Annotated in this window: 52 protein-coding genes and 1 pseudogene (2 of these 53 only partly in view); 31 read left to right on the top strand and 22 right to left on the bottom strand. The window is 64.8% G+C overall.

The window, feature by feature from the left end; translation table 11 throughout:
- Positions 1 to 7 carry the end of a hypothetical protein gene (locus H156_RS0109265; RefSeq protein WP_017365254.1) on the top strand. 242 nt of this gene lie to the left of the window's left edge, so the window shows 7 of its 249 coding nt (coding positions 243-249); its start codon lies beyond the left edge, outside the window; the stop codon is at positions 5 to 7.
- A gap of 107 nt (positions 8 to 114) precedes the next feature.
- Complete coding sequence (locus H156_RS0109260) at positions 115 to 1,146, top strand: cytochrome-c peroxidase (RefSeq protein ID WP_017365253.1); 1,032 nt, start codon at positions 115 to 117, stop codon at positions 1,144 to 1,146.
- Here the strand turns inward: H156_RS0109260 and H156_RS0109255 are convergent.
- Positions 1,143 to 2,462 (bottom strand): YfiM family lipoprotein, encoded by a 1,320-nt coding sequence (locus tag H156_RS0109255; RefSeq protein ID WP_017365252.1) that lies wholly within the window; start codon positions 2,460 to 2,462, stop codon positions 1,143 to 1,145. The two genes, H156_RS0109260 and H156_RS0109255, sit on opposite strands and share 4 nt — an antisense overlap.
- 376 nt (positions 2,463 to 2,838) lie before the next feature.
- Here H156_RS0109255 and H156_RS0109250 point away from each other — a divergent pair, with 376 nt between their 5' ends.
- Positions 2,839 to 3,582 carry a hypothetical protein gene (locus tag H156_RS0109250; RefSeq protein WP_017365251.1) on the top strand — a complete coding sequence of 248 codons (744 nt, stop codon included), beginning with the start codon at positions 2,839 to 2,841 and terminating at the stop codon, positions 3,580 to 3,582.
- A 77-nt stretch (positions 3,583 to 3,659) separates the two neighbouring features.
- Here the strand turns inward: H156_RS0109250 and gcvPB are convergent, their stop codons facing one another.
- The 3 genes from gcvPB to gcvT form a co-directional block, all read right to left on the bottom strand.
- Entirely contained in the window at positions 3,660 to 5,126 is a 1,467-nt protein-coding gene (gene gcvPB, locus H156_RS0109245; protein WP_017365250.1) for an aminomethyl-transferring glycine dehydrogenase subunit GcvPB, read from the bottom strand.
- Positions 5,120 to 6,481 (bottom strand): aminomethyl-transferring glycine dehydrogenase subunit GcvPA, encoded by a 1,362-nt coding sequence (gene gcvPA, locus H156_RS0109240; protein WP_017365249.1) that lies wholly within the window; start codon positions 6,479 to 6,481, stop codon positions 5,120 to 5,122. The genes gcvPB and gcvPA overlap by 7 nt, the downstream gene beginning before the upstream one ends.
- Positions 6,482 to 6,574: 93 nt before the next feature.
- Complete coding sequence (gene gcvT / locus H156_RS0109235) at positions 6,575 to 7,657, bottom strand: glycine cleavage system aminomethyltransferase GcvT (protein ID WP_017365248.1); 1,083 nt, start codon at positions 7,655 to 7,657, stop codon at positions 6,575 to 6,577.
- 137 nt (positions 7,658 to 7,794) lie between these two features.
- On the opposite strand from gcvT, the gene H156_RS0109230 reads away from it, so the two are divergent.
- On the top strand, positions 7,795 to 8,121 hold the full coding sequence (locus tag H156_RS0109230) for a carboxymuconolactone decarboxylase family protein (protein ID WP_010959712.1): 327 nt from the start codon (positions 7,795 to 7,797) through the stop codon (positions 8,119 to 8,121).
- A gap of 69 nt (positions 8,122 to 8,190) precedes the next feature.
- On the top strand, positions 8,191 to 8,550 hold the full coding sequence (locus tag H156_RS0109225; RefSeq protein ID WP_010959713.1) for a DsrE family protein: 360 nt from the start codon (positions 8,191 to 8,193) through the stop codon (positions 8,548 to 8,550).
- Positions 8,551 to 8,614: 64 nt separating this feature from the next.
- Here H156_RS0109225 and H156_RS16725 read toward each other — a convergent pair.
- The 6 genes and pseudogenes from H156_RS16725 to H156_RS17785 all read right to left on the bottom strand — a co-directional run bounded on the left by H156_RS16725 (position 8,615) and on the right by H156_RS17785 (position 15,676).
- A pseudogene (locus H156_RS16725) lies at positions 8,615 to 9,501 on the bottom strand (transposase).
- A 279-nt stretch (positions 9,502 to 9,780) separates the two neighbouring features.
- Positions 9,781 to 11,538, bottom strand: a complete 1,758-nt coding sequence (locus H156_RS0109205) for an ATP-binding protein (protein ID WP_017365245.1) — start codon at positions 11,536 to 11,538, stop codon at positions 9,781 to 9,783.
- A gap of 3 nt (positions 11,539 to 11,541) precedes the next feature.
- Positions 11,542 to 12,690, bottom strand: a complete 1,149-nt coding sequence (locus H156_RS0109200; protein WP_017365244.1) for a DNA double-strand break repair nuclease NurA — start codon at positions 12,688 to 12,690, stop codon at positions 11,542 to 11,544.
- Positions 12,687 to 13,808: a Druantia anti-phage system protein DruA gene (locus tag H156_RS0109195; RefSeq protein ID WP_017365243.1), complete on the bottom strand. Its 1,122-nt coding sequence runs from the start codon at positions 13,806 to 13,808 to the stop codon at positions 12,687 to 12,689. Before H156_RS0109195 ends, H156_RS0109200 begins: the two co-directional genes overlap by 4 nt.
- A 26-nt stretch (positions 13,809 to 13,834) precedes the next feature.
- The gene (locus H156_RS0109190) at positions 13,835 to 15,157 is read right to left on the bottom strand and encodes a hypothetical protein (protein ID WP_017365242.1); all 1,323 of its coding nucleotides are present in this window, start codon (positions 15,155 to 15,157) and stop codon (positions 13,835 to 13,837) included.
- Between the two features lie 66 nt (positions 15,158 to 15,223).
- Positions 15,224 to 15,676: an Arm DNA-binding domain-containing protein gene (locus tag H156_RS17785; RefSeq protein WP_420795063.1), complete on the bottom strand. Its 453-nt coding sequence runs from the start codon at positions 15,674 to 15,676 to the stop codon at positions 15,224 to 15,226.
- Positions 15,677 to 15,799: 123 nt separating this feature from the next.
- Here H156_RS17785 and H156_RS0109180 point away from each other — a divergent pair, with 123 nt between their 5' ends.
- A complete protein-coding gene (locus H156_RS0109180) occupies positions 15,800 to 16,258 on the top strand; it encodes an EVE domain-containing protein (RefSeq protein ID WP_010959714.1) in 459 nt (152 codons plus the stop codon).
- An 85-nt stretch (positions 16,259 to 16,343) separates the two neighbouring features.
- On the opposite strand, the gene ilvA is transcribed toward H156_RS0109180, so the two are convergent.
- Positions 16,344 to 17,873: a threonine ammonia-lyase, biosynthetic gene (gene ilvA, locus H156_RS0109175; RefSeq protein WP_017365240.1), complete on the bottom strand. Its 1,530-nt coding sequence runs from the start codon at positions 17,871 to 17,873 to the stop codon at positions 16,344 to 16,346.
- 90 nt (positions 17,874 to 17,963) lie between these two features.
- Between ilvA and rpiA the strand changes: the two genes are divergently transcribed.
- Positions 17,964 to 18,620 carry a ribose-5-phosphate isomerase RpiA gene (gene rpiA / locus H156_RS0109170; protein WP_010959716.1) on the top strand — a complete coding sequence of 219 codons (657 nt, stop codon included), beginning with the start codon at positions 17,964 to 17,966 and terminating at the stop codon, positions 18,618 to 18,620.
- A 129-nt stretch (positions 18,621 to 18,749) separates the two neighbouring features.
- On the opposite strand, the gene H156_RS0109165 is transcribed toward rpiA, so the two are convergent.
- The 5 genes from H156_RS0109165 to H156_RS0109145 form a co-directional block, all read right to left on the bottom strand.
- A complete protein-coding gene (locus H156_RS0109165) occupies positions 18,750 to 19,307 on the bottom strand; it encodes a hypothetical protein (RefSeq protein ID WP_036246328.1) in 558 nt (185 codons plus the stop codon).
- Positions 19,308 to 19,470: 163 nt separating this feature from the next.
- Complete coding sequence (locus H156_RS0109160; RefSeq protein WP_017365238.1) at positions 19,471 to 19,854, bottom strand: sulfite exporter TauE/SafE family protein; 384 nt, start codon at positions 19,852 to 19,854, stop codon at positions 19,471 to 19,473.
- Between the two features lie 46 nt (positions 19,855 to 19,900).
- A complete protein-coding gene (locus H156_RS0109155; protein WP_010959719.1) occupies positions 19,901 to 20,476 on the bottom strand; it encodes a DNA-3-methyladenine glycosylase I in 576 nt (191 codons plus the stop codon).
- The gene (locus tag H156_RS0109150; RefSeq protein ID WP_017365237.1) at positions 20,473 to 21,306 is read right to left on the bottom strand and encodes a PHP domain-containing protein; all 834 of its coding nucleotides are present in this window, start codon (positions 21,304 to 21,306) and stop codon (positions 20,473 to 20,475) included. Before H156_RS0109150 ends, H156_RS0109155 begins: the two co-directional genes overlap by 4 nt.
- A 5-nt stretch (positions 21,307 to 21,311) precedes the next feature.
- Positions 21,312 to 21,863, bottom strand: coding sequence for an NUDIX hydrolase (locus H156_RS0109145; protein WP_010959721.1), 552 nt, complete (start codon positions 21,861 to 21,863; stop codon positions 21,312 to 21,314).
- Positions 21,864 to 22,097: 234 nt separating this feature from the next.
- Here H156_RS0109145 and purD point away from each other — a divergent pair, with 234 nt between their 5' ends.
- From purD to H156_RS0109120, 5 genes are read left to right on the top strand one after another with little or no spacing between them, the layout of a single operon-like run.
- Positions 22,098 to 23,381: a phosphoribosylamine--glycine ligase gene (purD, locus tag H156_RS0109140; RefSeq protein ID WP_010959722.1), complete on the top strand. Its 1,284-nt coding sequence runs from the start codon at positions 22,098 to 22,100 to the stop codon at positions 23,379 to 23,381.
- A gap of 18 nt (positions 23,382 to 23,399) precedes the next feature.
- Positions 23,400 to 24,044, top strand: coding sequence for a paraquat-inducible protein A (locus H156_RS0109135; protein WP_026045939.1), 645 nt, complete (start codon positions 23,400 to 23,402; stop codon positions 24,042 to 24,044).
- Positions 24,037 to 24,717, top strand: coding sequence for a paraquat-inducible protein A (locus H156_RS0109130; protein ID WP_017365235.1), 681 nt, complete (start codon positions 24,037 to 24,039; stop codon positions 24,715 to 24,717). The genes H156_RS0109135 and H156_RS0109130 overlap by 8 nt, the downstream gene beginning before the upstream one ends.
- On the top strand, positions 24,714 to 26,432 hold the full coding sequence (locus H156_RS0109125; RefSeq protein ID WP_017365234.1) for a PqiB family protein: 1,719 nt from the start codon (positions 24,714 to 24,716) through the stop codon (positions 26,430 to 26,432). Before H156_RS0109130 ends, H156_RS0109125 begins: the two co-directional genes overlap by 4 nt.
- Entirely contained in the window at positions 26,429 to 27,034 is a 606-nt protein-coding gene (locus tag H156_RS0109120; RefSeq protein WP_017365233.1) for a PqiC family protein, read from the top strand. Before H156_RS0109125 ends, H156_RS0109120 begins: the two co-directional genes overlap by 4 nt.
- 48 nt (positions 27,035 to 27,082) lie before the next feature.
- On the opposite strand, the gene H156_RS0109115 is transcribed toward H156_RS0109120, so the two are convergent.
- The 3 genes from H156_RS0109115 to H156_RS0109105 all read right to left on the bottom strand — a co-directional run bounded on the left by H156_RS0109115 (position 27,083) and on the right by H156_RS0109105 (position 32,664).
- Positions 27,083 to 28,492 (bottom strand): esterase-like activity of phytase family protein, encoded by a 1,410-nt coding sequence (locus tag H156_RS0109115; protein ID WP_017365232.1) that lies wholly within the window; start codon positions 28,490 to 28,492, stop codon positions 27,083 to 27,085.
- 111 nt (positions 28,493 to 28,603) lie between these two features.
- Positions 28,604 to 29,815: a hypothetical protein gene (locus tag H156_RS0109110; RefSeq protein WP_017365231.1), complete on the bottom strand. Its 1,212-nt coding sequence runs from the start codon at positions 29,813 to 29,815 to the stop codon at positions 28,604 to 28,606.
- 116 nt (positions 29,816 to 29,931) lie between these two features.
- The gene (locus H156_RS0109105) at positions 29,932 to 32,664 is read right to left on the bottom strand and encodes a WD40/YVTN/BNR-like repeat-containing protein (RefSeq protein WP_211221993.1); all 2,733 of its coding nucleotides are present in this window, start codon (positions 32,662 to 32,664) and stop codon (positions 29,932 to 29,934) included.
- Here H156_RS0109105 and H156_RS0109100 point away from each other — a divergent pair.
- Both H156_RS0109100 and H156_RS0109095 read left to right on the top strand, forming a co-directional pair.
- The gene (locus tag H156_RS0109100; protein WP_428829183.1) at positions 32,626 to 33,642 is read left to right on the top strand and encodes a M14 family zinc carboxypeptidase; all 1,017 of its coding nucleotides are present in this window, start codon (positions 32,626 to 32,628) and stop codon (positions 33,640 to 33,642) included. The genes H156_RS0109105 and H156_RS0109100 overlap by 39 nt on opposite strands.
- Positions 33,635 to 34,426, top strand: coding sequence for an alpha/beta fold hydrolase (locus H156_RS0109095; RefSeq protein WP_017365228.1), 792 nt, complete (start codon positions 33,635 to 33,637; stop codon positions 34,424 to 34,426). The genes H156_RS0109100 and H156_RS0109095 overlap by 8 nt, the downstream gene beginning before the upstream one ends.
- Before the next feature lie 81 nt (positions 34,427 to 34,507).
- Here H156_RS0109095 and H156_RS0109090 read toward each other — a convergent pair whose 3' ends face one another.
- From H156_RS0109090 to H156_RS0109080, 3 genes are all read right to left on the bottom strand, one after another.
- Positions 34,508 to 35,008: a DUF6597 domain-containing transcriptional factor gene (locus H156_RS0109090; protein WP_017365227.1), complete on the bottom strand. Its 501-nt coding sequence runs from the start codon at positions 35,006 to 35,008 to the stop codon at positions 34,508 to 34,510.
- A gap of 216 nt (positions 35,009 to 35,224) precedes the next feature.
- Entirely contained in the window at positions 35,225 to 35,377 is a 153-nt protein-coding gene (locus tag H156_RS17025; RefSeq protein ID WP_017365226.1) for a hypothetical protein, read from the bottom strand.
- A gap of 164 nt (positions 35,378 to 35,541) precedes the next feature.
- A complete protein-coding gene (locus H156_RS0109080; protein WP_010959732.1) occupies positions 35,542 to 36,102 on the bottom strand; it encodes a CDP-alcohol phosphatidyltransferase family protein in 561 nt (186 codons plus the stop codon).
- Positions 36,103 to 36,285: 183 nt separating this feature from the next.
- Between H156_RS0109080 and purM the strand changes: the two genes are divergently transcribed.
- The 17 genes from purM to H156_RS0108990 form a co-directional block, all read left to right on the top strand.
- Positions 36,286 to 37,323: a phosphoribosylformylglycinamidine cyclo-ligase gene (gene purM / locus H156_RS0109075; protein ID WP_017365225.1), complete on the top strand. Its 1,038-nt coding sequence runs from the start codon at positions 36,286 to 36,288 to the stop codon at positions 37,321 to 37,323.
- A gap of 29 nt (positions 37,324 to 37,352) precedes the next feature.
- Positions 37,353 to 38,084 (top strand): glycosyltransferase family 2 protein, encoded by a 732-nt coding sequence (locus tag H156_RS0109070; RefSeq protein ID WP_017365224.1) that lies wholly within the window; start codon positions 37,353 to 37,355, stop codon positions 38,082 to 38,084.
- A 12-nt stretch (positions 38,085 to 38,096) separates the two neighbouring features.
- On the top strand, positions 38,097 to 38,471 hold the full coding sequence (locus tag H156_RS0109065) for a cupin domain-containing protein (RefSeq protein ID WP_010959735.1): 375 nt from the start codon (positions 38,097 to 38,099) through the stop codon (positions 38,469 to 38,471).
- A 75-nt stretch (positions 38,472 to 38,546) separates the two neighbouring features.
- A complete protein-coding gene (gene nadA, locus H156_RS0109060; protein ID WP_026045936.1) occupies positions 38,547 to 39,644 on the top strand; it encodes a quinolinate synthase NadA in 1,098 nt (365 codons plus the stop codon).
- 9 nt (positions 39,645 to 39,653) lie between these two features.
- Entirely contained in the window at positions 39,654 to 40,121 is a 468-nt protein-coding gene (rlmH, locus tag H156_RS0109055; RefSeq protein ID WP_017365222.1) for a 23S rRNA (pseudouridine(1915)-N(3))-methyltransferase RlmH, read from the top strand.
- Positions 40,122 to 40,125: 4 nt separating this feature from the next.
- Positions 40,126 to 40,734: a Maf family protein gene (locus H156_RS0109050; protein ID WP_010959738.1), complete on the top strand. Its 609-nt coding sequence runs from the start codon at positions 40,126 to 40,128 to the stop codon at positions 40,732 to 40,734.
- On the top strand, positions 40,731 to 42,185 hold the full coding sequence (gene rng / locus H156_RS0109045; RefSeq protein WP_010959739.1) for a ribonuclease G: 1,455 nt from the start codon (positions 40,731 to 40,733) through the stop codon (positions 42,183 to 42,185). Before H156_RS0109050 ends, rng begins: the two co-directional genes overlap by 4 nt.
- 116 nt (positions 42,186 to 42,301) lie before the next feature.
- Positions 42,302 to 46,099, top strand: a complete 3,798-nt coding sequence (locus H156_RS0109040) for a YhdP family protein (protein ID WP_017364560.1) — start codon at positions 42,302 to 42,304, stop codon at positions 46,097 to 46,099.
- 48 nt (positions 46,100 to 46,147) lie between these two features.
- A complete protein-coding gene (locus tag H156_RS0109035) occupies positions 46,148 to 46,969 on the top strand; it encodes a carbon-nitrogen hydrolase family protein (RefSeq protein WP_010959741.1) in 822 nt (273 codons plus the stop codon).
- Between the two features lie 29 nt (positions 46,970 to 46,998).
- A complete protein-coding gene (tldD, locus tag H156_RS0109030; protein WP_010959742.1) occupies positions 46,999 to 48,444 on the top strand; it encodes a metalloprotease TldD in 1,446 nt (481 codons plus the stop codon).
- Positions 48,437 to 49,771 carry a metalloprotease PmbA gene (gene pmbA / locus H156_RS0109025; protein WP_017364561.1) on the top strand — a complete coding sequence of 445 codons (1,335 nt, stop codon included), beginning with the start codon at positions 48,437 to 48,439 and terminating at the stop codon, positions 49,769 to 49,771. The genes tldD and pmbA overlap by 8 nt, the downstream gene beginning before the upstream one ends.
- 827 nt (positions 49,772 to 50,598) lie before the next feature.
- On the top strand, positions 50,599 to 51,081 hold the full coding sequence (locus H156_RS0109015) for a CinA family protein (RefSeq protein WP_017364563.1): 483 nt from the start codon (positions 50,599 to 50,601) through the stop codon (positions 51,079 to 51,081).
- Positions 51,059 to 51,634 (top strand): RNA 2',3'-cyclic phosphodiesterase, encoded by a 576-nt coding sequence (thpR, locus tag H156_RS0109010; RefSeq protein WP_017364564.1) that lies wholly within the window; start codon positions 51,059 to 51,061, stop codon positions 51,632 to 51,634. The genes H156_RS0109015 and thpR overlap by 23 nt, the downstream gene beginning before the upstream one ends.
- 32 nt (positions 51,635 to 51,666) lie before the next feature.
- Positions 51,667 to 52,710, top strand: a complete 1,044-nt coding sequence (recA, locus tag H156_RS0109005; protein ID WP_026045844.1) for a recombinase RecA — start codon at positions 51,667 to 51,669, stop codon at positions 52,708 to 52,710.
- The gene (locus H156_RS0109000; RefSeq protein WP_416338588.1) at positions 52,707 to 53,177 is read left to right on the top strand and encodes a regulatory protein RecX; all 471 of its coding nucleotides are present in this window, start codon (positions 52,707 to 52,709) and stop codon (positions 53,175 to 53,177) included. The genes recA and H156_RS0109000 overlap by 4 nt, the downstream gene beginning before the upstream one ends.
- Positions 53,178 to 53,196: 19 nt before the next feature.
- Positions 53,197 to 55,800 carry an alanine--tRNA ligase gene (gene alaS, locus H156_RS0108995; RefSeq protein ID WP_017364566.1) on the top strand — a complete coding sequence of 868 codons (2,604 nt, stop codon included), beginning with the start codon at positions 53,197 to 53,199 and terminating at the stop codon, positions 55,798 to 55,800.
- A 34-nt stretch (positions 55,801 to 55,834) separates the two neighbouring features.
- Positions 55,835 to 56,326: the 5' portion of an aspartate kinase gene (locus H156_RS0108990; RefSeq protein WP_017364567.1), read on the top strand. The gene runs 738 nt beyond the window's last position; 492 of the gene's 1,230 nt are visible here — the first part of the coding sequence; the start codon lies at positions 55,835 to 55,837; its stop codon lies off the right edge, out of view.

Genomic DNA, 56,326 nt, shown 5'->3' with positions numbered 1-56,326 from the left:
GCACTGACCTGGCGGCGTGGCGGTTGCAAACTGGCGCGTAATTCCCTATAAGAACGCGCTGGACCCGGCGATACCGCCGTTTGAAAACAACACCACACCGAGGAGGAAGTCACCATGTTCACTCTACGTTTGCTGACCGGCGCCCTGGCCCTGGCCGGAGCGTCGGCGGCGGTTGCCGACTGGCAGGCACTGCCCGCCAAGGCTCCCGAACCTGCGGCCAATCCGAGCACCCCGGCCAAGGTGGAACTGGGCAAGATGCTTTACCTGGACCCGCGCCTGTCCTCCACCGGCACGGTGTCGTGCAATTCCTGCCACAACGTGATGCTCGGCGGCGAAGACAACCGCGGTGGTTCGGTCGGCGTCCACGGCCAGGTCGGCGGCCGCAGCGCGCCGACGGTCTGGAACGCCGCCTTCAATTCCGTGCAGTTCTGGGACGGCCGCGCGCCCAGCCTGGAAGCGCAGGCCAAGGGACCCGTGACCAACCCCATCGAGATGGGCATGAAGAGCTGGGACGACGTCGTGGCCCGGCTCAAGGCCATTCCGGGTTATCCCGAAGCCTTCGCCGCTGCCTTCGGCAGCGGTGATGCGGTGACGGCGGACAATGCCGCCAAGGCCATCGCCGCCTATGAGCGCACTTTGATCACGCCGAACAGCCCCTACGACAGGTACGTCGGCGGCGACAAGACCGCCCTGACCGAACAGCAGGTGCGGGGCATGAACACCTTCGCCGAGACCGGCTGTTCGAACTGCCACAGCGGCCCGGCGTTCAATGGTCCAACTCTGCCGGAGGGAACGCCGTTCTTCATGAAGTTCCCGACTTTCGAGAACGGCATGTTCGAGGCGAAATACGGATTCTCCCGGGACAAGGGCCGGGCCGAGGTCACCAAGAAGACCGAGGACGAACATTTGTTCAAGGTGCCGACCCTGCGCAACGTCGCCCTGACTGCGCCGTACTTCCACAACGGCAAGGTCAAGACGCTGGACGAGGCGGTGAGGGTGATGGCCAAGCTGCAGCTCAACAAGGACTTGAGCGATCAGCAGGTCGCCGACGTGGTCGCGTTCCTGAATGCGTTGACCGGCGAATTCCCCAAGCAGCAGATGCCGCAGCTGCCCGGTTTGCCGAACGGAACCTTCGATTACGACTAAGTTCCGTCCGCTTTCTCGGCACCAGGAGCCAGCCCCTCGGGGCTGGCTTTTTTGTGAGTGATGGCCTGGGAGTCGGGGGCGGTGTAAAGTGAAAGCCGGTCGATCCGCTCGTCGATGAGCTGGGTCAGCCGTTCGAACTGTGGGCTGTAGACATCCCGGAACCGCTCGAAAAACTCGGCGCCACGAAGGCGCTCCGGCAAGTCTCCCACATTCGGCATGAAGACCGCATCGTCGGTACTGGCGGCCAGTATCCCTTGGATCCGTCGGGCATACTGCGGCTGGGTCGCGCGTTTGCCGAACACCGTGCCGGCGCGGTCGGCGGCCAGGTCGGTAAAGCTGAATCCGCTACCGCTGTGTGTGTCGTTCAATTCCTTGATCAGACCGATGGCGTCGGTCAGGGTGCGCTGGCCCGCCAGGGCGAAAGCGGCGGAGGTCATGAAATGCCTGCCGAGGTCCTGCCGTCCCTGCAACAGCACGGACCGTACCGGCAAGGGCTGAGCATCGCCGTCCGAGCCGCTCATCAGGTCATAGCCGTTCACATAGGCCGCCAACAGCAAAATGACCGCCCGGTTTTCCGCTGCCGGATCGGTGATCCCGGACCTTTGCGCCGCCAGCGCGAACAGCGCCCGCGTCAGTATCCCCAGACGGATGAAGTGACGGGTGTTGGATTCGCTCAGCGCATTGGCGAGCCGGTCATGGTAGGAGCGAATCCGTTCGGCGCCGGCGGCTTCGGTGATCAGCGCGCGAAGACGTTCTGCCGTCTGTGATTCGCCGGTGAAAGTCAGTTCCAGCTTCCCGTCGCGTATATGCGCCGACAGGATGAGACCCTGGTCGCCCGGCACGTTCGGCAGCAAGCCCTTCTTTTCCATCTGGTGAATCACGAAGGCGTTTACCACCTTGGGCGGCAGAGGGAGCGACCCCACGCGCAGGCCGGTCACGGCGGGCAAGGGATCGCCGTCCTCGACGGTCAGCCGGATGTTCAGGAACCAGCCCGCCAGGTAAGGGAGCCGCAGGGTGACGGTCGCGGCCAGACACCCGCCTTGCATGTCGGTGCGGATGGCGCCGTCGAGTTTCTTTCGGGCCATCAGGTCGTTGACCGCGGCTTCGATGTCGCCGGCAGTCAGGTGAACCGCTCTTGCTTCTCCGCCGCGCTTGCGTGCCCTGAGCAAGTCCTGTCCGTCATAGGCATGCGAGGCGGGGAGCGGAGCGTTCACCAGCGGGTTCGGCTCCAGGGCGGACCATAGTGCCGCCATGGGTAGCACGACGAGCGCGACCAGGATGCCGCGGACGATTGCCGCTCGGCTGGGACGTTTCACGACATGATTTCGTTGGCGAAGGCGAGGGTGGCCATGGGGACGAATTTTCCGTTCGCAGGGATATTAACGAGAGTGTGGCTGGTCAAACGGTTGCGATACGGAACCGAAGGACCTCCAAGATAGTGCGGGGCCAAGGGAATCGCAAGTGAAACCGTGGCTCGCGGGCTGTGTAAATTGCCTTGCCACCGTGCGTGAATTCGCGCCTGGAAGTGAGCGTAATAACACATTGGATGCGTGAAATGACTCAAATCGTCTTTGCTGGTAATAGGAATGTATCGTTTTATCATGTAGTTGCAATATGGGTGGCCGTGGCACGCTTAGTGTCTCATTCAGTAGGCTTCGCCTTTTCGAGAACGCATAGGAGAGAGAAACAGCAATGTCCAATACGAACAAATTTCTGTCGTTGTCCCTGCTGAGCGCAGGAGTCGCCTTGAGCGCCGGCCAGGTGTTCGGCCATGCCGGCTTCCAGGCTTTCCCGGACGGCTCCTCGGTGAAGTACATCGAAGGCAAGACCGTCTATCCGACGGCGATCATTCCCCATGACTGCAGCGAAGGCGAAAAGCACTTCCCGGTCGTGGAGGTCGTCGTAATGCCGCCGCAGGGGCATACTCTGAACCGCATCGCCAAGCCGGTTTCGGGCCAGCCCGTCCAGGTCATCGAGAACGCCATGATGTGGGACTGGGGTACCGCGCTTCCCTCGATGACTGCGGGGTTCGGCAAGGTCGAAACCCGTAACGGCCCCATTCATCCGACCGGCGATGGCACTCGGGCAATGGTGTGGAAGAACGGCAACCTTCCCGGTACCCAGTACGCCGGTTTCACGTTCCGGGTCAAGGCCGGCTGGCAGACGCCGCTCTTCCCCGCGGACGCCTGCGTCAATCAAGCGGTGTATTACATGCCGACAGTCCAGTACTGCAGCAAGAAGAAGGTCGAGGCCTGGCTGCTGGAGCCGACCCCGAGCTTCCCTGTCTCCTCCCTGGGCGATGCCAACGGTGCCGCTCCGTCCGTGACCGTGGTGCGTGATACGGCCAGCAATCCGCTGCCGGCAGGTTGTACCTCGCCGGAAACGTGGTACTTCTACCCCTCTTCCAGCGACATCGATCAGTTCATGTATCGCTGATCGAGCGCCGCCTTTCCTCGGCAACGAGCCCTTCCGACCGTGAGGCGGAAGGGCTTTTTGCAGGCCGTTTTTTGAAATCAGCGAGGGGGGACCGGCGCTGCCGGTTTCCAGGCCAGATCCGGATGGCGGGCGGCGCGCACTTCGTCCAGCCGGCGGACGGGCGTGCAGTGCGGCGCCTGTCCGAGCCGTTCCGGTTCTTCCGCGGCTTCCTTCAGGATCGCGGCCATGGCGTCGACGAAAGCGTCCAGGGTTTCCTTGTTCTCGGTTTCCGTGGGTTCGATCATCAGGCACTCGGGAATCAGCAGCGGAAAATAGACGGTCGGCGCGTGGAAGCCGTAGTCGAGCAGCCGCTTGGCGAAATCGAGGGCGGTGACGTGATGCTCCTTTTTCTGCCGCTGCACGCTGAGGATGAATTCGTGGGCGGCGCGGCGGGTCGGAAAAGCGGTGTCGAATCCGGCCTCCACCAGTCTCTTCTGTAAGTAATTGGCGTTGAGGGTGGCATATTCGGCGACTCGCCGCAGACCTGGATATCCAAGCAGGCGGATGTAAACATAGGCCCGCAGCAGCACGCCGACGTTGCCAGCGAAGGCGGAGAGGCGGCCGATGCTTTGGGGGCGGTCGCTTTCGGCGAGCCAGCGATAACCGTTCCCGCTTCTTGCCACCATCGGCAGCGGCAGAAACGGCTGCAACCTGGCGTTGACGCCGACCGGCCCGGCACCGGGGCCGCCGCCGCCGTGCGGGGTCGAGAAGGTCTTGTGCAGGTTCAGGTGGATGACGTCGAAACCCATGTCGCCGGGCCGGGCCTTGCCCAGGATGGCGTTGAGGTTGGCGCCGTCGTAATAGAGCAGGCCGCCCGCCTCGTGGACCAGCGCCGCGATCTCGGGAATGCGGTGTTCGAACACGCCCAGTGTCGAGGGGTTGGTGAGCATGATGCCGGCGGTCTTCGGGCCCACTGCCTGCTTCAGTGCCTCCAGATCGACGTCGCCGTCCGCGTTGGTGGGAATCTCCCTGACTTGGTAGCCGCACATGGCGGCCGAGGCGGGATTGGTGCCGTGGGCTGCATCGGGGACGAGGATTTCGTTGCGCTCATGGTCGTTGCGGGCGTCATGGTAGGCGCGGATCATGGCGACGCCGCAGAATTCGCCCTGGGCGCCGGCAGCCGGGCTGAGGCTGACGGCGGTCATGCCGGTGAGCGTTTTCAGATATTCCTGCAACTCGTAAAGACAGCTCAAGGTGCCTTGGCCGAAGCGTTCGGTACCCAGGGGGTGGAGCGCCGCGAAGCCGGGCTGCTGCGCCAGCACGTTCGCCGCCTTGGGGTTGTATTTCATGGTGCAGGAGCCCAAGGGATAGAAGTGGGTGTCGATGGAGAAATTCTTTTGCGACAAACGGGTGTAGTGCCTCACGACGTCCAGCTCGGTCACTTCCGGCAGCGGTGGCGGCGTCTGGCGCAGCAGGTGGCCGGGCAGGCCGCGGATGTCGGCGGGGGTTTGCGGAAACAGGCTGGCGCAGGCGCGGCTTTCGCGGGAACGGTCGAAGATCAGCATTCGAGTACCTCCGCCAGCGCGGCTGCATAGCGGTCCATATCCTCCGGGCCACGGGTTTCGGTGGCGCAGATGAGGAGGGCGTCGCCGAGTTCGGGATAATCGGCCGAAAGGACATGGCCGCCGAGTATCCCTCTTTCGGCCAGCCCTGCCAGCACACGGTCCGCCGCCCGCGGCAGGCGGATCGCGGCTTCGTGGAAGAACGGAGCCGGGAAGACCGGTTCGACGCCGTCGATGCGGGTCAGCCGCTCGAGCAGCGCCGAGGCGTTGGCGTGGCAGGCGGCGGCGATGTTGCGCAGTCCCTTGGGGCCCATCAATGCCATATAGAGGGTTGCCGCCGTCACCATCAGTCCCTGGTTGGTGCAGATGTTGGATGTCGCCTTGCCGCGGCGGATGTGCTGCTCGCGGGGTTGCAGCGTGAGGGTGAAGCCCTCGCGGCCGTCTACGTCGACGGTGCGTCCGACCAAGCGGCCGGGGAGCTGGTGGACGAAGTCCTGGCGGCTGCAGAGGAATCCGAAATAGGGGCCCCCCGCGGAAAGCGGAATCCCCAGGGGCTGGCCTTCGCCGCAGGCCAGGTCGGCGCCGTGTTCGCCCCATTCGCCCGGCGGCTTCAGCAGTGCCATGGCAGTCGGATTGACCACGGCGATGCTGCGGGCGCCATGGCGATGGGCCCAGTCGGCGAGGACGTCCACCTCTTCGAGCACGCCGAAGTGGTTGGGCTGCGGAATGACCACGGCGGCGAACTCCCCCCCCTCGAACGTTTCCAGCGCGTTTTCGGCAATCCGTCCCAAGCTCCGGTCGTAGTCCAGATCGACCAGTTCGACCCGCTGGTTGCGGGTGAGGGTCCGGGCGACCCGCTTGTAGACCGGATTGAGGCTTCGCGGCAGCAGGATCTTGCGCGAGCGGGATTCCGGATTCGTGCGCAGCGCCATCAGGATCGCCTCGCCCAGCGCGGAGGCGCCGTCGTAGAGCGACGCATTGGAGACATCCATGGCCATCAGGTCCGCCATCATGGACTGGTACTCGTAGAACACCTGGAGGCTGCCCTGGCTCGCTTCCGCCTGGTAAGGCGTATAGGCGCTGTAAAACTCGCCGCGCAGGGCGATCTCCCACACCGCCGCCGGAATGTAGTGCTCGTAGGCGCCGGCGCCCGCGAAGCAGAGGGCGCTGCGGTTCTCGGCCGCGCGTTCCTCCATCAGCCGGCAGACCTCCATTTCCGACAGCGCCTCGGGCAGGTCTTTCAGCTCGCCGCAGCGCAGGTCCGGCGGGATTTCGGCGAACAGCTCGTCGATCGATCCGGCACCGATGGCCGCGAGCATGTCGCGGACTTCCGCTTCGGTATGGGGGATGAATGGCATGGCGAAGTTTCCTCACTGTTTCAGCAGGCGGTTTCATACCCGCGTGATGACCGGTCTTCGGGACTCTTTCGACCGGCATCCCTCGCGGCGATGCTAGCAGATATCGATCAGCGATGTGCCGCGGCGGACGAAGCGCGGTTTCACCACCGTTGCGCGCTTGAGGCTGCCGCGGATTTCCACCCGGCACTCGCGCCCGGTCGCCGCGGGTACCCGCGCCAGGCCGATCGAGCGCCGTAGGGTGGGGGAGAAGCCGCCGCTGGTCACGACGCCCTCGCCGACGTTCGCGACGGCCACCTTCTGCCCGCTGCGAAGGATTCCCGGTTCCTCCAGGATCAATCCGACGAATTTCGAAGGCGAGCCCCCGATGCGTTCCCGTTCCAGGGCTGCGCGGCCGATGAAATCGCGCTCTTCGGGTTCCCAGGCAACCGTCCAGCCGAGGCCACAGGCGAGGGGCGTGACCGTCTCGTCCATGTCCTGCCCATAGAGGCGCATGCCGGCTTCCAGCCTGAGGGTGTCGCGGGCGCCGAGTCCGCAGGGCCGGGTACCGGCCTGGAAAAGCTGGCGCCACAGCGAGCCTGCTTCGGCGTGAGGCAGGATGATTTCGAAGCCGTCCTCGCCGGTATAACCCGTACGGGCGATGAAGCGGTCGCCTCGCTGCGTGGCGGTGAAGGGTTTCAGTCCGGAGCTCCCGGCGGCGACGACGGCGTCGGCGATGCGGGGGGAGTCCGGGCCTTGGAGGGCGATCATGGCCAGATCGTCACGGGGAGTGACGGTCACAGAAAAAGGCGCAGCCTGGCGGTGGAGCCAGCTCAGGTCTTTTTCCCTTGTCCCGGCATTGAGAATGAGGCGGAAGCGCCGATCGTCGATGAAGCCCACGACGAGGTCGTCGACGATGCCGCCGTCCTGGTTGAGCATGCAGCCGTAGAGCATTCGTCCCGGCTCGGCGAGCCGGGCGACGTCGTTGGCGAGGACTCGGCGCAGGAATGGGGCTGCCTGAAGCCCCTCGACGTCGACCACTCCCAGATGGGAGACGTCGAACATGCCGGCGGCCCGGCGTACGGCATGGTGTTCGGCGATCTGCGAGCCGTAATGGAGCGGCAGTTCCCAGCCCGAAAACTCGGTCATCCGCGCTCCCAGCGCCAGGTGTTCTTCGTGGAGTGCGGTGCATCTGCCCATGGTGTCGTGTCCTCGAAACCGCGGGGTTGGGGGTTCCCTCGGCGGAGCGTAGTATTGGCACATGCGTGCCGGCCAGGGAAGGATCGAGCGCCGAAGCGCCCCGAACGAAGTCCGCAGGCCAATCCGGAGAAACCATTATGAACAAAGACAGGCTTCCGAAAAATTATGTGCTGCTGCAACAGGAGTACCCCGGTTTCATGGCGGCCGTGGAGCGGCTGGGTGCGGCCTTGAAGGAGCAAGGTCCCCTCGACGACAAGACCGCCCATCTCATCCGGCTCGCGGCGGCCGTGGCGATCCATTCGGAAGGCGCGGTTCACAGTCACGTAAGAAGAGCGTTGGCCGCGGGCGCCTCGCGCGAGGAAATCAACCATGCCATCATCTTGCTGACCAGTACGCTGGGGTTTCCGACCGTCAGCGCCGCGCTGAGCTGGGCTCAGGATATCTTCGGCGAGGGCAAGGACTGAAGGCAGCGGGTGTGCCCGCTGCATTCGGCGGAAGCCGAAACCCAAACAACCCACGATACAGGAGCATCCATGAAAACATTGATCATTTCCGGCAGCCGGGGGACCGACGATCCGACCATGGCGACCCTTCCGTTCATCGCCGCCAAAGCGGCCCGTGAACAAGGCCACGACGTGATCCTTTGGCTGTGGAACGAAGCCGTCACGCTGGCCCGCAAAGGCACTGCCGATCACGTGGTCGGCGTCAACCTGACGCCGCTCAAGGACCTGCTGGCCGCCGTTCAAGCGGCGGGAGTCCCGATCTGGGTCTGCGGCGCCTGCGCGGTGGCACGCCAGATAGGCGAAGCCGATTTGATCGGCGGGGCGGCGATCAAGGGCATGCCCGACTACATCGCTGCCGTGCTGGAACGCGACAGGAACATTGCATTCTGATCCGACCGAAACGACGAGCAGTCCCTCGCGGGCATGACAAGGTGGGATTGTAAACCTCCCCGAATTAGTGCCATCCCTTAGTCGAGGTTTCGAGGTGGTGAAACACTCCGCACTCGAGGGGTGTCGGGTCGCCGAGCGCATCGTGCGGTAACTCTCCGTTGTAATCTTTCATCCAGGCTTCGGTGCGCTCCCGTACTTCCTCCCATGTCCTGAAGACATACATCATCAACACGCCTTCCGGTCGCTGCGATAGGAGCGCTCGATGAAGCTGTTCTGCATCGGCCGGCAAGTTGAGGTCTACCTTGATCGCCAGCACCTCCCGGGTGAAGTCATCCATGACGTTAAACGTCTGGAACCGGCGGCCACTCATCAGCGCATCGCTCATGAAGTCCATCGACCAGCTCCGGTTCATGCCTACCGGTACCGCGAAGGGGGCCGGGGTGCGTGGGGCAGGCGTTTCTTGCTGGCACGTCTTCTGTTCAGGTTGAGTGCACGGTAAATGCGGTACACCCGCTTATGGTTCCATGCATGCCCGCGTCGCCGGATGACCTTGAAGTATTTGTCAAAGCCGCGCTCCGGAAAGTGTTCCGTCAGTTCCTGCAATACGGCGATGACTGCGTCACAGGCCAAACTGCATCAGCCGGTCCACCGCTTCGCGTTTCTTGGCGGGGCTTAGCGCTTTACCTCAAGCACCTCCTTGATAGCACGGTTCTCCAGCGTGAGATCGGCCACCATCAGCTTGAGCCTGCGGTTCTCGTCTTCCAGTTCCTTCAGCCGCTTGATGTCCGCTGCTTCCATGCCACCATATTTCGATTTCCATTGGTTGTAGGTCGCGTCACTGATCCCGTGCTCGCGACAGACATCCTTCACCTGCCTGCCGGCTTCTACCTGCTTCAATATCCCGATGATCTGGGTCTTTCTGAATCGACGTTTCTTCGTTACTGCGGCCAACCCTTCGGCAGCTTTGCCGACCTGCTGGCGGAACTGCGGGCGAGTCTGCCGGACTATTCGAAGGGCGATGCGTGCATCTTCGACAAGGTGGGCGGCGGGGAGGGTCTGCGGCGCGCCTTGCACAACGCGGCGCAGCCGCGCCAAGCGCTCGCCGCTGAGGGGGCGAAGCGCCCGGTGACCTACATGGACAAGCTAGTCGAGGCCCTGCGGGAAATCGCGCCACGGCGTAGTGCACTTGCGATCGCGGTTGTAATGCGCCTGCACGCCGGCTAGGGCCGCTTAAACCCCCAGGGAAATCCCGTTCGCGCGCAGGAAGTCCTCCTTCCGGTTGAACGCATTGAGGAACAAGGGCGTGCCGGAGAACGACAGGGGACTGACGGGCCCGATGGTCATGAAGCTGTATTGGCGGCTGGTCACGTCGAAGGCCGAATGCGGGTCGCGGAACAGCTGATAGAGGTCGAGCGCCGTGCCGGACGAGCCGACCAGCTGGCGCAGAGCCTGAAACTCTTGCCCTAGCCCCAAGCCGAAGCCGAAGAAGAAGATGCGGAACTGCTGCAGGATTTCCTGATGCAGGCTGGAAAGCGTCTGGCTGATGAACATCCAGCCCAGACCATATTTGCGCGTCGTGCGGGCGGCGTCGATGAGCACTGAGCGCACGCCGTGGGCGGCATCGTCCTCGCGGGGCAGCTCGCGCGGGGCAAGACGGTGGGCCTCGTCGATGATGACGAGCGTGTTGAGATTTTCGCCGTCCTTGTAGAAGCGCTCGGCCGTTTGGGAAAGGCCGTCCAGCAGCCGCTTGATGACCAAGGACTGGATTCGATCGTTCCAGAATAGCCCCGCGCTTTGCTCTTTCGAGAGGTCCACGACGAGGATGGGCCGGTTGTCGGCGTCGGTTGCCAAGAGCCAGGCCAGTGCCTTGTCGATGCTCTTCGCCTTGGGCCTGTCTTCGCGGAACAGCTCGGCGACCGGCCCCCATAGTTCGCCGAAAAACGCGTCGACATCGGCCTCGGCCATGGCTTCATTGAAGCGGGTTCGGCTCGTTTCGGTCCGGTAGAAGACCTTCTGGGTCTTTTCCTCGAGCAGGAGGGACCAGGCCTTGTCGAAGGCGGCGCGTTGATGCAGATCGGTCAGTTTGATCTTGGCCTTTTGCAGCTTCTCGACCAGGATCGAGCACGCCGCCTGGCGGTTTTCGCCCTTCGGCATCGTGAGCCGTTCAAAGAATCTGGATTCATAGAGGATTTCCTCGAACAACTCCCAGCGGTCCAAGACCAGATTGCGCACCGTCAGAACCACCGGCTTCTTGCCGAACCGTCTGACGACGTCGCCCACCGGCAGCGCGAACTCGCCGCTTGCCCCTTCCGGCTTCATGTCCTTGGAGAACTCGCCCTGCGGGTCGATGACCAAAAGTGCCATTTGCGGATAGCGCGCATAGGCCGTGAGGATCATCTTGGCCAGCACCGACTTGCCCGAGCCGGTTTTGCCGAAAATGCCCATGTGGTAGGCCTCGCCTGCGCCGTCCGGGCCGCGGCCGAAATGCTTGAACCACAGCGGCAGCTTGGGCGTGGAGCCATAGACGTGGCCGAGGTAGAAAATCTGCTCCCGGTAGGGGCGCAGGAGTTCCTCTAGCACCTCGTCGGTGACGATATGGATGGGCGTGCCGGTGGACGGCACGGTGCCGAGGATGCTCGGCTCGTAGCCGTGCGCGCCACCGGCCTTGAAGACCGCCGACAGCACCATCTGGCCAAGGTGGGTGTCCTGCCGCTCGCTGACCGCATCGACGCGGCCGCGCTGGCGGATGAGGCTGCGCATCGTCGGGTCTTCGTGCCAGATGTTGCGCAGCTGCACCTCGGTGATCTGCCCGAGAGCGAAATGCGGCGTGGCGTCCTGGACGAAGTGGAACAGGGCAAGCTCGCCGACCAGCTTGCGCCCCACCGCCGAGCCCAGCACGTCCAGGGCGAGCTGGGCCGTCGATGAGGGCGAGCCGACCACGCCGAGGCGTTCTGTCCTGGCCACGATGTGTTCGAGTTTGTCTGTCATGGATCATTTCCTCCCGGAATCCGAGCGATAGCCGTGCATGGCGAAAAACACTTCCCCGATGTCGCCCTCGAAGCCCTCGGCGATGCGTTGCGTGGCCACCTGCCGGAAGGCGGGCAGGGCCCTGGCGAGTGCCTTCACGGTGCGATCGGCGAGGTAGTTCGGGTAGGGCTCGAGCATCGCCGGCGTGGCGCACTGCATTTCCAGCCCTTGCACCACGACACCCAGCCGATGCGGATTGCTGGCCACGCTCGCTGCGACTTCCACGCGCAGCGCCGGCAGCCAGCTCTGGGGCTTGTAGTAGAACACATGGACGCGGGAGAGCGCCGCGACGATCTCCTCGCCCAGCGCGTCGATCCGCCCGCGCAGCTCGCCTTTGAGGCTTGATGTGCTGAAATGCCAGTCCTGCGCCGGTGCTTCGAGCGGCAGCGGCTTGGTGAGCTCGCCCGGATTCAATACCGAGGTCAAAAGCCCCCGGTCGTCCTGATTGTCTGGCCAGCCGAGCAGGCGGCCGATCTCGCGCCGGGTGGAATATTTGGGCAGCGACACGATCTGCTTGTCGCTGCGCGCAAGCGTCAGCAGCTCGCGGTAGGCCGAGAAGAAGTGTTCGGCATGATCGAGAAATTCCCCCGCCGTTTTCAGCTCCGGTGCATAGGGCGCGGCATTGAGCGCCTGGTTGAAATAGATCACCGGCAGGGTCAGGGTGCCATCGAGCAGCACCAGGTCGTGCGGCGCGGCGCAAGCGAGCTCCAGCTCGCGGCCCAGCATCACGGCGCGCAGGATGGTGCCCGTGCCCTCGTGATGGGGCTCGGCCTCGACGAAAACGGTGTGGTGCGGATAGGCCCAGTGACGGGTTTCGGAAGGCGGCGTCAGCCCCTCGACGGCCACCGCGGCGGCGGCCACGAGATCGGTCGTCAGCAGGCGCTCGATGGCGTAGGAACCGTCGGTGGCGCAGGTGGTGGGATAGAGCGGGGCGCCGAGATCGGTCTTGCGCAGCAACAAGTCGGCGTCTTCGAGCTGCTGGCGCAGATGCGCGCGCTGCTCCTTGGCGCGGGAAAAGGAGGCGAGCAGCTGGCCTGCCACCTCGGCGGTGCGACCGAGCACCTCGTCCACCAGGGCGGCCGGCAGTTCGGCGAACGGTCCGGCCTCGCTCATGTTTTCGCCCACAGTCGCCAGCTTTCGCGCTCGAATATTTTGTACCGTTCGTCCCTTTGCGCCCGCGGCAGCGCCCAACGCGTCTTCCAATATTCGGCAAGCGTGGCGAAAGGCAGGTCGCAGTCTTGCAAATCATCGCACTCCCCGCGCAGGAAGGCGGCGGCGTTCTCCGCCAACGGTACGACAAAGACCTCGCGGGCGATGCCGTGATAAATCAGGTCGCGCGGCAAGCCCAACAGCCCCAGCGCTTTCAGCACCACCTCGCGCCGGTTGCGAAAGCCCGTTCCCCATTGCGCATGCTTGGCGGTAGCGGCGCTTTCTTCGGCGACCAGCCGGCGCAGATCGCGATAGACGCCGTTCATGAACGGAAAATCCCCCGAGCCGCGGGTAAAACCCACGGACTGGAAGATATGCCGGCCGCCGAAGGCCAGACGGTTGTAGAGGGACGAACGACCCAGCGCCGAGGTGGTGGTGATCAAGGCCAGCGGCCCGGTCTGACGGCCGCCGATCAAGGTTGTCTTTTCCGCATAGCGGCGCTCGAAGGCCGCCCGCACCTCGTTGCAAGCGGCGGCCAGCGCCACCAGCTTGCCGCCCAGCAGCTGCGCATAGGGCGGCACGGCGCCGAGCACGAAGGCATCCATCACGTTGGCAAGACGCATGCGGCGTTGTTCCCGGTTCCAACCCACCCAGGCGTCGCGGCTGCCGAGCGCGAACACCGGATCGGCCAGCCCCAGGATGCCCATGAGTCGGTCGTGCCCGTCGTCCCAGACGAGAAACCGCAAGCGCCGCCCATAGCCGGCCGAGACGGGAACGCTCCAGTGCAGGCGGGCATAGCGGAACAAGAGTTCCCCGGTCGTCTCGCTTTGAACCTCGACAAGGCGCGGCGCGATTCTTGCCGGCTCGATCTCGGCCCCGTTGGCGATGTGGGCGAGCAGCCTTGTTTCATGGCGCGCGAGCCCCCCGCGGGCACGCTCGATCTGATGCCGGCAGGCCTTCTCGTGACACGCGCGCAGCCGCGCCTTCTCGTCCGAGCCCAAGCCCAGGCGGCAGCCTTCGAGGGTGAACCCCTGCTCGCCGAGTTGGGCGAGCACGCGTTGGCGGAGTTCGTCGCGGATCATGTCGCTTATCAACGAACGATCCAAAATTACATTCCCGCTTCAAGCAACGCCGTCAGATCGACATCAGCCGCCTTGGCCGCGATCAAGCGCACCCTCTTGGCTTGCATGGCGTCGTGCCCATTGACCTCGACCTTGTTGTATTGATTGGTAGCGGTGCCAAATATTTTCTCCATCCGCGCAATGAATTCCGGCGAGGTTGCCTCGGGAACAACGATGTCAATATTCCGGTCAGGATGGCAACGCAGGATGTCGTTGAAATGCTCATCCGCATTATTGAACGAATAGCCGACCACGACGATATGCTTCGATTCTCTTACCCATGCGGATGCTTTGCTCCAGAGCTCGATATAGCGGTGAGAAAGGATAGGCTTGAGCCGTAGGGGCGGGACCAGGGCCGGGATGACATGTCGCTGCTGGTTCAAGTCTTCGTGAGCCACGTCCACATTGGGAGCGACGTAATTGCGGATGAACTCGGCGGGATCGCGGTCATGGATATTTTCGATCGGCAACAAGTCCCGCGTATCCATCCGTACGTAATCGGCCAGGCCGCCATGGAAATAGAGCGTCCGATCCGCGCCCAAGCGATGCTGCAAGAAGGCCGTATAGTTCAGCGTGATGGCGCGAACACCATCGGGAATTCCACCGTAGAACGGCAAGTCGGTGGCTTCATGTACAGCCAGAACCTCATTCTGCTTCGCGACCAGATAAGCCCAGAGCGACCAAGCGATGTAAAGGTAGTTCTTTATGTCTGCCAGGCGGTCATTGTAGAAACCGAGAAACTTCTCAACGAGAAGCGTCTCGATGTTCAGCATGTCCGCCCCGAGGGCGGATGCAACCTCGTGGCGGTCGCCGCTCAAGCCCATCTTGAGGGTGCGTTTGAGCACGGTCTTGAAGGTATCCGACAGCGACAGCTTGTGAATGTCGAGGATCGAGTCGCTGTCGATCAGCTCGTCGGCATCCATCGGGAAGACTTCCCGTATGAGTTGCTCCGTCTCTTCATCGAGCTGACTCTGTTCGGCGATCGTCGCCAGCTTGTTGAACAGGCGGATGATCAGCTCGCCATGCTTCCTGATAGCCTCCTTTTCCGCTGGAAGGTCGGCGATGGCCACTTGCACGCGCTGCACCATCGCTTTCTGTTCGTGCGGCTCCCGAGTGGCGATCTTATCCACCGCACGGGCAATCATGGTATTGAAGCTGAAGCGCAGTCCCGGAAGCATATCGCGCAAAGCCTCGTCCACCGTTTTGCCTGGCCCATCGAGATAGCGTGTCACATCGGCCAACAGCGTATTGGCCAAGGGAAAATCGATACCGGGAGTGCGGTCAACGCCGGCGCCTGTGATCAAGAGCATGTTCGTCGTTCCTCGTTCAGGATTCGTTACCGAAACATCCGTTCCACCACTGGGCAGGGGGATGCATTAGCTCCCCGGACCGATCTTCCTGCCATGTGGCGGGCCATGAAAGTGTCGATGGCCTGGCGGACGGAGGGGTGTGCGGTTTCGGCTGTTTCCTCGGCGGCCTTCTTCGCGGCCCCGGCTTTCCGCTCGCGCGCAAGCTGCGCTTCCCATTCGGCGACGGGATCGTGCCCGGCGCGTCGGGCATCCTTCCAGTTGCCGGCGATGGCGCGGGCCTGGCTCAGGGAAAGACGGCCATGGCGCAGCCATTCGGGAAGGCTGTCGCCCGGGGGCGCCCTCGCGGGAATATGCGCCGATGGTGTATTTTCTGCGCTTGCCGCCGAATTCGTATTCGATGAGCCAGGTTTTCGTGCCCTGAGGGCGTATGCGCAGGAAAAGTCCGTCGCCGTCGCCCAGACGATCACGCCTCCTGTCCGGCTTGGCGGATTCGCAGGTGACGGCAGCCAGCTTTCCCATGGGTGACGTGCTTTTTGGGCGGGATGTTAGGGATTCTGGGTGGAACTCACAAGACGAGACGTCGGCACAACGTTCCATATAATCAATGATAAATAGACTTTTCTGGAGCATCCGGGACTTACCATGCGTTACTGGCTGATGAAAACCGAGCCTGGCGAGTTCGGTATCGACGATCTGGCGGCGCGTCCGGCCCAGACCGAACCCTGGGACGGGGTTCGCAACTACCAGGCCCGCAACATGATGCGGGATGAAATGAAAGTGGGAGACGGCGTGCTGTTCTACCACTCGAACTGCGACGTGCCCGGCGTGGTCGGCATCGCCGAAATCGCGCGGGAAGCCTATCCGGATTTCACGGCCTTCGACCCCGACCACAAGCATTACGATCCGGCCAGCAAGCCGGAGGCTCCGCGCTGGTTCATGGTGGACGTCCGCTTCGTGCGCAAGCTGCGCCGCACCATCGCCCTGAGCGAATTGCGAGACAGGCCGGAACTTGCAGGGCTGGCCTTGGTGCGCAAGGCCAACCGGCTGTCGGTGATGCCGGTCAGCCCGGATCAGTGGAATTTCATCCTGTCCCTGGAGTGAATTCTCCCGGGGCAGATGGGCTTTCCTGGTTCACGCGGGTCCGATGAGTGCAGCGTGATCGGACGATATTTGGGCGCAAGAACGATCACCCCCGCTCGCTGCCCCCCGCGAACAGCCGGTAGGCGGGATTTTGGGTTTCCTCCTTGAAGGCGTAGCCGATGGCTTCGAGGAATTCCCGGAAGGCCTTGCGTTCCGGTTTCGGCACCTGGATGCCCATCAGTACCCGGCCGAAGGCGGCGCCGTGGTTGCGGTAATGGAACAGGCTGATGTTCCAGCGCCCGCCCATGATGGACAGGAAGCGCAGCAGGGCGCCGGGTCGCTCGGGGAATTCGAAGCTGTAGACCTGTTCGTCCAGCAGTTTCGGCGCGTGGCCGCCGACCATGTAGCGGATGTGTTCGATGGCGAGTTCGTTGCCGGTCAGGTCGAGCACGCCGAAACCCTGGCGTTCGAATTCGCGGACCAGGCTTTCGCGGTCGATCGCGCCGCTCGCCACCGGGAGGCCGACGAAGACCTGGGCGGCCTTTTCGTCGAAGAAGCGGTAGTTGAATTCGGTGATGTTGCGGCGGCCCAGCACCCGGCAGAATTCGAGGAAGCTGCCGGGCCGCTCGGGGATCGTCACTGCCAGCAGCAGTTCGCGCTTTTCGCCGATCTCGGCGCGCTCGGCGACGTGGCGCAGCCGGTCGAAGTTGATGTTGGCGCCGCTTTCGATCGCCACCAGGCACGCGTTCTTGATTCCTGTTTCGGCCACGTATTTCTTGAGCCCGGCGATGCCCAGCGCGCCCGCCGGCTCGGCGATGGAGCGGGTGTCGTCGAAGATGTCCTTGATGGCGGCGCAGATTTCGTCGGTGTCGACGGTCACGACCTCGTCCACCCACTGGTGGGCGAGATGGAACGGTTCCTTGCCGACCTGCTTCACCGCGACGCCGTCGGCGAACAGGCCCACCTGCTTCAGGATCACCCGCCGCTTGGCTTTCAGCGCCCGGTGCAGGCAGTCGGAGTCCACTGGTTCCACGCCGATGACGCGGATGTCCGGTCGCACGAACTTGACGTAGGCGGCGATGCCGGCGATCAATCCGCCGCCGCCCACAGGCACGAAGATGGCGTGGATGGCGTCCTGGTGCTGGCGCAGGATTTCCATGCCGATGGTGCCTTGCCCGGCGATGACTTCCGGATCGTCGTAGGGGTGGACGAAGGTCAGGCCCTGCTCGCGGGCCAGTTCCAGCGCATGTTCGTAGGCTTCGTCATAGGCGTCGCCATGCAGTACGACCTCACCGCCTCGGTTGCGCACCGCATCGACCTTGATCTGCGGGGTGGTGCAAGGCATCACGATCACGGCGCGGATGCCCAGCCGCTGCGCCGCCAGTGCCACGCCCTGGGCGTGGTTGCCGGCGGAGGCCGCGATCACGCCGGCCGCGCGCGCCTCGGGTGTGAGCGAGGCGATCTTGTTGTAGGCGCCGCGCAGCTTGAACGAGAACACCGGCTGCAGGTCCTCGCGCTTGATCAGCACCGTGTTGTCCAGCCGCCGCGACAGGCCGGGCGCCGGGTCCAGCGGGGTCTCCTGGGCCACGTCGTAGACACGGGCGCGCAGAATCTTCTCTATGTATTTTTGCAGCATGGTTCGGGGCAGGGGGCCATCATGGCAGCGGGGCGGTTTTCCCAGTATCATCCGCCACCGGTTTGATCACACACGATGGCAGATAAGGCAATGACTCAAGACGAACTCAAACGGAAAGTCGCCGAAGCGGCATTGGATTATGTCAAGGACGTCACCATCCTGGGGGTGGGAACCGGCTCGACCGTGAACCATTTTATTGATTTACTGGCCGATCTCAAAGGCGGGATCGAAGGTGCGGTGTCCAGCTCCCAGGCCAGCTCCGAGCGTCTGAAGAAGATCGGCATCCCGGTGCTCGACCTCAACGCCGCCGGCACCCTGGATGTCTACGTGGACGGCGCCGATGAAGTCAATGCCGCCAAGCAGATGATCAAGGGCGGCGGCGCGGCCCTGACCCGCGAGAAGATCGTGGCGGAGGCCAGCCGCAAGTTCGTCTGCATCGTCGATGAGACCAAGTGCGTCGACGTGCTGGGCAAGTTCCCGCTGCCGGTCGAGGTGATCCCGATGGCGCGCAGCCTGGTCGCCCGCCGCCTGGTGGAACTGGGGGGCACGCCGGTGTGGCGGGAGAACTGCATCACCGACAATGGCAATGTGATTCTCGACGTGCACAACCTCACCATCACCGATCCGGTCGAGCTGGAACGCCGAATCAACGATATCCCCGGGGTGGTCTGCAACGGCGTGTTCGCACTGCGGCCGGCGGACGTCGTGCTGATCGGATCGCCCAGCGGCGTGCGCACGCTCCCTTGAGGTCGGTGGGTCCCCCCGAGAGGGGGGCGCCGGTCGGGATCGCGGGCCAGGATGGCCGCGGTCCCGGCAAGATACCCGAGCGTGAACGGTTATCGGCAAAACGCCCTTCAAACCCAATGCCCTGTCAGTTCAAAGGGCGCCTTTCTTCTGGGCATCCCGGATGAATCGACCGATGCAGTCGGCCATGGCAAGCTCGATCGGTTCCGAGGGGGCATCCAGTTTATGGTCTTCCTGGCGGGCCTCACGAGTGGCTTCAAGCACGTTCGAGTAAACCACCTTACCGTTCGTCGCGACCGTGAAGTGAACGACGATATCGAACTTCATTCCGGTCATGCCAACCCAGTCGAAACTGAAGCGCCGGATTTCACCGGATATGCTGCGCGACCCACCATCCGACAGTGCATAGCCGGAGGAACCGAGCTCTTTCTTGAGGGCACCGGTGAACAGGGCATCGACGTTTTCCTGGAAAAAGGTGGAGGCCAGGCCCGATTTGTCTTGTTGTGCTTCGTTGGGCTCGACATCGCCCTTCGCGGCAGGGAGATATTCAAACGTTTCGACACGGATCTCCCCGCTCCCTTTCGACAGGTTGGCGGGTTGGTACGAGATGTCGACATGCTGGGCGCATGCGCCGAGAAGACAGGCAAAGACGGACACCGTCATCGATTTTGGGGGAAAAAGTCTGGACATGGGAGCTCCGATGTATTGCTCGAGGGGTAAGGTCAGGGTGCCCGGGTCGGGGGCGCGGGCGGTCGGTCATGGGATATCGGCCTAAGCAGAAGGAGCCGACGGTCACGATCTCCGCGGTCCTTCCGCCAAAGGAGACGGAAGACGAAGACCGTAGAAGACGCGGTCACAGCCAGCCCAGACGTTCGCAAGCGCCATAGATGAGGTATATCCCGACGATCCATACGAAAATGCCGAACATGAGGCGAAGATAGGGGCCTGGAATCTGATTGGCGAAGTAGGCGCCCACCCAGGAACCGATCAGCATGGTCACGGCCAGAATGAGGGCGGCCCGGACATCCACGTTTCCGTGCCGGTAGTACTCGACCGCCGCCGCGATGCCGATGGGGGGGAGCAGGACCGCCACAGACGTTCCTGTTGCCATGTGCTGAGAATAACCTGCCCAGTAAACGAGCGCCGGCACGATCACCAATCCGCCGCCGATTCCGAAGAAGCCGGCGGCGAGGCCGCCGAGGATACCGATGATTACCAGGATCAACCATAACGGCATGGAAGCGCCCTTCGACGAGTTTGAAGTTTCTGGTTAGACCGGCGGATCAGCCGCCGTTCACCTCGCTCCAGCGGAAGCAGTCGACGAGGTGGTCGTTCACGAGCCCCGCCGCCTGCATGAAGGCGTAGCAGATGGTGGAGCCCACGAAGTTGCAGCCTCGGCGTTTCAGGTCCCGACTGAGCGTATCCGATAGCGGCGTGCGCGCCGGGATTTCGCGCGGGTGGCGCCAGGCGTTCCGTACCGGCATGCCGTCGACGAACCGCCACAGGTAATCGTCGAAGCTGCCGAACTCATCCTGGATGCGCAGATAGACCCGGGCATTGCGCACCGCGGATTCTATTTTCAGACGGTTGCGCACGATGCCGGGGTTGGCCAGCAGGGCGGCGATCCTGGCCTCGTCGTAGCGGGCGACGGCTGCCGGATCGAAGCCGTCGAAAGCCTGCCGGTAGGCCTCCCGCTTCTTGACGATGGTGGTCCAGCTCAGTCCGGCCTGCGCCCCGTCCAATACCAGGTATTCGAACAGTTTCACGTCGTCGTGCAGGGGAACGCCCCATTCCGTGTCGTGGTAGACGGTTTCCTCCGGGCTGCGCAGCGCCCAGGCGCACCGGATGATGGGGCTCACCGGGCGTCCTCCCAGCGGCTCCAGACCGGCGTGAGGCCGGCCGGCAGCGGCGGAATTCTTCCGAGCTTCAGCCAGCTCTGCTCGGGACCATGGTAGTCGGAACCGACCGATGCCAACAGTCCGTGGCGGCGGGCGATGGCGGCGTTGGCCTGGATGTCGGACGAAGTGGCGTTGCCGGAAACGACCTCGATCGCCTCGCCGCCGGCGGCTTTGAAGTCGCCGGCGAGGCGGCCGATCCAGCTTCCGGTCATCTTGTAGCGTTGCGGGTGCGCCAGCACCGCAACGCCCCCCGCCTCGATGATCCAGCCGACGGCGGCGGTCATTTCGGCCCACACGGTGGGGACATGGCCCGGCTTGCCCTGGGTCAGGAACTTGTCGAAGACGTCCCGTACGGTCGCGGCCTGGCCGAGCTGCACCAGGGCGCGGGCGAAATGGGTGCGGGTGACCATGCCGGCGCCAGCCAGCCCCACCGCGATTTCGAGTGTGCCGGGAATGCCTTTCTTCGTCAGCCGCCGGTCCATTTCCTGCGCCCGTTCGAAGCGCACGGCCTGGAGCCGGCGCATGCCTTGGTTCAGACCGGCATGATCCGGGACGATGTTCAAGCCTACGACGTGGATGGTCCGCGATTCCCAGGTCACCGACAGTTCGACACCGGGAATCAAACACAGGCCCGCTTCGGCCGCCGCGGCGCCGGCTTCCTTCAGACCGGCCACCGAGTCATGGTCGGTCAGGGCGAGCGTGCGGATACCGCCGGCGGTGGCGGCGCGCACCAGTTCGGTCGGGGAGAGCGTGCCGTCGGAGGCCGTCGAATGGGCGTGCAGGTCGTACAAAGGCTCTAATCGCGAATCAGGCGGTCGTCCGGGCCCAGGGTTTCCACATGCAGGCCGAAGGCCCCGTTGCGCCGGTCTTCGAAGAACAGGGCGAGCGAGCGGTGGACGGTTTCGAAAGCCAGTTCGTCCCAGGGGATTTCCGTTTCTTCGAACAGCCGCGTTTCCAGGCTTTCCAGGCCGGCGGCCACGTCCGGGCTGAGCAGCTCGGCTCGGAAGAAGGCATAGACCTGCGACAGGTGCGGCAGGCTGAACAGGGTGTAAAGTGAATCGATCCGCACCCGCGCGGTGGCTTCCTCGTAGGACTCGCGTTCGGCCGCCTGCTCCAGCGTCTCTCCCAGTTCCATGAAGCCGGCGGGCAGGGTCCAGAACCCGTGGCGCGGCTCGATGGCGCGCCGGCACAGCAGGACCTGGCCGTTCCACACGGGAATGCAGCCGGCTATCACCTTGGGGTTGCGATAATGGATGGTGCCGCAGGCATCGCAGATGTGGCGGGGCCGGTCGTCTCCCGCCGGGATTCCCAGGCGCAGCGGCGCGGCGCACTGGCTGCAGTACTTCATGATTTTTCACCCGGCCGCCGGCGCCTGGGGTGTGGCTGTCGGATCATCATCCGCGTGGCGTGAATCATCGAAGTCTCACAGTATGCCATGTCCCGACCCGCCCAGGGCGTATAATTGCGCTCACCTCAGCCGAAGCGGCAGGCGCGATGGCCCGGGTGGTGCGGGCGTAATACCATTCCCCTCCGCGTGGCGAGCAGGCAGTTTCCCCTAAATCGATCCGGAGTCTCGCATTTCATGAAAATCCTCATCGTGGGCAGCGGTGGCCGCGAACACGCGCTGGCCTGGAAAGCCGCCCAGTCACCCCGCGTACGCAAAGTATTCGTGGCTCCCGGCAACGCTGGCACGGCCTTGGAGCCTGGCGTGGAGAACGTGACCATCGCGGCGGACGATGTGGCGGGCCTGCTGGAGTTTGCCAAGGCAGCGGGTGTGACGCTCACCATCGTCGGTCCCGAGGCGCCGCTGGTCGCCGGTATCGTCGACGCCTTCCGGGCCGCGGGACTGGCCTGTTTCGGGCCGACCCGGCAGGCGGCCCAGTTGGAGGGCTCCAAGGCGTTTTGCAAGGATTTCCTGGCCCGCCATGGCATTCCGACCGCGGCATACCAGGTTTTCACCGATGCCGGGGAAGCCGAGGACTACATCCGCCGAAAAGGCGCGCCCATCGTGGTCAAGGCCGATGGGCTGGCGGCCGGCAAGGGCGTGATCGTGGCGCAGAGCGAGGACGAGGCGATCGCGGCGGTGCGCGACATGCTGGCCGGCGACGCCTTCGGCAGCGCCGGGCACCGGGTGGTGGTCGAGGAGTTCCTGCCGGGGGAGGAAGCCAGCTTCATCGTCATGGCGGACGGCGAGCACGCCTTGCCGATGGCGACTTCGCAGGATCACAAGGCGCGCGACGAAGGCGATCGCGGCCCGAACACCGGCGGTATGGGGGCCTATTCCCCGGCACCGGTGGTGACGCCGGAAATCCACCAGCGGGTGATGGAGGAAATCATTCTGCCGACGCTCGCCGGCATGAAGGCGGACGGGATGCCCTACACCGGGTTTCTCTATGCCGGATTGATGGTCGCTCCGGACGGCGGTTGCAAGGTGCTGGAGTTCAACTGCCGTTTCGGCGATCCGGAAACCCAGCCCATCATGATGCGACTGCGCAGTGACCTGGTGGATCTCTGCTGCGCCGCGGAGGAGGGGCGGCTCGACGTGGTGAAGGCCGACTGGGATCCGCGTGTCGCGCTCGGAGTGGTCATGGCCGCCGGGGGATATCCGTTCGATTATCGTAAAGACGACGTGATCGAAGGGCTGGGACTGGCGATCGCGCCTGGCGCCAAGGTGTTCCATGCGGGAACCCGTCTGGACGGCGGCCGGGTGGTCACGGCCGGCGGCCGGGTACTCTGCGTCACGGCGTTGGGGAAGACCGTCGCACAGGCGCAGGCCGCCGCCTACCGGCTGGTGGAGAAGATCCGCTGGCCAGACGCGTATTGGCGCAGGGACATCGGCCACCGTGCCATCGGGCGCGGCGTCTAGGCGGACCGGCTGGCGGCCATGATGGGATCCGGCACGAGCGAGTATGCAGTCGCCGAGTACGCCCTCGTCGCCTGCCACGACTGTGATCTGCTGTTCCGCAAACCCCGGTTGCAGCCGGGACAGAAGGCGCGTTGCCCCCGTTGTGGTGCGGTTCTGTTTCAACGCAAGCGCAGCAGGATGGATCAGCCGCTCGCGCTGGCATGCACCAGCCTGGTCCTGTTCATCCTGGCCAATGCTTATCCCTTGCTGAGGATGAACATCGCCGGGCGGGTTCAGGAGGGCTCGTTGCTGACCGGCATCGAGGAGCTCTATTCGCAAGGCTATTGGGAGATTTCCGTGCTGGTGTTCGTCGTCACTTTGCTGGCGCCACTGGCCAAGATGCTTTGCCTCTTCTACGTGCTGCTGCCGCTGTGGCTGTTCGGACGGCGGGCGCCGAAGGCGGAGCGGGTGTTCCGTTGGATGGAGCAGTTGTCGCCCTGGGCCATGACGGAGGTGTTCATGCTGGGCATCCTGGTGGCCGTGGTCAAACTGGCCGATCTGGCCGTTCTCTCGCCGGGCCTTGCCCTCTATTCCTTCGCCGGACTGATGGTGTCCATGGCGGCGGGGGATGCCGTGCTGGATGATCACGAGATCTGGGAACGGCTGGAGGCCGCCGGTGGCTGAGCATCAGAAGACCGCCGCCGAAGCCGGCTACCTGCTCTGCCACTGCTGCCGTCTGCTCAGCCGGCCGCTGCCCGGCTCGGTCCGTCCCCGCTGTCCGCGCTGTGGCGCGGTCCTGCACCGGCGCAAACCCAACAGCCTGGCGCGGACCTGGGCGCTGACGCTGACGGCTTACATCCTTTACATTCCCGCCAATCTGCTGCCGGTCATGACCGTGACGATGTCCGGCCGGGGCGAGCCCGACACCATCCTCAGCGGCGTCAAGGAACTGATCGTGGGCGGGATGTGGCCGCTGGCCCTGCTGGTGTTCTTTGCCAGCATCGTAGTGCCGGTGCTCAAACTCCTGGTAATGACCTTTTTGCTGCTGTCGGTCCAGTTCGGTTCGTCTTGGCGGCCGTGGGAGCGCACCGTGCTTTACCGGCTCACCGAATCGATCGGACGCTGGTCGATGATCGACATTTTCGTGATCACCATCCTGGTGGCGGTGGTCGAACTGGGCGCCCTGGCGACCATCGAGGCCGGCGCCGGCGCCGTGGCGTTCGGCGGCGTGGTCGTGGTGACCATGTTCGCGGCGATGAGTTTCGATCCCCGCCTGATCTGGGATCGCATGGCGTCGAAGGACGGCGAGGTTTCTTCCCACCCCGGCCCCGAGGCGGGTTACTGGATGCAGCAATGAACGAATCCCCAAAGGAAGGCGCCGGCGGCGCGCCGGACTACGATGTCTGGGAGGCGGAGGTCAAAACCTCCCGCGGCCTGCCGCTGGTCTGGCTGATCCCGCTGGTAGCATTGGGTATCGGTATCTGGCTGGCCTATAGGACGCTGAGCGAGGAGGGACCCACCATCACGTTGCTGTTCAAGGAGGCGCCAGGGCTCGAGGCGGGGAAAAGCAAGATCAAGTTCAAAGACGTGGAGATCGGCACGGTCGAATCGGTGGTGCTGAACGAGGACCTGACGGGGGTCGTCGTCACCGCCAAGATGGAGAAACACGTCGCCACCCACCTCGGTGAAAACACCGCCTTCTGGGTGGTGAAGCCGGAATTGGGGCTGGGCGGCGTCTCCGGTCTGGACACGCTGATGGCAGGAAACTACATCGCCGTCGAGTTCGGTGGCGGCAAGGTCGTCCGCAGATTCGTCGGACTCGAGCGTCCGCCCCGGATCAAGGCGGACACTCCGGGTCGCTCGTTTTTCCTCTCGGCGGACAATGCGGGGCCGCTGAAATACGGCACGCCGGTCTATTTCCGTGACATCGAGGTCGGGCAGGTGGTGAACGTCGGGCTGGCCGAGGACAACCGGAGTGTCCAGGTCGAAATCTTCATCGACGCGCCTTATCACCGCCTCGTACATAACAGTACCCGCTTCTGGCAGGTCAGCGGGATCGATCTGTCCCTCAGTGCCCAGGGCGTCAACCTCAAGGTCGGTTCGATCATGTCCCTGCTCCAGGGGGGCATCACGTTCGAAACGCCGACACTCAACGATCCCAAGGTGCAGTCCAGCGAGCCCAATACCCGTTTCAGGCTGCACAAGGATTTCGCCAGCATCGCCGAAGGGACCTATACGCTGCGCCAGCCTTATCTGCTGTTCTTCGACGACTCCGTGCGGGGGTTGAACGTGGGCGCGCCGGTCGAACTCAAGGGCATCCGGGTCGGCACGGTGACCGAGTTGAAGCTCGCGCTGGATTTCGGCGCGCATAAGATCCGGATTCCCGTGGTCATCGAAATCGACCCCGAGCGGCTCATTCCCTATGGCGCGGAGGAAATCATCGAGCGGGCGAAGAAGGAATATAAGGCGGCGATGGAGGCCGGCCGCCGCCCCTTCATGGAAAAACTGGTGGAGCGTGGTCTCCGCGCCCGGCTCAGGACCGGCAACCTCCTGACCGGGCAGCTTTACGTCGACCTCGACTTCTATCCGGAAAGCCCGCCGAAAAGCCTGGATTACAGTGGCCAGTACCCCGAGCTGCCGACTCTGCCCTCGGTGGCGGACGAACTGCAGCGCAACGTCACCGAGATCATTGCGAACCTCAAGAAGATACCCCTGGACAAGATCGGCCAGGAGCTGCTCGGCACCGTGCAAGGCAGCAATCGCCTGCTCAATTCGCCGGAACTCAAGGAGGCCGTCGGTTCCCTGAACCTTGCCCTGAAGGACCTGCGTCATCTGGCCCAGACTGCGGACCGGGAAATGGTGACCCTCACCGCGGCGGCGGAAAAGAGCCTCAGCTCCACCGCCAGGGTGCTGGAGCAGCTCGAACCGGGCTCGGCGATGGCGGTGGACATCAGCAACGCGCTGGAAGAACTCGCCGCCTCCGCCCGTTCCATCCGCGCCCTGACCGACTATCTCGAACGCCATCCGGAAGCCCTGCTGCACGGCAAGGGTGGATCGGGAGGCAAGCCATGAGGGAACCCGCGATGCGATCGACTTTTCTGACGGCGAGCCTCGGCGCGCTGTTGCTGACCGGCTGCGGCACCAGCCCCGACACCCGCTTCTACGTGCTCTCCGCCGTCCAGGAGCCGGCCCGTGCGCTTGCCGGTCAGGAGCGCGAGATCGCACTCGGCGTGGGCCCGGTCGAATTGCCGGAGTACCTGGACCGTCCCCAGATCGTGACGCGGAGAGGCCAGAACGAGCTCCAGCTCGCCGAGTTCGACAAATGGGCGGAGTCGCTCAAAGACGGCGTGACCCAGGTGCTCGCGGAAAACCTCGCGACGCGCCTTCCGAGCCGGAAAGTGGTGACCTACCCTTGGAAGCGTTCCGCCCAGGTGGACTATCAGCTCGTGGTGAAGGTGACCCGCTTCGAAGGGAGCGGCGGGGAGGCGGTGCTGAGCGTGCGCTGGTCGGTGTCCAGCGGCGACGGCAAGACCGAACTGCTGGTCCGTGAATCCCGCTACGCGGAGCCAGCCGCCGGCACGGACTACCGGGCGACCGTGGCCGCCATGAACCGGGCGTTGGCCCGGTTCAGCAGGGACGTAGCCGAAGCGGTGCGGAGCCTGGGCCGGGTTTGATCACGCCAGACCCGGTCAGGACCGGCAGCGCGTCTCCCTCCGGTGGCTTCACCTGAAGGTGAAGGAGGCTCCTGCGATCTTTTGTTTCTGGAACACCGTCGGCTTTCCTCCCGCGTCGGTGCCCAGGTCGGCATCGTCGAAGGCGAACACGTAGAAGTTGTTCGGATTGGCGACGCCGTCGGGGTGGTTGGAGTCGGTGATGCTGGGCAGGAAGTCGTTGTCGTTGGCGACGAACAGCGTGTGTCGCTTCCGGCCGTCGATCGTGACATCCGGGCCGAACGCGATGCCTTCGATCTTGGAGGGGATGTCGTAGGCGCTGATGCCGGCGTCGGCCAGGGCCGCCTTGAAGTCCAGGAACAGGGTCTTGGGGACGGCGTAGGCGGACAGGTCGCCGCTGATTCCACTCACGTCGGCGGCGCCGGCGAGGTCGATCTTGAACAGCTTCTTGACCTTGGCGGCGCTGTCGTCGCCCAGTCCCTTGCCATCGCGTTCGTCCACCAGGAACTCGTGATCGTTGATCGCGAGGATTTCGCTGACGCCGGAGCCTTCCGTCAGCCGGTAGGCGTATTCGTGGGTCACGCCGGTCGCGATGCCGAGGGTGACGATACGGACGCTGTTCTTCTTGTCCTGTGTCAGGTTGGCCTGCATGACGCCAACCAGGGTCTTGCCGTCCGGGGTGATGGCCAGGCCCTCCATGCCCTTGTTGGCGATGCGCCCCACCGTGTTGCCGGCGATTTCGTCAGCGCTTCTGGGGCTCGGGGTTGTGACGGCGAAGTGGTCGGGCAGCGTGAACGATTTGATCCGTTTACCGCTGAGACGGTCGAACTGGTAAACGTAGGGGCCGTATTCGTCGGAGACGAAGACGCTGCGACCGTCATTGGAGAGACGGATGCCTTCCGGGTCCAGCCTGCCGTTGTCGGGGTTGGTCGAGGGGGCGGCGGGGTCGAAATTGTCCGAGCGGCCGGTGAAATAGAAGCTGCGCCTGCCGTTCAATGCCGGTGCGCCGCTCCCCAGGGTGTGGCTTTCGTCCGTGCCGAGGGCGCCGGTTCCGTAGACGAGCGGAGTGGCGCTGAAGAAGAGAGTGGTGGAAAGCAGCACGGGTGTCAGGGTGAAGGGGAGACCCGATCCGCCGCCGTTGCGCTTGAGCTGGAAATCGAAGGTCTGGAAGCGGTTGATGTAGGAGGCGGTGTCATCCACCAGCGGGTTGTAAGGCGTGGCGTTCGGACCGCGGTCGGGCAGCGCGAGGAACAGGGAGCCGCCGGCCCAGGCCAGTCCGGAGCCCAGGCCGCCGAGAACGTTGCCGCTGACCCCGGCTTCCAAGGGAGCGTGGGTTCTGGCCGCCCGGTCGAAGGAGGCGGGATCGGCGCTGCCGATCGCAATGAGGTCTATGCCGGCATGGCAGGCGTTCGCGGCGAACAGGGCCGCGGCGACGGTGGACAACTGCATTTTCTTGGTCATGGGTCGGTCACCTCGGGTGGATGGAACCCGGAAGGCTAGCAGCCGACCGTGACATGGCGGTTGCAGTAGGATGAAGAATGTTTTTTTGCCGCGACGACAAGGCGATGTGAGTCATTCCATCTGCACGAATTCATCGGCGAGTTCGACGTAGTGCGGTTTGCCGAGTATCTGTTTGGCGTACTCGATGGCCAGGATGGATTCCATGTCTTCCCGGCTCAGTGAGTCCAGGTAGTGCCCGTCGCGAAACAGCGCCTGTACCTCGCCGTCGGCGAGCAGGCCTTCTTCCTCGCAGCGCTTCCGCAATCCGGCGAGGTAGTCCTGTGTGAGCCGCTTCAGGCGGGACTGTGGCAGGCGCGCCACGGCGCGGAAGTTCCGGGCCAGTACCGCGGTGTCGTCGGTGCGGGGATGCTCGGCGATCCGCTTGAACACATCGCCGAAGCGCCGCAGGCCGCTGAAGATGTGTTGGCTGTTGACCACGTTGATGCCGGCCCAGCCGGCTCGGATCCATTTGAACGCGCCGAAGCGCGTTTTCGGCGGGCTGGTCTCGGTTTCGAGGTAGAACGCCACCGATTGCGAGCCGTACATATAGGTGCTGGCCCAGCCGAGTCCCGTGCGGTTCAGACCGGTCTGGTCGGTGTAGAGATAGTCCCAGTTGTCGTCCGGTCCTACGATGATGCCCTTGCGCCCGACCCTGGACTCACCGGTCTGGCTGGAGAGGCTGATCAAGAGTTTGCGTCCGCCCACCCGGGTCAGGAGGAGGGTGCGGTACAGGTCGTATTCGTAATAGGCGCCGGAGTGGCTGTCCGGCGAATTGACCAGGTGCTCCATTCCGGTGACCACGACCGGCTTGTCCGGCGCGGTCGGCTGGGCCCACAGTTCCGGCAGCCTTTGTCCCGGGGCGTCGACCGTGGTCCAGCGCTCGGTACGCACGGTGGAGGGGGCGGAGAATACCGAAGGAATGTCGTTGCTGTAGGTCAGGCGGAGCAGGTGGTCCAGGCTGCGGCGGAGATCAGATTCGTAGTAGGCCGAGGCGGCGCCATTGCGCTCCCCGGCGCGGTAGAGCCTCGCTTCGTCTTTTGGGCTTGCGACGAAATCGAGGAGCCGGCCGATGCGGGCGGCGTCGAACCGGTGGGGATCGAGCCGGTTCTTGCCGACGAAGCCGAGCAGGTAGTCCAGTTCGCCGTTCAAGGCCGCGGGCAGACTGGTCTCCCGGTCCGTCGGGTCTGCGAGGCAGGGGGGGGAGGCGAGCGTCAGGAGGGCGAATGCCAGACAAAGGTTTCGTTTGTCCTTCCAGTTGGATTTGAGCCGCTCAATCACCGTCATGTCCCTGTCACGCAGAAAATCACCGGCGATTTTACAGCGTCCGGGTGCCGGCGTCGGAAGCCTCGGATCAGATCATCCCGGCAGCGGGACTGTTGCCGGGATGGGAAAGGCGCCGCCTACTTGAAGCCGACGGTCCAAACGCCTCGTCCGAGGGTGGCGGCGACGAGCACATGGTGTTCGCCGTCATAGCGCAGGTCGTTCACGAGCGCATTGGCCAGTCCTTTATCCACGGTCGCCCAGTCTCCTCGGGTCTCGGGACTGCGGAGTTGCGCGACGCCATAGCCGCCACCCGCGACCAGCACGGTGTCCGGGGAGTACGAATCGGCGCCTTTCACCGTAAGGGTCTTGACCGGACCTTTCAGCAGGTCTTTCAGGTTTGCGGTGAGTTCGCTCCAGCTCTGACCTTCGTCGAAAGAAGCCCAAATCCGGTCTTTGTCGTCCACGACGAAGACGTGCCCATAGTCCTGCGGATCGATGGCGAGATCGACGACACCGCTGCCCTTGTAGCTGGCCAAGGCGGCAACCTGCTCGCCAACGTTCGTGCGGTGCAGAATCCGCCCGTTGGTTTCTCCGGTTGCCTCCGGTTCTTCAGCGTTGGCGACTCCAGCCGTGGGAAGGGATTTTTCAACGTCATCGTCTTCGGGCTGGGGATCCTGTCTGCTGCTGGTGCCCGCATACAAGACGTCCGCGAATTCGGCGCCCTGCCGGCGGCCGCCGTAAGCCAGGGCTTTTACATAGCCGTCGCCTTCGTATATGGCATCGAGCAGGTCGCCGCGGTTCAAGGATTCGTAAAGCTTCGTCGTGCCGATGAGCATCCGCTTCGGATCGACGAGGTTGAGGACGTAACGGTTGTAGAACTGCACGGTGTCGTCGACCCTCGTCAAAGGCTTGCCGGTCCCCTTGACTCGAAGCCTGACGGCTTGCTCCGACCCCTTGATCATGCGGCCCCGGGCATTCCAGGCCGATCGGGTGAAGAATCCGAGTTCTGCGTAGGTGTAGTAACGAATCGATTTGCCCGGATGACCATTTACATCCGAGTCCACGGCGACCACGCCGCCGTCGCCTTCGATGAGCGTCTTCCAGGAGAAGTCGTTTTGAGCCGTTTGGGCGGCGGAGCCGTTGTCCTGGGTGCCGCAGAACGCCAAGCCGCTGAGGGGATCGTAAGCTGCGGAGATGGTTTCCGCCAACCGGAGATTCCCGAGCACGGAAACCCAGCGGCGGCGCTTGCGGTCAGCGGGCTTGACCAGTCGATAGATTCCGCCGTCGTTGGCCTGCAGGAGATTGCCGTCGGCATCGAACACCATGTTCCGCGAATCGGCGTGGGGTGAGGTGCCGTTGGCGCCTTTGCAGACGGCGGGTTCCCATCTCCTGCCGTTGTAGCGGTAGACGTTGGCGCTCCACCTGGTGCAGCCCAGGGCGTTAGGATTGGTTACCGAAATGTTCCCGCCGTTGGCTGGTCCGGTCTGGACGTCACCACTGAGATATACGGCATTCGGGTCGCCGATGTCGGCGAGCAATGCGCCATGAATGGATGCCTGTGCTCCAGGGGATACATTCGGTATGTCCGGAAGCTTCGTCCAGTTTGCCCCTCGATCGGAGGATCGGTACACGCTGTCCCATACGTCTTTGTATTCCTCTTTCCCGCTTTTGTCCGTCTTCTTTTTCTGGACGGCCACGGCGGCGTAAAGCACATTGCCGCCTTCGGAGTGATGGAGGGACAGCAGGATACGCAACGACGGGTCGGGGCCGTCCACGGGTGCAGTGCCCATGCGCGACCAGGTGACGCCGCCATTGTCGCTGCGGTAGATGCCGGGTTGTCCGGAATTCGGCTCGGGGCCTCTGTCGGGTGAAAGCGAGGGGGCAACGGCCGGGATCGCCGCGTATAGTCTTTGCGGGGCGGCGGGATCGGCAATGAGGCTGCTGACCCCGGCGTCCGGCAGTCCCGATCCGTCCTTGCCCGAAATGCGCTCGAATTTCTCTCCGCCGTCAGTGCTGCGGTAGACGCCGCCTTTTTCGTAAAAGTTGGCAGCCAGCACCACGTTTCCGTCATCCATCGCCGTGGGCACGATGCTGGTCACGCGCTTGTCCTTGAACGTGTCCGTCGCCAGCACCTTCCATGAGGTACCGCCGTCATCGGAGCGGGCGATGCCGAAGCCGGGGTTTCCCTCGCCGCCGTTGGAGCTGGTGCTGCCGGTGCCGGCAAACAGCCGGTTGCGGTTGAGGGGGCTGGAGGCTAGCGAGGCGATGGAAAGTGCCGGCAGCTGAGAGTCCGTCAAGGGTGTCCAGTTGGGGGAGACATCTTTTGCATTGGTCGTTTTCCAAACTCCGCCATTGACCGTGCCCACGTAAAGAATGTCGCCATTCGACGGGTCGGGCACGATGGCGTTGATGGCGCCCGACACGGGGTTGCGCGGATCTTTGAGGCCTTCCGTCTGGCCGTTGATGGTCGGGCCAGGGCCTTGCTCCACCCAGTCGGCTAGGCTGGGGTCCGCAGTCATTGCGCCCAACAGCGCCGAAATGCAGCAGGCGAAGCGAACCGGCCGCTTGGCGGTCCGGGCAATCGTGTGGGTGTCGGTCGGCATCAAGAGGTTCTCCCGGTCGGTTATATTTGTTTGGTCGGGCGGTCCAGGTTTGGTGCCCGCATCTAGCGTATCAAAAGTAGTGTTACAGTCGGTATTGGAGACGGGGTGAATCCGGGTTGACCCTCCTCCCCATACATTTACAATGCCCGCGCCATGATCGCATCCCAAGAGCACATCTTCCGGGCCGAGGATGAATCCCAGCCACTCACGCGCAACCTGCTGCGGGGATTGCCGGAACTGCGCGAAATCCTGCTGCTGGTGGAACATCTGAAGGAGTTTCCCGAACTCGGCCGGGTCGAAACCCTGGCGCGGCTGCGGCACGGCGAGGAGAGTTTTCCGCTGCTTGCGATAAGTTTCGGCCCCGCCGATCCGACCACACCGGTGCTGGCGCTGTTCGGCGGCGTGCACGGCCTCGAACGCATTGGTACCCGGGTGGTGATCGCCTATCTGCGCACCATCCTTGAACTCGCCCGCTGGGACGAGGTGACCCGGGAGATGCTGCGGAAGACCCGGCTGTTGATGGTGCCGCTGGTCAATCCCGTCGGAATGTATCTGAAGCGCCGTTCCAACGGCGAGTTCGTCGATCTCATGCGCAACGCGCCGGTGCAGGCGGAGGGGCTATCGCCCTGGCATCTGTTCGCGGGGCAGCGGCTGTCGCCGAGTCTGCCTTGGTATCAGGGCGCCGCTGATGCACCGATGCAGACCGAGGCACAGGCATTGTGCGACTTCGTGCAGCGGGAAATCTTTCCGGCGCGCATCGCCCTGAGCGTGGACGTCCACTCCGGTTATGGCCGTGTGGACCGACTCTGGTTCCCTTACGCGAAGACGCGGGAGCCGTTTCCGAACCTGCCGGAAGCAGTGGCGCTCAAACATCTGCTCGACCGTACCCATCCCAACCACATCTATTGCATGGAGCCGCAGTCCCGCCAGTACCTGGCCCACGGAGATTTGTGGGATTACCTGTACGACCGTTACCGGGAAGATCAGCCGGCCGGCCAGTTCATCCCTTTCACGCTGGAGCTGGGCTCCTGGGCCTGGATCCGGAAGAACTGGAGCCAGTTGTTCTCCATCCTGGGCGTATTCAATCCGCGCATGCCCCACCGCGTGCGCCGCACCCTGCGTCGTCATCTGTTCCTGTTCGACCTGCTCTACCGCGCGGTGCGATCGCCGGAGCCCTGGACCGGCCTGGATCGCGGCGAGCGCCGCCGGCTCATGCAGCAGGGCCTGGACTACTGGTATGTCTGAGAGGACCGGTCCGGCGGAATGGGTGCTCATCCGCGGGCTGGTTCGGGAGAGCGCCCATTGGGACGGGTTTCCCCAGGTGTTCTCCGACGCCGTGCCGGGTGCCCGGGTCCGGACGGTCGACCTGCCCGGCAATGGCCGGCACTGGCGTCTCGACAGCCCGCTTTCCATCCGGGAGACGATGGAGTTCGCCCGCGCCGAACTCGGAACGGAAGCCGGCATGCCGCGCTATCTTCTCGCCTTGTCTCTCGGGGCGATGGTCGCCCTCGAATGGATCGCGCGCCATCCCCGTGAAATCGCGGGCGCCGTCCTGATCAACACCAGCCTGAGCGGTCTGAGTCCGCTGTACCGCCGCCTGAACTGGCGCGTCTGGCCGGAAGTTGTGCGAGCGCTGCTGACGGCCGACGTCGCCGCGAGGGAGCGGGCCATCCTCCGCCTTACAAGCCGTTCTGCCGCGGAGGATCCAGTCCGCGTGCTGGCGCGGGCCGAAGTCTACCGCCAGCGTCCGATCCGCAAGGCCAACGTGTTTCGGCAGCTTTGGGCCGCGGCTCGCTACCGCCCCCCTGCGGAAACCCCCGCCGTCCCCGTGCTGGTGCTCGGCAGCCGGGGCGACCGGCTGGTCGGCCCGGAGTGCTCCGAAGCCATTGCGCGGCACTGGGGATTGCCGTTGAAAATGCATCCGGACGCGGGACACGATCTGCCGCTGGATGACCCCGCCTGGACGGTCGAAGCCATTTTGGCCTGGCTGGGAACCGGGCCAGAACGCGAACCGGATTCGCGCGGCTGACTTCCCCGCCGATGGCCGAGGCCGGTCGGGTCTCGGCGCCGACCGGCGGTTCCTTTCCCTCGGAGTTCCGCATCGATTGCCTCAGCCGGCAGTCCTCTGCGGAAACGAAATCTCCAGCACCACGCAACCGTCGTCGGTGCGGAATGGCCCGTGGACTTCGCCCGGCGGGCGGCTGGCATAGTGGCCGGTTTCCAGCCACAGCTCGAAGGCTTGATCGTACAGCCTTCCTGAGACGATGAAGATTTCCTCCGGATAGTCGTGGCTCTTGCCGCCCAGCGCGGCGGTGTCCGCGCCGGGGAAGAAGCGGGTCAGGCGCACGGTCACCCCCGACATGGCTCCCCGGCTTTCGAGGTCGAAGCGGTGCGTCTGAAAGCCCGACACGCCGCTCAGCGTCGTGTAGGTCCGGTGCCTGTGCGTTGCCTGGATGGGATGATCGCCGCACAGAAAGCAGACATAGCTTGCCGTGTCGGGCAGCACGGTGCACGTCCCCAACTCCGGCTTCATCAGGTCGTCGTGGACCCACAGCGCCGATACGAATGGCGCGAGCAGGGGCGATGGCGGAAATGAATGAAAGGCGCTCACGGATGTGAGCCCCGCGCGGGGAGTCCGTGAGCCTGTTCGAGGTGGGCAGATCTCATTTTTTGATTATGTAACGAGATGAGCCGGTTGGTTAGGTGCAGGTCTCCCTCGTGGGGTCCGAGTCGTGTTCTTTAATGCTCCGCGCCCTGGCGCGGGGGCTTTGCATTTCTCGCTATCTGGCTTTTCGGATGAACTTGGCTTTGACCGCCCTGGCCTTCTTCAGCTTGACCGTGCAGGGTTTTTTGCCCCCCAGTCGATTTCGGCGGTCAGCGCCTTGAAGTCGATATGCGTCTCCCTTCCTCGCAGCACATCGCCCAGCCGGTCCAGCCTGGCTTCGCGTTCCTCGGCGGCGCATGGGCTCTCTCCGATCATGGCGCTTCAGCCGGGAAATTCAGGTCCGGTATTTCCCAAGCCCCCGGTTTTTCGAGGTGCCCCTTTCTGACTGGAATCTCGACGGTTGTTCCCGGCCCGATGCGTCATTCGAAGCACCCGCCTTGCACATCCGGAGAACCGCCGGATGCGAAGCCCGGAAAGCCTCACCTGCGCCCCTGCGCCGTTTCCAGCCGGTAGTTCCGCCCCCAGACGTAGACGTAGATCGCTCCGCTGGCGATCGTCGTGGCGAGGGTGGCGGCGAGCAGGCCGTCGAGCAGGAACGGGGGCAGTTCGGAGACGCCGCGGTTGAAGAGGATGGCGACGATGAACGCCAGCTGCAGCAGGGTGTTCAGCTTGCTGGCGAGGATGGGCTGGCCGTCGAAGGGGTGCAGCAGCAGGTAGTAGGCGATGGCGCCGGTGACGATCACGGCATCGCGGAGGAGGACGGCGGCGGCCATCCAGACGGGGAGGAGGCCGAGCCAGGCGCCGGCGACGAAGCAGCAGACCAGGAGCAGCTTGTCCGCCAGGGGGTCCAGGTAGGAGCCGAGCCGGGATTGCCAGCCGTAGTGCTTGGCGAGGAAGCCGTCGATCGCGTCGGATACGCCGGCGACCACGAACAGAGCCAGGGCGGCCGTGTAGCGCTCCGCCAGCATCAGGTGGACGACCGGGTAGACCAGGAATATCCGGAGGGTGCTGATGATGTTGGGGATGTGTTCTGGCCGCATGGTCGCACTCCTTACGGGACTTCGATAATCTCCGGATGGGTGAAGGCCGTCAAGCCTTGGGCGGCAGTAACGACGACGGGGCGATGGTGGTAAACTACCCTGTCGCCTTTTCCGGAACGCGCGCCGTCTTGGCCAGGGGACGGCCGGAGGGCCGCGCGGCCCCATCTTCATGCAGGAGTCTCCTTGAAAACCGAAAATCCCCTTTCTTTCGACTACAAGAGCGCCGGTGTCGACATCGCGGCCGGCAATGCCCTGGTGGAGCGCATCAAGCCGGCGGCGCGGAAGACGGTACGGCCCGGCGTACTGGCGGGGTTGGGGGGATTCGGTTCGCTGTTCGAGCTGCCGGTGGATCGCTACCGCAAGCCGGTGCTGGTGGCGGGAACCGATGGGGTCGGCACCAAGCTCCGGCTGGCGATCGAGTCGGGCCGCCACGGCGGCGTCGGCATCGACCTGGTGGCGATGTGCGCCAACGACATCGTGGTGCAGGGTGCCGAGCCGCTGTTCTTCCTCGACTACTATGCGACCGGCAGGCTGGACGTGGACGTTGCGGCCTCGGTGATCGCCGGCATCGCCCAGGGCTGCGAGCGGGCCGGCTGCGCCCTGGTCGGCGGCGAAACGGCGGAGATGCCGGGCATGTACGCCGGAGGCGACTACGATCTGGCCGGCTTCTGTGTCGGCGTGGTGGAGAAGGAGGCGATCATCGACGGCAGCCGGGTCAGGCCGGGCGACCGGTTGATCGGCCTTGCGTCATCGGGGCCGCATTCCAATGGCTATTCGCTCATCCGCAAGATCGTCGATCATTCCGGCCTGGGGCTGGATGCGCCGGTCGCCGGCCGCACCCTGGGCGACTGGCTGCTGGAGCCGACCCGGATCTACGTCAAGCCTCTGCTCGAACTCCTGAAATCCGTGGAGGTCCATGCCTTGGCCCATATCACCGGCGGCGGCATCACCGAGAACCTTCCGCGCGTCCTGCCCGTCGGAACCGCGGCCCGGATCGACACCGCCGCCTGGACCATGCCCGAGATTTTCCGCTGGCTGCAACGGCAGGGAGGGGTGGAGACTCCGGAGATGTTCCGGACGTTCAACTGCGGCGTCGGCATGATCGTGTGTGTGGCGCCGGAGGATGAGGCGCGTACCCTGGAGGCGCTGAGCAGCCTGGGCGAGCGTGCCTTTGCCGTGGGCGAAATCATTGCCGGCGAGCCCGCCGTCCATTACGTCTGAGCTCTCATCGAGCGTCCCTATTCCAAGGTATGTCCATGCGCCTTTCGGTCGTCGTTCCCGTCCATAACGAAATAGACAATCTCGAATCCCTCATCGGCGAAATCACCCGGGCGCTGACTCCGCTGGGCGATTACGAAATCGTCTACGTCGACGACGGCAGCACCGACGGGACGCTGGAGAAGCTGCGCGCTCTGAAGGCCTCGGTACCCGTGCTGCGTGTGCTCCGGCATGTCCGCTGCTGCGGGCAGAGCACGGCGCTGCGCACCGGCATCCTGGCGGCGCGGGGAGCGTGGATCGCCACGCTGGACGGCGACGGCCAGAACGATCCCGCGGACATCCCCCGTCTGCTCGAAGCCCTGGACCGGCTCGGCGGGGAAACCGGCCGCGGCATGGTGGCCGGCTATCGGCGGAAGCGCAAGGACACCGGCTGGCGCCGGTTCTCCTCGCGTATCGCCAATGCCGTGCGCGGCGGTTTGCTGCGCGACAATACGCCGGATACCGGCTGCGGCCTCAAGGTTTTTTCCCGCGCCCTGTTTCTGGAGCTTCCTTATTTCGACCACATGCACCGTTTCCTGCCAGCCTTGACCCAGCGGGCCGGTGCGCCGGTCGTCTCGGTCGAGGTCAATCACCGACCCCGCCTTTCGGGCGTCTCCAAATACGGCACATGGCACCGGCTGTGGGTGGGGATCGTGGACCTGTTCGGTGTGATGTGGCTGCAGCGGCGCGCGCGTGTTCCGCAGGTCGAGGAACTGGGTGCCTGAGGAGGGAGGGGTATGAAATCACGCACGGGCTGGCCGCTTCTGTTGCTGGCCGTTGCCGCCGGCCTGGACGGCCAGGCCATTGCCGCCGAGGCAGCTTTTTCCCGCCAGGAGCTTTTGGAGAAAGGGTTCGAGCCGGCGGCACCGCGAATCGACGTGCGGGTGGCACGGGTGGTGCTGCCGGTGGGCTACAAGACGCCGCTGCATACCCACGAAGGGCCGGGGCCGCGCTACGTGGTGCGGGGGAGGGTGCGGGTCGAGGAAGGCGGCCAGTCCAACACCTATGAACCGGGCCAGGTGTTCTGGGAGTCCGGGCAATGGATGAGCATCGAGAACGTCGGCGAAAACGAGGCGGAGATCATCCTCGTCGAGCTGGCGAAACCGAAATGAGCCGTGTCGGCCCGCTTTGTCATACCATACTGGCCCACTTGGTCATTCCTTCCGCCAGAGCAGCCAACGAAGTCCATGAGTGAAACCGCTTTATCCATACACGATTACGCGATGCTCGACGATGCCGAGTGCGAAACCCGCATCCGCGCGGCGCGGGCGGCGCTGGGCAAGCGCTGCGTGATCCTCGGCCATCATTACCAGCGCGACGAGGTGTTCCGGCACGCCGATTTCACCGGTGATTCGCTGAAGCTGTCCCGTCTGGCCTCGCAGTCGGATGCGGAATACATCGTGTTCTGCGGTGTGCATTTCATGGCGGAGGTCGCCGACATCCTGTCCCGTCCGGACCAGGTGGCTATCTTGCCGGACCTGGCAGCCGGCTGCTCGATGGCGGACATGGCGAACCTGGTCGCCGTGGAACGCTGCTGGCGCGAGCTGGCGACGGTGCTCGATCCGGAAAGCGAGGTGACACCGGTCACCTACATCAATTCGGCGGCCGACCTCAAGGCGTTCTGCGGGCGCCACGGCGGCATCGTCTGCACGTCCAGCAACGCGCAGAAAATCCTGGAGTGGAGCTTCGCCCGGCGCGGGAAGGTCCTGTTCTTCCCCGACCAGCACCTGGGCCGCAATACAGGCCATCGCATGGGCATTCCGCTGGAGGAGATGGTCACCTGGGATTTCGGCAAGCCCTTGGGCGGCCTGACGGAGGACGAGATCCGGCGGGCGCGGATGATCCTCTGGGCCGGTTTCTGCTCGGTGCATCAGATGTTCCGCCCCGAACACATCGACCGTTTCCTCGCGCAGTATCCCGACACCCGGGTGATCGTGCATCCCGAGTGCAGCTTCGAAGTCTGCCAGAAGGCGCAGTACATCGGTTCCACCGAGTACATCCTCAACACCGTCCGGGCCGCCGAGCCGAACACGCGCTGGCTGGTGGGCACGGAGCTCAACCTGGTCAACCGCCTGGCCCGCGAGGTCCAGCCGCAGGGCAAATCGGTGCATTTCCTCTCGCCCACGGTGTGCATGTGTTCGACCATGTTCCGGACCGACCCCCAGCATCTGCTCTGGGTGCTGGAGAATCTGGTCGAAGGCCACGTGGTCAACCGGATCGAGGTCCCCGCCGCCATCGCCGCCGAGGCCCGCGGGGCGCTGGAAAACATGCTGCAGGTGGCCTGATCCCGCCCCATGCAGCTCAACCTGGTCTGCGTGGGCGAGCGCATGCCGTCCTGGGTCAACGAGGGGTACGAGGAATATGCCCGTCGCCTGCCGCGCGAATGCGCCCTGATGCTGCGCGAGATCGCGCCGGGCAAACGCACCCGTAATTGCGACATCCAGCGCATCCTCGCCGACGAAGGTCAGCGGATGCTGGCGGCGGTGGGCGGCAATGCGCATATCGTTACGCTGGACGTCGGCGGCAAGGCCTGGAGCACGCGCGAACTGGCCGAGGTCCTGGCGCGCTGGCTGCGCGAAGGGCGGGACATCGCCCTGCTGGTCGGCGGACCGGATGGCCTGTCGGACGCCTGCCGGCAGCGCGCCGCGGAAAGCTGGAGTCTGTCTCGGATGACCTTTCCGCATCCACTGGTGCGGGTCATCGTCGCCGAACAGTTGTACCGGGCCTGGACCCTCCTCAATAACCACCCTTACCATCGCTGAGCCCATGCAGGCCGAAGACCTCAAGCTGATCCTCGCCTCGACCTCGCCCAGGCGCCGCGAGCTGCTGGGCCGCTTCGGCCTGCCGTTCGAGGTGCTCGGAGTCGAGGTGGAAGAGGTGCCCCGCTGCGGGGAAGCCGCCGAAGACTACGTGCGCCGGGTGGCATCCGACAAGTCCGCCCGGGGTCAGAGCATGGCGCCCTCCGATGCGGCGGTGCTGGCGGCCGACACCGAGGTGGTGCTCGACGGGCAAATCTTCGGCAAGCCGCAGGGAGCGGAACACGCGCGGGAGATGCTGGGCCGGCTGTCGGGGCGGACCCACGAAGTGCTCAGTGCGGTGTCCCTGCGTCGCGGCGACTGCCACTGGCAGGCATTGAGCGTCAGCCGGGTGAGGTTTCGCGACCTCGGGCTCGAGGAGATCGACGCCTACTGGGCCAGCGGTGAGCCGGCGGACAAGGCGGGCGCCTATGCCATCCAGGGCCGCGGCGAGCTGTTCGTGGCCGAGCTTCAGGGCAGCTTTTCCGGCGTCATGGGCCTGCCGCTGCTGGAAACGGCCCGTCTGCTGCGGCATCTGGGACTGGGGACCGCGCGCCTCCTGGCCGGAGCCGCACCATGAGCGACGAGATACTCATCAACGTCACGCCGCCGGAGACCCGTGTCGCCATCGTCGAAAACGGGGTCGTTCAGGAGGTGTTGATCGAGCGGACCCGGCGCCGCGGTCTGGTCGGCAACATTTACAAGGGCAGGGTCTGCCGGGTGCTGCCCGGCATGCAGGCGGTGTTCGTCGACATCGGGCTGGAGCGGGCGGCCTTCCTGCACATCTCCGACCTGAGCGCGGCGGAACGCGAGAAGGCCGGCACCGACAAGATCGAAGCCATCTTCAGGGAGGGCCAGGAGATCGCCGTGCAGGTCGTCAAGGACCCCATCGGTACCAAGGGCGCGCGTTTGAGCACCGAGATTTCGGTGCCCTCGGTGTACGAAGTCTACATGCCGTTTTCCAAGACTTCGGGAGTATCGCAGCGGATCGAATGCGAGGCCGAGAGGGCACGCTTGCGGGCCTGTGTGGAGGCATTCCAGCGGGAGCACGGTACCGGCGGTTTCATCGCCCGGACCTCGGCGGAGGGCGTGGACGAGTCCCTGCTGCGGGCGGACATGTTGTTCCTGCTCAAGCTCTGGAATTCCATCGCCCAGCGGATCAAGACCGCGAAGGTCAAGGTGCTGCTGCATGAGGACCTGCCCCTGAGCATGCGCGTGCTGCGCGATCTGCGCCGCACCCGGGTGGACAAGATCCGGGTCGACTCACGGGAAACCCATGCGCGGCTCACCAAGTTCGCGAGAGAGTTCGTGCCCGAGATCGCCCCGATGATCGAGCATTACGCCGGTGAGCGTCCGCTGTTCGACCTCTACGGCGTGGAAGAGGAAATCCAGAAGGCGCTGGAGCGGCGGGTGACGCTCAAGTCCGGCGGCTATCTGATCTTCGACCAGACCGAGGCGATGACCACGGTCGACGTCAACACCGGCGCCTTCGTCGGCGGGCGCAACCTCGAGGAAACCATCTTCAAGACCAATCTCGAGGCGGCCCAGGCCATCGCCCGTCAGCTCCGGCTGAGGAATCTGGGCGGCATCATCATCATCGACTTCATCGACATGCGGGACGAGGATCACAAGGCACAGGTCCTGCATGCCCTGAGCCGGCACCTCGAGCGCGACCCGGCCAAGAACACCATCAGCGAGGTGTCGCCCCTGGGCCTGGTGGAGATGACCCGCAAACGCACCCGCGAGAGCCTGGAGCAGGTGCTGTGCGAGCCGTGCCCCGCCTGTGGCGGGCGCGGGGTGCTGAAGACGGCGGAAACGACCTGCCTGGACATCTTCCGCGAGATCATCCGCGAGGTGCGCCAGTACCAGGTTCAGGAACTGCTGGTGCTGGCGTCCAACGAGGTGGTGGAGCGGCTGCTGGACGAGGAGGCGGACACGCTGTCCGAGCTCGAATCCTTCATCGGTGTCCCGATCAAGTTCCGCGCCGAGTCCCAGTACAACCAGGAACAGTACGATGTCGTGATCCTTTAGCCCCATGCTTTCCCCGACCCCGGCGGCGTTTTGCGGGCATCCGGCCGGCGTGGGAGAATCCGCCGACGCCTTCGGGTGAGGTTTCCTGTCGATATTTCCATGCGGCTACCGGTCTTTTGAAAAGCATCCTACGCGTTTCCGCCCGCGCCGTCCGTTACGGAGCGCTCGTCGCACTGCTCGGACTCGCCGCCGGGTCCGCGGCGTTCCGGTGGTGGCTGATACCCGGGATCGACGAGTTCAAGGGCCAGTTGGAACAGCGGATAGGGCGGCTCGGCGGCGAAAACATCCGGATCGGTCACATTTCGGCGGCGCTGTGGACCGGGACGCTGGAGCTGGTGCTGCGCGAGGTCTCCGTCCTTGACGACGCGGGTGCCGAGTCCCTCCGTTTCGCCGAGATACGGCTCGGCATAGCGGCCATGGCTTCATTGATGGCGCACGACCTGCGCATGACCTGGCTCGAGCTGCGCGGTACCCCGCTGTCCCTGCGCCGTCTCGCCGACGGCGGCTTCGGCATCGTCGGCTTGCACGCGATCGAGACTATTCCGGACTGGCTGCGAAGCCTGGGTTCTTTCCGGATCAGCGACTGCCGGATCGACTGGCAGGACCTTCAGCGGGGCGGTGCCAGGCTGGAACTGGGCGACGTCGATCTGCTGCTGGTCAGCCGCGGCGACCACCACCGGCTGAGTGTGAGTCTGGACCCGCCGGCGGCGCTCGCGGGTACCGTGCGGGTCGGTTTCGACCTGCGCGGGGACCTGTTCGAATCCAGCACGCTGTCGGGCAGCCTCTATGCCGATGCCGAGGATCTGGCTCTGACCGCGCTGGAGGACGAATTGCCGGCGGGCTTCCGTCTGGGGTCTGGGCTCACGGACGTGCGTGCCTGGGGCCAGCTCTCGGCGGGCAGTATCGAGTCGCTCGCAGCGCGCTTCGGCGTCCGCAACCTCCGCATCGAGCAATTGCCTGGCGGACCCGGCAACACGCCGGGCTTGGCACTGGCCGCCCTTGCCGGCGACGTGTTCTGGCACCGTGAAGCGGGCGGCTGGCGGATCAACGCCCAAGGGCTGAAAGTGGTGTCCGGCGGGCATGAATGGCCATTGTCCCGCCTGGCCCTGGCGGTGACCCGGGGCTCGGACGGCCGTGTTGCATCGGCTTTTGCCGTCGCCGACACCCTCGCCCTGGACGACCTCCGCCCGCTGTGGTTCATGCTCGGGTTGCCCGTTCCCCCGCCGGCGGGGAGGCTTGAGGCGCTCCGTTTCGGCTACGAGAGTGCAGAGAACCCCCGCTTCGGCCTGTGCGTGCACTTCGCCGACATCGTGCTTCCGGCCCGCGACGGTCTGCCCGGAGCCGCCGGTCTCAGCGGCCACGTCTGCGGCAGTGACGAGCGCGGGAGGGGAGTGGTCCGCATGCAGAATGGTGTGCTGGACCCGGCCGGCATGCTGGCCGAGCCGGTCCTGATCCAGCAGGCCGACATCCCTCTGGCGTGGCGGCGGACCGGTGAAGACTGGGCCATGCGCGCAGACCGGGCAAGACTGGAAACCGGCGACTGGTCTCTGTCGGCGTCGTTCGGTCTCAGCCGGAGGGCGGGCCAGGGGCTTTGGGTCGATCTGCGGGCCGAAGCCGGGGCGGCGGACGCCTCCCGCCTCAAACGTTATTTCCCGGCCAAGGCGTTTCCGCTGCTGGGTCGCTGGCTCGACCAGAGTTTGGAGCACGGCCGGCTGGATGGCGCCCGCCTCCGTTTCGGGGGGCCGCTGGCGGCGTTTCCGTTTCGCAAGGGCGAAGGGCTATTTCAAGCCGACGTCGGGTTTTCCGGTGTGCGTCTGCGCTACGATCCGGAATGGCCCGCCTTGGAGGATGCCGCCGGGACGGTTCGTTTCTCCGGACCGGGGATGGAGGTCGAGGCGGCCAGTGGCCGACTGGCCGGTGGCGAGATACGTGGCGCCAGAGCCACGGTTGCCGACTTGGCGAAGGACGCGGTCATCGGCATCGAGGGTCGGGTATCGGCGACCTTGGCGCAGTGCCTCGAGTTTTTCCGGACCACTCCGCTCCGTCCGGTGGCCGATAAAGTGGATGCGGTAATGACGGTCGAGGGGGATGTGCTTCTCGATCTGGCCATGAGAGTTCCGATGCAAAGCAAAGCGCCGCCGTTCAAGCTGGACGGTACCGCGCGGCTGAGCCGGACCCGTGTCGAGCTCGCCGGTCTCGCCGAGCCGGTCGAGAAGGCCGACGGTGAACTGGGATTCACCGAGGACGGGCTGGTGTCCGGCCGGCTCCAGGGACAATGGTTGCACAAGGCCGTATCCGGCCGGGCCCGGCGCAGCGGTGATGGCCTGGACGTGGATGTGAGCGGACAGTTCCCGGTGGCGGCATTCAGGGACAGGTTTCCGAACCCCCTCTGGCGCCATCTGGCGGGGGCCATTCCCCTGACCGTGAGCGTCAGGCTGCCCGTTGCCATGGAGCCGGGCGGCGGTGTGCCGCTGAGTCTGAGTTCGGACCTCGTCGGCACGAAGGTGATCTTACCGGCACCTTTGGGAAAGGCGCAGGGCGAACGGAGGATGTTCCGCCTCGACACTCGGTTGGGGGGGGCTGCCACGCGGATCGACCTGAGCTATGGCGCCGACGTCACGGCGCGGCTCGATCTGGGCGGGGAAGATTACCGCCTGAAAGGTTTGCAGCTCGCGGTGGGAACGGGGTTGCCGAAGACTGCCGACGGCTCCGGCTTGCGTGTCGTGATCCGGTCGCCGAGCCTGGATCTGGCGCCTTGGGCCGATGTCTTCGCCGCCGGCGGCTCCGAGCGCGAGGGTATCGGGATGGACGTCAAGGCGCTGGACGTGCAGATCGGACGGTTGCTGTGGGATGGCGCGGCGAAAGGATCGGTGGTCGTGCAGGCGGTCGGGCGAGCGGGCGGCCTCCGGGGCATGATCGACTCGGCTTACGTCAAGGGTGGATTCGACGCCGACATGGCTGCCGGGCGGCTGTCCAACATCAAGGCCGATCTCGATTTCGTCAAACTGTCCCGGCTGGACGAGAAAGCGGTCGCTTCGACCGACTCCTGGCTGGACACCCTCCATCCGGGCAGTTTCCCGTCCTTGAGTCTGGTCGGTCGCCATGTGCTCTGGCATGGTTTCGACGTGGGGCGGCTGCAGGTCGAAGTGGACAGCCAGGCGCGCGGCATCGTGCTGCGTTCGGCCAGTCTGCGTTCCGACAATCACGAACTCGTCGTCGAGCGGGGCGAATGGACGCGCCATGGCGGTACTGACAGGACCCATATCGCCGGTACGCTCAAAGTGAAGAATTCGGGCATGCTGGCGGCGGAGTTCGGCTACCCGGAGTTCGTGCGGGATACGCCGGCGGAGGTGAACTACACACTGAACTGGGCAGAGACGCCGTTCGGGGTCTCCTCCGCCAATCTCGCCGGCACGGTCGACATGAAACTGGGCAAGGGGGCGCTGCTGAAGGTGGATGTGGGGATAGGCCGGTTTCTCGGACTGTTCAACGTCGATGCCTTGTGGCGGCGCCTCAGCCTGGACTTCTCCGACCTGTTCGGCGCCGGCATGGCCTACGACGGCATCGCCGGCAAGCTGGATATCGCCCATGGAAGGGCGGAGACGAAGGGCTTCGTGATCGACGGCGTGGCGGCCAAGATCGTGATCGATGGCGGCGTGAAGCTGGCGACCCGGGAGGTCGACCAGGTCGTGACGGTGATCCCCAACACCAGCATCGCCCTGCCCGTTGCCGGCGTCCTCATGGGCGGTCCGCTCGGGCCGGCGGTGGGAGCGGCAGTGGGGGCCGGCGTGTTCGTCGCCGACAAGATGATGGACGGACAGGTGGAGCGTCTGACCCAGACACGCTATCGGGTCGAGGGCAGCCTGGACAATCCGGTCATCACCAAGGATTCGGGCGACGCGTCGCGGGAGTGATACCGGGACGGTCAAGAATCGATTTGAAATTTGGTAGAGAGAGAAGGAATGAAAAAAATGATTTGTGCAGCGGTTCAAATGGCTTCCGGACCGCAAGTCGGGTCGAATCTGCTGGAGGCCGGCCGGCTCGTCAAGCAGGCCGCGGAGGCCGGCGCCAGGCTGGTGGTGCTGCCGGAGAATTTCGCGATCATGGGCATGACCGAAACCGACAAACTCGGTGTGGCGGAAACCGACGGCAGCGGGCCGATCCAGGAGTTTCTCGCGGGCGCGGCCGAGCGCCACAAGGTCTGGCTGGTCGGCGGGACCATGCCGATGTGCGCCGGGGACGGCCGGGTGCGGGCATCGTGCCTGGTCTACGACGACCACGGGAGACGGGTCGGCCGCTACGACAAGATACATCTGTTCGACGTCGTGGTGCCGGGTACCGAGGAAACCTACCGCGAATCCCTGACCATCGAACCCGGCACCGTGCCGCTGGTGCTGGATTCGCCGTTCGGCGCGCTGGGGATAGCCATCTGCTACGATCTCCGGTTCCCTGAACTGTTCCGCCGCATGGCGCAACAAGGGCTGGACCTCCTCGCCGTGCCGGCGGCTTTCACCGCCCGCACCGGGGCGGCGCACTGGGAAATCCTGGTGCGCGCGCGCGCGGTCGAAAATCTCTGTTATACCGTGGCATCCAACCAGGGCGGCTTCCACCTGAACGGACGGGAGACCTTCGGCCATAGCATGGTGGTCGATCCCTGGGGCAAGGTGCTTGCGTCGCTGCCCACGGGCGCCGGCATCGTCTGTGCCGAAATCGACCGCGAGCGTCTGGCGCAGGTACGCGCCTCCTTCCCCGTGCTCGAACACCGGCGCCTGCATTGCGCCTGAACCTCCCAAAGCAAACGGCTTGAGTCATCATGGCAACTGAAATCGTGGCGATCGCCGAACGGGCGATCCTGGAACCCTGCGGGCTGATCCCGCAAGACATCGAAAAGGTCGTGGCCCGGCTGGCGGGCAGCGACATCGACGATGCCGACGTCTACCTCCAGTCCAGCCATTACGAGTCCTGGTCGCTGGAGGACGGCATCGTCAAGGAGGGTTCCTACGGCATCGAGCAAGGGGCTGGACTGCGCGCCGTTTCCGGCGAGAAGACCGGCTTCGCCTACAGCGACGAGCTGGCGTTGCCGGTATTGCTGGAGGCGGCGGGTAACGCCCGCAGCATCGCCCGTGGCGGGCAGGCGGGCCGTATCGCCGTCTCCGGCGTCCAGCCCGTGCCGCGGCTGTATGCCCCGGTCGATCCGCTGGCATCGCTGCCGGCGGAAGCGAAGATCGATCTGCTGCGCAGCCTCGACGCCGAGGCCCGCCGTGCCGATCCCCGCGTCGAACAGGTGTTCGTCAGCCTCTCCGGAGGCTATTCCTCGGTGCTGATTTTCGGGTTGGACGGTGCGATGCACGGCGACGTGCGGCCCTTGGTGCGGCTCAATGTCAGCGTCATCGTCGAGGCCGGCGGCCGGCGCGAACAGGGCAGTGCCGGCGGCGGCGGACGAACCGACTACGGCTTCTTCTTCGAACGGGACCGGGCGCTGGGTTATGCCCGCGAAGCAGTGCGCCAGGCTCTGGTGAACCTGGAGGCCGGCGACGCTCCGGCCGGGACCATGACGGTGGTGCTGGGCCCCGGCTGGCCCGGCATCCTGCTGCACGAGGCCATCGGCCACGGTCTGGAAGGCGATTTCAACCGCAAAGGCACGTCCGCCTTCAGCGGCCGGGTCGGGGAGAGGGTCGCCTCGCCTCTATGTACCGTGGTGGATGACGGCACCTTGCCCAACCGCCGCGGTTCCTTGAGCATCGATGACGAAGGCACGCCCACCCGCCGGACCGTGCTGATCGAAGACGGCATCCTCAAGGGCTACATGCAGGACAGGCTCAACGCCCGCCTGATGGGCGCGGCACCCACGGGTAACGGCCGCCGCGAGTCCTACCAGTGCCTGCCCATGCCGCGCATGACCAACACCTACATGCTGCCGGGCGAGCATGCGCCGGAGGAGATCATCGCTTCCGTGGCGAAAGGTCTGTACGCCCGCAATTTCGGCGGCGGCCAGGTCGACATCACGTCCGGCAAGTTCGTGTTCTCCGCCAGTGAGGCCTATTTGATCGAAGGCGGTCGCATCACTCGGCCGGTGCGGGGCGCCACCCTGATCGGCAACGGACCGGATGTGCTGACGCGGGTCAGCATGGTTGGCAACGACCTGGAACTCGACCCCGGCGTCGGCACTTGCGGCAAGGACGGGCAGAGCGTGCCCGTGGGAGTCGGCCAGCCGACCCTGAAAATCGACGGATTGACCGTAGGAGGTACCCGTGTCTGACACTAGAACCGAACTCGAACGGCTCGAATCGCTGACCCGCCTCTGCCTGGAGGAAGCCGCCAGGCAGGGCGCGAGTGCCGCCGAAGTCGCCTGCAGCGCCGACCAGGGTCTCTCGCTCACCGTCCGGCTGGGCGCAGTGGAAACCATCGAGCACCACCGCAGCCAGGGTGTCGGGATCACGGTTTATTACGGGCAACGCAAGGGGTCGGCAAGCACCACGGATCTCAGCGAACGGGCGCTGACGGATACCGTAGGCGCGGCCTGCCGGATCGCCCGCTATGGCGCCGAAGACCCCTGCGCCGGCCTGCCCGAAGCGGAGCTGCTGGCCAAGGACATCCCGGACCTGGACCTCTATCATCCCTGGACGCTGGACGCGGAGCAGGGCATCGAACTGGCCCTGGCCTGTGAAAACGCGGCACGCGGTCATTCCGACGCGATCACCAACTCGGAAGGCGCCAGTCTCAACGCCTTCGAAGGCGTACGGGTACTTGGCAACAGCCTCGGCTTCCTGCACGGCTACGCCAGCAGTCGTCACAGTCTGTCCTGTTCGGTGATCGGCGAGCGCGACGGCAACATGCAGCGGGACGATTGGTGGACCGTGGCGCGCGACCCGGCCGAGCTGGAATCCGCCGAAGCGGTGGGACGCAAGGCCGCCGAGCGCACCGTGCGCCGGTTGGGTGCGCGGGGCCTGTCGACCCGGCAATGCCCCGTGCTGTTCGCCGCCGACGTGGCTTCCAGTCTGATCGGCCATCTGATCGCAGCGATCCGCGGCGGCAATCTCTACCGCAAGTCCTCATTCCTGCTCGACGCCCTGGGACAACGCATCTTCCCCGAGTTCGTCCACATCCATGAACGGCCGCACCTTCTCCGGGGCTTGGGCAGTGCCCCTTACGATGCCGAAGGCGTGGCGACCCGGGACCGCGACCTGGTCCGCGACGGCGTGCTCGAATCCTATGTGTTGAGCACCTACTCCGCCCGCAAGTTGGGGTTGCAGACCACCGGCAACGCCGGCGGCGTGCACAATCTCATCGTCGCTCCGGGGCAGGAGGACTGCGACACCCTGATCCGGCGGATGGGCACCGGTTTGATCGTCACCGAACTCCTGGGGCAGGGCGTCAACATCGTCACCGGCGACTATTCGCGCGGTGCGGCGGGTTACTGGGTGGAAAACGGTGAAATCCGGTTCCCGGTGGAGGAAATCACCATCGCTGGCAATCTCCGGGACATGTTCGGCCACGTCGTCGCCATCGGCAACGACGTCGACCTCCGCGGCAACATTCGCACCGGATCGATTCTGATCGAGTCCATGACGGTGGCGGGTGATTGACGGGCCGCAAAGCTGGTTTGCGAGTCATACGCCGCAGGACGGCCCGGCGCATGGCCGTGACGGCGTCACGGGGCGAATGGGCGCCGGCCCGGAACATGCCGGGAAGCAAACTCCTCCCCCCGGTGGGGGCTGCTTCCCTCGCGGGGGAGAAGGACAGGGATGAGGACGGGATTCGGCCTTTCGCCTGCAGCCGCTTCACGACAAGCATGAGCTGCGCCGAAGACTGCGGCAGCCCGGGAGTTTTCCAGGCATTTCCCGCGACCCGGGCCGATGGGTCGTTAGGCCAGAGCCGCTTCGACCGGGTGTGCTGAATGACGAATTGATGGGCTTTCGCGCCGGCGATGACGAAAGTTTTCAAGCCAGATTTCGATCGTTTCCGATTCGCCCATGAGGTCGATCGCGATAAAACCTGGACCCGTGTCTATGGCCGGTGCCGTTGCGGAGCGCCGGTCTGGCGCGCGGGGCTTCTCCAGGGAAAGCGGCCCGCGGTCGGGAGAACCGCCTGAACGGCACGAAACACTGCGACGGGCGAGCCGGCCGAGGCCAGACCGTGGCCGAGCGGCATCGACCCGCCGGTCGAAGGGCGATTCGGTTCTTTCCGCCGAAAACCGGGCAAGCCCAATGCCGGGGATCGAGGACCCGGATCTCGGCGGAATCGGCAGCAGCGGCTTCTTCAGTTGCGACGCCGGATGGCGTCGGGGATTTCGGTTGTCTCGTGGACGGCGTAGGCTACTCCGGATGCCGTTCCGGGGTCGTCTGGGAACGGTCTGTTTGGGTCGGGGGCTGCGAGTCGGGAGGGTTCGGTGGACGCACAGGGCGATCGTGAGATGTACGTTCTGGCCGGGAAGGTCGGTCGGCAGCTGCAAGACCGGGGGCGCCGTCTGGTCACGGCCGAATCCTGCACCGGAGGCTGGATCGCCCAGTGCGTGACGTCCGTCCCCGGCAGCTCGGGTTGGTTCGAACGCGGCTTCGTGACCTACAGTAATGAATCCAAGCAGGAGCTGCTCGGCGTGCCGGCCAGACTGATCGCGACGCACGGTGCGGTGAGTGCGGAAACCGTGGCGGCCATGGTCGGCGGGGCGCTGGCGCACAGCCGGGCCGACTGCGCGGTGGCGGTCAGCGGCATCGCCGGTCCCGAAGGCGGCAGTCCGGACAAGCCGGTGGGAACCGTCTGGCTGGCCTGGCAGTTGAAAGGGGAAGCACCCCTCACGCGGTGTTTCCGGTTCGAGGGCGACCGGGAGGCGGTGCGGCGGCAAGCCGTGATGGCGGCTCTGGAAGGACTGACCGATGTCTGCTCAGGCGCTTCCTGAACCGTCTCCGCTGCGTCTGTTTTTCGCGCTTTGGCCGGACGCGGGTGTTCGTGAGACCTTGGGTAGGCTGGTCCGCCCCCTCCGCCGTACGGTCAAAGGGCGCTGGGTCGAGCCGGACAAGCTCCATCTCACTCTGGCATTCCTGGGGGCGGTGCCGCCGGAACGTTTGCCGGAGCTGACAGCAATGACTGAGGATCTCGATCTGCCGCCCTTTGAGTTGGCGCTGGACCGGCTGGAATACTGGCAGCGTAACCGAGTGTTGTGTCTGGGAGCAAGCGCAACCCCCCCGCTGCTCATCGAACTGGTCGGAATCCTGAATTCGAAGCTGGGTCGGGCGGGATTCCCTGTCGAGCGGCGGCCGTTCCGGCCGCATCTGACATTGGCGCGCAAGGCCGAGGCGGCCTGGTCCGCCATGCCTTTGAAGACGTCCGTGACCTGGCCGGTGGATCGCGTCACCCTCGTCGAGTCGCGCCTTTCCAGGGCCGGCCCGCTCTATCTCGTGCGTGCCGAAAAGCAGTGGCGGGCTATGCCCGAAATGGCCGCTATGAAATAATGTCGATTTCCACTTTCGACGCAGTAACCCGGATGGACGAGAACAAACGCAAGGCCTTGGGTGCCGCTCTTTCCCAGATCGAGAAACAGTTCGGCAAGGGATCGGTGATGCGCATGGGCGATGTCGCGGCGGTCCGGGACATCGACGTGATTCCCACCGGCTCCCTGGCGCTGGACATCGCGCTGGGCTGCGGCGGTTTGCCGCGTGGTCGCATCGTCGAGATTTACGGGCCGGAGTCCTCGGGCAAGACGACGCTGACTCTGGAGGTCATCGCCCAGGCGCAGAAGACCGGCGGTGTGGCGGCTTTCGTGGATGCCGAGCATGCCCTGGACCCGGTCTATGCCGAGAAGATCGGAGTGAACCTCGACGATCTGCTGGTGTCCCAGCCGGATACCGGCGAGCAGGCGCTGGAAATCGCGGACATGCTGGTGCGTTCCGGCGGCGTGGACGTCGTGGTGATCGACTCGGTGGCGGCGCTGACGCCCAAGGCCGAACTCGAAGGCGAGATGGGCGATTCGCACATGGGTCTGCAGGCCAGACTGATGTCGCAGGCCTTGCGCAAGCTGACCGCCAACATCAAGCGCTCCAACACCCTGGTGATCTTCATCAACCAGATCCGCATGAAGATCGGCGTGATGTTCGGCAATCCGGAGACCACCACCGGCGGTAACGCGCTCAAGTTCTACGCCTCGGTGCGGCTGGACATCCGCCGTTCGGGGGCGATCAAGAACGGCGACGAGGTGATCGGGAACGAAACCCGCGTCAAGGTCGTGAAGAACAAGGTGGCTCCGCCGTTCCGCACCGCCGACTTCGAGATTCTCTATGGCGAGGGCATCTCGCGCGAGGGCGAACTGATCGACCTCGGCGTGAACCACGACATCGTACAGAAGTCCGGTTCCTGGTACAGCTATGGCGGCGACCGCATCGGCCAGGGCAAGGACAACGTCCGGATCTATCTCAAGGAGCATCCGGAGGTCGCGGCTGCCATCGAGGCGGCCGTTCGCGAGAAGGCGTTGGCCGGGTTCCAGCACGCACCGTCCACCGAGCGTGCAGCGCTGGAGGAGAGCGGGTTCTGAGCGGAACCGAAGACACGTTCGAAGCCGCACGTGCCGTTTGCCTGCGGCTCTTGGCGCGGCGCGAACACAGCCGGCTCGAGCTCCAGCGCAAGCTCGCCGCCCGTGGTTTCGAATTCCCGACGATAGCAGCCGTTCTGGCCGAGTGTTCGGACCGGGGGTGGCAGAGCGATGCCCGTTTTGCCGAAGGTTTCGTGTGCGCCCGCAAGGCGAAAGGGTACGGCGTCAACAGGATTCGTCAGGAACTGCGCCTGCGCGGGGTCGAGGCGGACCTTGCGGATTCCAGGGACTGGATGACGGACATGGATCGTGTCTATACGAAGAAATATCGCGGAAAACTTGCGGTGACGACGCCTCGGGAGCGTGCGTCAAGGGCGAGATTTCTCGCGCAACGGGGTTTCACGTCCTCCCAGATCCGGGATTTTTTCGAGCGTCTGGGAGTGGACGGCGAATACCCGGACACCGATTGAAGACCTTGGAAAACCGAGCATGACCAGTGCGGAATTACGCGCCCGATTCCTGAAATTCTTCGCCGACCGCGGCCATACCGTCGTGGCTTCCAGTTCCCTGGTGCCCGTCAACGATCCCACCCTGCTGTTCACCAATGCTGGCATGGTGCAGTTCAAGGATGTGTTTCTGGGGCGCGAGCACCGCCCCTACGTACGCGCGGCGAGCGCCCAACGCTGTGTCCGTGCGGGTGGCAAGCACAACGATCTGGAGAATGTCGGCTACACGGCGCGTCATCACACCTTTTTCGAGATGCTGGGCAATTTCAGCTTCGGCGACTACTTCAAGCGCGAGGCGATCGTCTACGCCTGGGAGTTCCTGACCGAGGTGCTCATGCTGCCGCCGGAACGGCTGTGGATCACGGTATACGCCGAGGACAAGGAAGCCGAGCGGATCTGGCTGGAAGAGGTCGGCGTCGATCCGGGCCGCTTCACCCGCATCGCCACCTCCGACAATTTCTGGTCCATGGGCGACACCGGTCCGTGCGGACCGTGCAGCGAGATTTTCTATGACCATGGTCCCTCCGTCGCCGGCGGACCTCCCGGGACGCCGGAAGAAGACGGCGACCGCTACGTCGAAATCTGGAACCTGGTGTTCATGCAGTACGAGCGTGCCGGCGACGGCACGCTGACGCCTCTCCCCAAGCCCTCGGTGGATACCGGCATGGGGTTGGAGCGGCTCGCTGCGGTGATGCAGCGGGTGCGCAACAATTACGACATCGACCTGTTTCGCAATCTGGTCAAGGCCGCGGCCGAGTTGGCCGGCACGGCCGACCTCGCCCAAAGTTCGCTGCGGGTGATCGCCGACCACATCCGCTCCTGCGCCTTCCTGGTCACCGACGGCGTACTCCCGTCCAACGAAGGAAGGGGTTACGTCCTGCGCCGGATCATCCGCCGGGCGATCCGCCACGGCTACAAGCTCGGCATCCGTGAGCCGTTCTTTTACAAGCTGGTCGGGCCGCTCTGTGCGGAAATGGGCCAGGCCTACCCCGAACTGGTCGAGGCCCGCCCGCGGGTCGAACAGGTGCTCGACAAGGAGGAGGAGCGCTTCGCCGAGACGCTGGAGCAGGGCATGAAGATACTCGACGTCGCCATACGCGATCTGGGTAGCCCGGTGATATCGGGTGACACCGCCTTCCAGCTTTACGATACGTACGGCTTCCCCGTCGATCTGACCGCGGACGTGGCGCGTGAGCATGGTCTGCAGGTGGACATGGCCGGATTCGAGCGGGCCATGGAGGCCCAGCGCGAGCGGGCGCGGGCGGCCAGCCATTTCAGCGTGGATTACTCCCAGGAGGTCCATCTCGACGTGGCGTGCGAATTCACCGGCTACTGGACCGCCGTCGAGGACACGCGGATCGTGGCGCTGCTGCGCGACGGTCAGGCCGTGGACCGGCTGGAGGCCGGCGAGGACGGCGTGGTCGTGCTGGAGAAGACGCCGTTCTATGCCGAATCCGGCGGCCAGGTGGGCGACCGCGGCATGATCCGCAGCGACTCGGCGGTGTTCGAGGTGGCGGATACCCGCAAGCAGGGCAGCGACCTGATCCTGCACCGGGGGAAGCTGCGCGAGGGAGCCTTGCTCCGGGGCGCGGTCTGCCGGGCGGAGGTGGAGCAATCCCTGCGCCAGGCCACGGCCTTGAATCATTCGGCCACCCATCTCTTGCATGCGGCGCTGCGCCGGGTGCTCGGAGAGCACGTCACGCAGAAAGGGTCTCTGGTCGACCCCGAACGGCTGCGGTTCGATTTCTCGCATTTCGAACCTGTCAGTCCGGAGCAGCTCGACGAAATCGAGCGTTTGGTCAACCGGGAAATCCGTCGCAATGCCGAGGTCACCGCCGAGGTCATGGCCAAGGACGCCGCAATGAGGCTCGGCGCCATGGCACTGTTCGGCGAAAAATACGGTGACGATGTGCGGGTGCTCAGGATCGGCGATTTTTCCACCGAGTTGTGCGGCGGCATCCACGCCCGCCGGGCCGGCGACATCGGCCTGTTCAAGATCGTGAGTGAAAGCGGCGTCGCCGCCGGCGTGCGCCGCATCGAAGCCGTCACCGGGGCTGCCGCGGTGGAGGCGGTCGAGGCCACGGAACGTTTGCTGCGACGGCTGGCCGAGCGCATGAAGGCCGGCCGCGACACCCTTGAAGAACGGCTCGATCAGATGTTCGAGAAGAACCGCGCGCTGGAAAGGGAGCTGGAACGGCTGAAAGCCAAGACGGCCGGCGCAGCCGGTGCCGACCTGGCGTCTCGGGCGGTCGACATCGCGGGCGTCAAGGTACTGGCCGCGCGCGTCGATGAGGCGGACGCCAGGATGCTGCGCGAGTTGGTGGATCAGCTCAAGGACAGGCTGGGCAGCGCCGCCATCGTGCTGGCTGCGGTGGAAGGCGGGAAAGTTAGCCTGGTCGCCGGCGTGACCAGGGACCAGACCGGCCATATCCGTGCCGGCGATCTGGTCAACAGCGTCGCGACCCGTATCGGAGGCAAGGGCGGTGGGCGGCCCGATCTGGCCCAGGCGGGCGGCAATCGGCCAGAGGAGTTGCAGGGCGCCCTCGACGGCGTCCCGGAATGGGTGCGGCGGATGCTCAATGCCTAGCCTTTTCAGGATTCGAACGTAACAGACATCGACCATGGCTTTATTCGTACACAAATACGGCGGCACCTCGGTCGGCTCGCCGGAGCGGATCAAGGACGTCGCGAAGAACGTCATCCGGGCGCGCAGCCGGGGCGACGACATCATCGTCGTGGTGTCGGCCATGAGCGGCGAAACCAACCGCCTGGTGGCGCTGGCGCATGAAATGCACGAAAGGCCCAGCACCCGTGAAATGGATGTGCTGCTGGCCACCGGCGAGCAGGTCACGATCGCGCTGTTGAGCATGGCGCTGGAGGCGGCAGGGTGCCCGGCCTGTTCCTATACCGGCGGGCAGGTGCGGATCCTCACCGACGATGCACACACCAAGGCGCGCATCCTCGACATCGACACCGACCGTATCCGCAGCGATCTCGCGGCCGGACGCGTGGTCGTGGTGGCGGGTTTCCAGGGGATCACCGAGGCGGGTGACATCACCACCTTGGGGCGGGGCGGCTCCGACACCACGGCGGTCGCTCTGGCCGCTGCACTC

It is taken from the genome of Methylococcus capsulatus str. Texas = ATCC 19069 (assembly GCF_000424685.1).
GTDB lineage: Bacteria > Pseudomonadota > Gammaproteobacteria > Methylococcales > Methylococcaceae > Methylococcus > Methylococcus capsulatus.
The sequence above is the reverse complement of the archived record's forward strand: the minus strand, read 5'-3'. Positions and strand labels throughout refer to the sequence as shown.

What these genes read in the sequence shown, in the direction of transcription:
- H156_RS0109260 (WP_017365253.1), top strand. Translation starts at nt 115, where the DNA reads ATGTTCACTCTACGTTTGCTGACCGGCGCCCTGGCCCTGGCCGGAGCG.
- H156_RS0109250 (WP_017365251.1), top strand. Translation starts at nt 2,839, where the DNA reads ATGTCCAATACGAACAAATTTCTGTCGTTGTCCCTGCTGAGCGCAGGA.
- gcvPB (WP_017365250.1), bottom strand. Translation starts at nt 5,126, where the DNA reads ATGCTGATCTTCGACCGTTCCCGCGAAAGCCGCGCCTGCGCCAGCCTG.
- gcvPA (WP_017365249.1), bottom strand. Translation starts at nt 6,481, where the DNA reads ATGCCATTCATCCCCCATACCGAAGCGGAAGTCCGCGACATGCTCGCG.
- gcvT (WP_017365248.1), bottom strand. Translation starts at nt 7,657, where the DNA reads ATGGGCAGATGCACCGCACTCCACGAAGAACACCTGGCGCTGGGAGCG.
- H156_RS0109230 (WP_010959712.1), top strand. Translation starts at nt 7,795, where the DNA reads ATGAACAAAGACAGGCTTCCGAAAAATTATGTGCTGCTGCAACAGGAG.
- H156_RS0109225 (WP_010959713.1), top strand. Translation starts at nt 8,191, where the DNA reads ATGAAAACATTGATCATTTCCGGCAGCCGGGGGACCGACGATCCGACC.
- H156_RS0109205 (WP_017365245.1), bottom strand. Translation starts at nt 11,538, where the DNA reads ATGACAGACAAACTCGAACACATCGTGGCCAGGACAGAACGCCTCGGC.
- H156_RS0109200 (WP_017365244.1), bottom strand. Translation starts at nt 12,690, where the DNA reads ATGAGCGAGGCCGGACCGTTCGCCGAACTGCCGGCCGCCCTGGTGGAC.
- H156_RS0109195 (WP_017365243.1), bottom strand. Translation starts at nt 13,808, where the DNA reads ATGATCCGCGACGAACTCCGCCAACGCGTGCTCGCCCAACTCGGCGAG.
- H156_RS0109190 (WP_017365242.1), bottom strand. Translation starts at nt 15,157, where the DNA reads ATGCTCTTGATCACAGGCGCCGGCGTTGACCGCACTCCCGGTATCGAT.
- H156_RS17785 (WP_420795063.1), bottom strand. Translation starts at nt 15,676, where the DNA reads ATGGGAAAGCTGGCTGCCGTCACCTGCGAATCCGCCAAGCCGGACAGG.
- H156_RS0109180 (WP_010959714.1), top strand. Translation starts at nt 15,800, where the DNA reads ATGCGTTACTGGCTGATGAAAACCGAGCCTGGCGAGTTCGGTATCGAC.
- ilvA (WP_017365240.1), bottom strand. Translation starts at nt 17,873, where the DNA reads ATGCTGCAAAAATACATAGAGAAGATTCTGCGCGCCCGTGTCTACGAC.
- rpiA (WP_010959716.1), top strand. Translation starts at nt 17,964, where the DNA reads ATGACTCAAGACGAACTCAAACGGAAAGTCGCCGAAGCGGCATTGGAT.
- H156_RS0109165 (WP_036246328.1), bottom strand. Translation starts at nt 19,307, where the DNA reads ATGTCCAGACTTTTTCCCCCAAAATCGATGACGGTGTCCGTCTTTGCC.
- H156_RS0109160 (WP_017365238.1), bottom strand. Translation starts at nt 19,854, where the DNA reads ATGCCGTTATGGTTGATCCTGGTAATCATCGGTATCCTCGGCGGCCTC.
- H156_RS0109145 (WP_010959721.1), bottom strand. Translation starts at nt 21,863, where the DNA reads ATGAAGTACTGCAGCCAGTGCGCCGCGCCGCTGCGCCTGGGAATCCCG.
- purD (WP_010959722.1), top strand. Translation starts at nt 22,098, where the DNA reads ATGAAAATCCTCATCGTGGGCAGCGGTGGCCGCGAACACGCGCTGGCC.
- H156_RS0109135 (WP_026045939.1), top strand. Translation starts at nt 23,400, where the DNA reads ATGATGGGATCCGGCACGAGCGAGTATGCAGTCGCCGAGTACGCCCTC.
- H156_RS0109125 (WP_017365234.1), top strand. Translation starts at nt 24,714, where the DNA reads ATGAACGAATCCCCAAAGGAAGGCGCCGGCGGCGCGCCGGACTACGAT.
- H156_RS0109120 (WP_017365233.1), top strand. Translation starts at nt 26,429, where the DNA reads ATGAGGGAACCCGCGATGCGATCGACTTTTCTGACGGCGAGCCTCGGC.
- H156_RS0109115 (WP_017365232.1), bottom strand. Translation starts at nt 28,492, where the DNA reads ATGACCAAGAAAATGCAGTTGTCCACCGTCGCCGCGGCCCTGTTCGCC.
- H156_RS0109110 (WP_017365231.1), bottom strand. Translation starts at nt 29,815, where the DNA reads ATGACGGTGATTGAGCGGCTCAAATCCAACTGGAAGGACAAACGAAAC.
- H156_RS0109105 (WP_211221993.1), bottom strand. Translation starts at nt 32,664, where the DNA reads ATGTTCCACCAGCAGCAGGATTTCGCGCAGTTCCGGCAATCCCCGCAG.
- H156_RS0109095 (WP_017365228.1), top strand. Translation starts at nt 33,635, where the DNA reads ATGTCTGAGAGGACCGGTCCGGCGGAATGGGTGCTCATCCGCGGGCTG.
- H156_RS17025 (WP_017365226.1), bottom strand. Translation starts at nt 35,377, where the DNA reads ATGATCGGAGAGAGCCCATGCGCCGCCGAGGAACGCGAAGCCAGGCTG.
- H156_RS0109080 (WP_010959732.1), bottom strand. Translation starts at nt 36,102, where the DNA reads ATGCGGCCAGAACACATCCCCAACATCATCAGCACCCTCCGGATATTC.
- H156_RS0109070 (WP_017365224.1), top strand. Translation starts at nt 37,353, where the DNA reads ATGTCCATGCGCCTTTCGGTCGTCGTTCCCGTCCATAACGAAATAGAC.
- H156_RS0109065 (WP_010959735.1), top strand. Translation starts at nt 38,097, where the DNA reads ATGAAATCACGCACGGGCTGGCCGCTTCTGTTGCTGGCCGTTGCCGCC.
- nadA (WP_026045936.1), top strand. Translation starts at nt 38,547, where the DNA reads ATGAGTGAAACCGCTTTATCCATACACGATTACGCGATGCTCGACGAT.
- rlmH (WP_017365222.1), top strand. Translation starts at nt 39,654, where the DNA reads ATGCAGCTCAACCTGGTCTGCGTGGGCGAGCGCATGCCGTCCTGGGTC.
- H156_RS0109050 (WP_010959738.1), top strand. Translation starts at nt 40,126, where the DNA reads ATGCAGGCCGAAGACCTCAAGCTGATCCTCGCCTCGACCTCGCCCAGG.
- rng (WP_010959739.1), top strand. Translation starts at nt 40,731, where the DNA reads ATGAGCGACGAGATACTCATCAACGTCACGCCGCCGGAGACCCGTGTC.
- H156_RS0109035 (WP_010959741.1), top strand. Translation starts at nt 46,148, where the DNA reads ATGAAAAAAATGATTTGTGCAGCGGTTCAAATGGCTTCCGGACCGCAA.
- tldD (WP_010959742.1), top strand. Translation starts at nt 46,999, where the DNA reads ATGGCAACTGAAATCGTGGCGATCGCCGAACGGGCGATCCTGGAACCC.
- H156_RS0109015 (WP_017364563.1), top strand. Translation starts at nt 50,599, where the DNA reads ATGTACGTTCTGGCCGGGAAGGTCGGTCGGCAGCTGCAAGACCGGGGG.
- thpR (WP_017364564.1), top strand. Translation starts at nt 51,059, where the DNA reads ATGTCTGCTCAGGCGCTTCCTGAACCGTCTCCGCTGCGTCTGTTTTTC.
- recA (WP_026045844.1), top strand. Translation starts at nt 51,667, where the DNA reads ATGGACGAGAACAAACGCAAGGCCTTGGGTGCCGCTCTTTCCCAGATC.
- alaS (WP_017364566.1), top strand. Translation starts at nt 53,197, where the DNA reads ATGACCAGTGCGGAATTACGCGCCCGATTCCTGAAATTCTTCGCCGAC.